The 56,181-nt window shown below is 50.0% G+C and carries 56 protein-coding genes, 2 tRNA genes and 2 pseudogenes (1 of these 60 only partly in view); 26 read left to right on the forward strand and 34 right to left on the reverse strand.

Annotated elements, in window-relative coordinates:
* Nucleotides 1–1,353, reverse strand: the 5' portion of a protein-coding gene (gene leuS / locus HLG76_RS08590; protein ID WP_175993482.1) for a leucine--tRNA ligase. It extends 1,224 nt beyond the left edge of the window; only the first 1,353 of its 2,577 coding nucleotides appear in the window; the start codon lies at nucleotides 1,351–1,353; its stop codon lies off the left edge, out of view.
* A 106-nt stretch (nucleotides 1,354–1,459) separates the two neighbouring features.
* Here leuS and HLG76_RS08595 point away from each other — a divergent pair, with 106 nt between their 5' ends.
* Complete coding sequence (locus tag HLG76_RS08595; protein WP_077461613.1) at nucleotides 1,460–1,945, forward strand: zinc ribbon-containing protein; 486 nt, start codon at nucleotides 1,460–1,462, stop codon at nucleotides 1,943–1,945.
* Between the two features lie 71 nt (nucleotides 1,946–2,016).
* Here the strand turns inward: HLG76_RS08595 and HLG76_RS08600 are convergent, their stop codons facing one another.
* The 4 genes from HLG76_RS08600 to HLG76_RS08615 are packed head-to-tail and all read right to left on the reverse strand — an operon-like array spanning nucleotide 2,017 to nucleotide 4,928.
* Entirely contained in the window at nucleotides 2,017–2,424 is a 408-nt protein-coding gene (locus HLG76_RS08600; protein ID WP_051503281.1) for a DUF2069 domain-containing protein, read from the reverse strand.
* Nucleotides 2,425–2,460: 36 nt separating this feature from the next.
* Entirely contained in the window at nucleotides 2,461–3,051 is a 591-nt protein-coding gene (wrbA, locus tag HLG76_RS08605; RefSeq protein WP_175993483.1) for an NAD(P)H:quinone oxidoreductase, read from the reverse strand.
* On the reverse strand, nucleotides 3,048–3,404 hold the full coding sequence (arsC, locus tag HLG76_RS08610) for an arsenate reductase (glutaredoxin) (RefSeq protein WP_077461612.1): 357 nt from the start codon (nucleotides 3,402–3,404) through the stop codon (nucleotides 3,048–3,050). The genes wrbA and arsC overlap by 4 nt, the downstream gene beginning before the upstream one ends.
* A gap of 24 nt (nucleotides 3,405–3,428) precedes the next feature.
* Nucleotides 3,429–4,928, reverse strand: coding sequence for a M48 family metalloprotease (locus HLG76_RS08615; protein ID WP_077677224.1), 1,500 nt, complete (start codon nucleotides 4,926–4,928; stop codon nucleotides 3,429–3,431).
* 128 nt (nucleotides 4,929–5,056) lie between these two features.
* On the opposite strand from HLG76_RS08615, the gene HLG76_RS08620 reads away from it, so the two are divergent.
* The 3 genes from HLG76_RS08620 (at nucleotide 5,057) to HLG76_RS08630 (ending at nucleotide 7,908) form a co-directional block, all read left to right on the forward strand.
* Entirely contained in the window at nucleotides 5,057–5,275 is a 219-nt protein-coding gene (locus HLG76_RS08620) for a sulfurtransferase TusA family protein (protein WP_025744467.1), read from the forward strand.
* Nucleotides 5,276–5,285: 10 nt separating this feature from the next.
* Entirely contained in the window at nucleotides 5,286–6,365 is a 1,080-nt protein-coding gene (locus HLG76_RS08625) for an AI-2E family transporter (RefSeq protein WP_077669023.1), read from the forward strand.
* An 88-nt stretch (nucleotides 6,366–6,453) separates the two neighbouring features.
* Nucleotides 6,454–7,908 carry an FAD-dependent oxidoreductase gene (locus HLG76_RS08630; protein ID WP_254877660.1) on the forward strand — a complete coding sequence of 485 codons (1,455 nt, stop codon included), beginning with the start codon at nucleotides 6,454–6,456 and terminating at the stop codon, nucleotides 7,906–7,908.
* Nucleotides 7,909–7,988: 80 nt separating this feature from the next.
* Here HLG76_RS08630 and bcp read toward each other — a convergent pair whose 3' ends face one another.
* A complete protein-coding gene (gene bcp / locus HLG76_RS08635; RefSeq protein ID WP_077575946.1) occupies nucleotides 7,989–8,459 on the reverse strand; it encodes a thioredoxin-dependent thiol peroxidase in 471 nt (156 codons plus the stop codon).
* Nucleotides 8,460–8,726: 267 nt separating this feature from the next.
* On the opposite strand from bcp, the gene dapA reads away from it, so the two are divergent.
* The 3 genes from dapA to purC are packed head-to-tail and all read left to right on the forward strand — an operon-like array spanning nucleotide 8,727 to nucleotide 11,426.
* The gene (gene dapA / locus HLG76_RS08640; RefSeq protein ID WP_025744469.1) at nucleotides 8,727–9,605 is read left to right on the forward strand and encodes a 4-hydroxy-tetrahydrodipicolinate synthase; all 879 of its coding nucleotides are present in this window, start codon (nucleotides 8,727–8,729) and stop codon (nucleotides 9,603–9,605) included.
* Nucleotides 9,606–9,620: 15 nt separating this feature from the next.
* Nucleotides 9,621–10,652, forward strand: a complete 1,032-nt coding sequence (bamC, locus tag HLG76_RS08645; protein WP_077660745.1) for an outer membrane protein assembly factor BamC — start codon at nucleotides 9,621–9,623, stop codon at nucleotides 10,650–10,652.
* Nucleotides 10,653–10,712: 60 nt separating this feature from the next.
* Nucleotides 10,713–11,426 carry a phosphoribosylaminoimidazolesuccinocarboxamide synthase gene (gene purC, locus HLG76_RS08650; RefSeq protein WP_077669026.1) on the forward strand — a complete coding sequence of 238 codons (714 nt, stop codon included), beginning with the start codon at nucleotides 10,713–10,715 and terminating at the stop codon, nucleotides 11,424–11,426.
* A gap of 83 nt (nucleotides 11,427–11,509) precedes the next feature.
* On the opposite strand, the gene HLG76_RS08655 is transcribed toward purC, so the two are convergent.
* The 4 genes from HLG76_RS08655 to HLG76_RS08670 are packed head-to-tail and all read right to left on the reverse strand — an operon-like array spanning nucleotide 11,510 to nucleotide 13,915.
* On the reverse strand, nucleotides 11,510–11,716 hold the full coding sequence (locus HLG76_RS08655) for a DUF2897 family protein (protein WP_025744471.1): 207 nt from the start codon (nucleotides 11,714–11,716) through the stop codon (nucleotides 11,510–11,512).
* Complete coding sequence (locus HLG76_RS08660) at nucleotides 11,704–12,402, reverse strand: M15 family metallopeptidase (protein WP_368656352.1); 699 nt, start codon at nucleotides 12,400–12,402, stop codon at nucleotides 11,704–11,706. Before HLG76_RS08660 ends, HLG76_RS08655 begins: the two co-directional genes overlap by 13 nt.
* A complete protein-coding gene (gene dapE / locus HLG76_RS08665; protein WP_077575942.1) occupies nucleotides 12,399–13,532 on the reverse strand; it encodes a succinyl-diaminopimelate desuccinylase in 1,134 nt (377 codons plus the stop codon). The genes HLG76_RS08660 and dapE overlap by 4 nt, the downstream gene beginning before the upstream one ends.
* A gap of 38 nt (nucleotides 13,533–13,570) precedes the next feature.
* Nucleotides 13,571–13,915, reverse strand: coding sequence for an ArsC family reductase (locus HLG76_RS08670; protein WP_077575941.1), 345 nt, complete (start codon nucleotides 13,913–13,915; stop codon nucleotides 13,571–13,573).
* Nucleotides 13,916–14,139: 224 nt separating this feature from the next.
* Here HLG76_RS08670 and HLG76_RS08675 point away from each other — a divergent pair, with 224 nt between their 5' ends.
* The gene (locus tag HLG76_RS08675) at nucleotides 14,140–14,418 is read left to right on the forward strand and encodes a helix-turn-helix domain-containing protein (protein ID WP_077461603.1); all 279 of its coding nucleotides are present in this window, start codon (nucleotides 14,140–14,142) and stop codon (nucleotides 14,416–14,418) included.
* A gap of 8 nt (nucleotides 14,419–14,426) precedes the next feature.
* On the opposite strand, the gene HLG76_RS08680 is transcribed toward HLG76_RS08675, so the two are convergent.
* Nucleotides 14,427–14,795 carry a DUF1499 domain-containing protein gene (locus tag HLG76_RS08680; RefSeq protein WP_158011434.1) on the reverse strand — a complete coding sequence of 123 codons (369 nt, stop codon included), beginning with the start codon at nucleotides 14,793–14,795 and terminating at the stop codon, nucleotides 14,427–14,429.
* A gap of 65 nt (nucleotides 14,796–14,860) precedes the next feature.
* A complete protein-coding gene (locus HLG76_RS08685) occupies nucleotides 14,861–15,226 on the reverse strand; it encodes a DUF2956 domain-containing protein (RefSeq protein WP_077660748.1) in 366 nt (121 codons plus the stop codon).
* Nucleotides 15,227–15,346: 120 nt separating this feature from the next.
* Between HLG76_RS08685 and HLG76_RS08690 the strand changes: the two genes are divergently transcribed.
* Nucleotides 15,347–15,817: a DUF2919 family protein gene (locus HLG76_RS08690; RefSeq protein WP_077461600.1), complete on the forward strand. Its 471-nt coding sequence runs from the start codon at nucleotides 15,347–15,349 to the stop codon at nucleotides 15,815–15,817.
* Nucleotides 15,818–15,865: 48 nt separating this feature from the next.
* Here the strand turns inward: HLG76_RS08690 and crr are convergent, their stop codons facing one another.
* The 5 genes from crr to cysZ all read right to left on the reverse strand — a co-directional run bounded on the left by crr (nucleotide 15,866) and on the right by cysZ (nucleotide 20,610).
* Nucleotides 15,866–16,375, reverse strand: coding sequence for a PTS glucose transporter subunit IIA (gene crr, locus HLG76_RS08695; protein ID WP_025744475.1), 510 nt, complete (start codon nucleotides 16,373–16,375; stop codon nucleotides 15,866–15,868).
* 39 nt (nucleotides 16,376–16,414) lie between these two features.
* Nucleotides 16,415–18,142, reverse strand: a complete 1,728-nt coding sequence (ptsI, locus tag HLG76_RS08700; protein ID WP_077575939.1) for a phosphoenolpyruvate-protein phosphotransferase PtsI — start codon at nucleotides 18,140–18,142, stop codon at nucleotides 16,415–16,417.
* A gap of 50 nt (nucleotides 18,143–18,192) precedes the next feature.
* Entirely contained in the window at nucleotides 18,193–18,450 is a 258-nt protein-coding gene (locus HLG76_RS08705; RefSeq protein WP_025673281.1) for an HPr family phosphocarrier protein, read from the reverse strand.
* 316 nt (nucleotides 18,451–18,766) lie between these two features.
* Complete coding sequence (gene cysK / locus HLG76_RS08710; protein ID WP_077461598.1) at nucleotides 18,767–19,735, reverse strand: cysteine synthase A; 969 nt, start codon at nucleotides 19,733–19,735, stop codon at nucleotides 18,767–18,769.
* 116 nt (nucleotides 19,736–19,851) lie between these two features.
* A complete protein-coding gene (gene cysZ / locus HLG76_RS08715; RefSeq protein ID WP_025744477.1) occupies nucleotides 19,852–20,610 on the reverse strand; it encodes a sulfate transporter CysZ in 759 nt (252 codons plus the stop codon).
* 278 nt (nucleotides 20,611–20,888) lie between these two features.
* Here cysZ and zipA point away from each other — a divergent pair, with 278 nt between their 5' ends.
* From zipA to gltX, 3 genes and pseudogenes are all read left to right on the forward strand, one after another.
* A complete protein-coding gene (zipA, locus tag HLG76_RS08720; RefSeq protein ID WP_077679005.1) occupies nucleotides 20,889–21,848 on the forward strand; it encodes a cell division protein ZipA in 960 nt (319 codons plus the stop codon).
* A 112-nt stretch (nucleotides 21,849–21,960) separates the two neighbouring features.
* Nucleotides 21,961–23,970, forward strand: coding sequence for an NAD-dependent DNA ligase LigA (gene ligA / locus HLG76_RS08725; protein ID WP_175993484.1), 2,010 nt, complete (start codon nucleotides 21,961–21,963; stop codon nucleotides 23,968–23,970).
* Between the two features lie 106 nt (nucleotides 23,971–24,076).
* A pseudogene (gene gltX / locus HLG76_RS08730) lies at nucleotides 24,077–25,500 on the forward strand (glutamate--tRNA ligase).
* A 94-nt stretch (nucleotides 25,501–25,594) separates the two neighbouring features.
* On the opposite strand, the gene HLG76_RS08735 reads toward gltX, so the two are convergent.
* Nucleotides 25,595–26,845, reverse strand: a complete 1,251-nt coding sequence (locus HLG76_RS08735) for a uracil-xanthine permease family protein (RefSeq protein WP_077647135.1) — start codon at nucleotides 26,843–26,845, stop codon at nucleotides 25,595–25,597.
* A 293-nt stretch (nucleotides 26,846–27,138) separates the two neighbouring features.
* Here HLG76_RS08735 and HLG76_RS08740 point away from each other — a divergent pair, with 293 nt between their 5' ends.
* The gene (locus HLG76_RS08740; protein ID WP_175993485.1) at nucleotides 27,139–28,320 is read left to right on the forward strand and encodes a DUF2066 domain-containing protein; all 1,182 of its coding nucleotides are present in this window, start codon (nucleotides 27,139–27,141) and stop codon (nucleotides 28,318–28,320) included.
* 46 nt (nucleotides 28,321–28,366) lie between these two features.
* Here HLG76_RS08740 and lnt read toward each other — a convergent pair whose 3' ends face one another.
* From lnt to miaB, 5 genes and pseudogenes are all read right to left on the reverse strand, one after another.
* Nucleotides 28,367–29,920: an apolipoprotein N-acyltransferase gene (gene lnt, locus HLG76_RS08745; RefSeq protein ID WP_368656353.1), complete on the reverse strand. Its 1,554-nt coding sequence runs from the start codon at nucleotides 29,918–29,920 to the stop codon at nucleotides 28,367–28,369.
* Nucleotides 29,907–30,778, reverse strand: a pseudogene (gene corC, locus HLG76_RS08750) (CNNM family magnesium/cobalt transport protein CorC). The gene lnt and the pseudogene corC overlap by 14 nt, the downstream one beginning before the upstream one ends.
* A gap of 18 nt (nucleotides 30,779–30,796) precedes the next feature.
* On the reverse strand, nucleotides 30,797–31,267 hold the full coding sequence (ybeY, locus tag HLG76_RS08755; RefSeq protein ID WP_025744482.1) for an rRNA maturation RNase YbeY: 471 nt from the start codon (nucleotides 31,265–31,267) through the stop codon (nucleotides 30,797–30,799).
* Nucleotides 31,264–32,352: a PhoH family protein gene (locus tag HLG76_RS08760; protein ID WP_101494535.1), complete on the reverse strand. Its 1,089-nt coding sequence runs from the start codon at nucleotides 32,350–32,352 to the stop codon at nucleotides 31,264–31,266. The genes ybeY and HLG76_RS08760 overlap by 4 nt, the downstream gene beginning before the upstream one ends.
* 51 nt (nucleotides 32,353–32,403) lie before the next feature.
* Nucleotides 32,404–33,828, reverse strand: coding sequence for a tRNA (N6-isopentenyl adenosine(37)-C2)-methylthiotransferase MiaB (miaB, locus tag HLG76_RS08765; RefSeq protein ID WP_077461589.1), 1,425 nt, complete (start codon nucleotides 33,826–33,828; stop codon nucleotides 32,404–32,406).
* A 282-nt stretch (nucleotides 33,829–34,110) separates the two neighbouring features.
* Between miaB and HLG76_RS08770 the strand changes: the two genes are divergently transcribed.
* Nucleotides 34,111–35,271 carry a 2-octaprenyl-3-methyl-6-methoxy-1,4-benzoquinol hydroxylase gene (locus HLG76_RS08770; protein WP_175993486.1) on the forward strand — a complete coding sequence of 387 codons (1,161 nt, stop codon included), beginning with the start codon at nucleotides 34,111–34,113 and terminating at the stop codon, nucleotides 35,269–35,271.
* A gap of 40 nt (nucleotides 35,272–35,311) precedes the next feature.
* Here HLG76_RS08770 and HLG76_RS08775 read toward each other — a convergent pair.
* The 7 genes from HLG76_RS08775 to lolB form a co-directional block, all read right to left on the reverse strand.
* A tRNA-Gln gene (locus HLG76_RS08775) sits at nucleotides 35,312–35,386 on the reverse strand.
* 53 nt (nucleotides 35,387–35,439) lie between these two features.
* A tRNA-Met gene (locus HLG76_RS08780) sits at nucleotides 35,440–35,516 on the reverse strand.
* A gap of 264 nt (nucleotides 35,517–35,780) precedes the next feature.
* On the reverse strand, nucleotides 35,781–36,872 hold the full coding sequence (gene ychF, locus HLG76_RS08785; protein WP_025744486.1) for a redox-regulated ATPase YchF: 1,092 nt from the start codon (nucleotides 36,870–36,872) through the stop codon (nucleotides 35,781–35,783).
* 24 nt (nucleotides 36,873–36,896) lie between these two features.
* On the reverse strand, nucleotides 36,897–37,487 hold the full coding sequence (pth, locus tag HLG76_RS08790) for an aminoacyl-tRNA hydrolase (RefSeq protein ID WP_077460058.1): 591 nt from the start codon (nucleotides 37,485–37,487) through the stop codon (nucleotides 36,897–36,899).
* Between the two features lie 174 nt (nucleotides 37,488–37,661).
* A complete protein-coding gene (locus HLG76_RS08795) occupies nucleotides 37,662–38,609 on the reverse strand; it encodes a ribose-phosphate pyrophosphokinase (protein WP_025673291.1) in 948 nt (315 codons plus the stop codon).
* Between the two features lie 32 nt (nucleotides 38,610–38,641).
* A complete protein-coding gene (ispE, locus tag HLG76_RS08800) occupies nucleotides 38,642–39,520 on the reverse strand; it encodes a 4-(cytidine 5'-diphospho)-2-C-methyl-D-erythritol kinase (protein ID WP_077575929.1) in 879 nt (292 codons plus the stop codon).
* Nucleotides 39,510–40,076, reverse strand: coding sequence for a lipoprotein insertase outer membrane protein LolB (gene lolB, locus HLG76_RS08805; protein WP_025744489.1), 567 nt, complete (start codon nucleotides 40,074–40,076; stop codon nucleotides 39,510–39,512). The genes ispE and lolB overlap by 11 nt, the downstream gene beginning before the upstream one ends.
* Before the next feature lie 385 nt (nucleotides 40,077–40,461).
* Here lolB and hemA point away from each other — a divergent pair, with 385 nt between their 5' ends.
* Genes hemA through kdsA form a run of 6 tightly spaced genes read left to right on the forward strand, consistent with a single transcriptional unit; the run spans nucleotide 40,462 to nucleotide 45,776 of the window.
* Complete coding sequence (gene hemA / locus HLG76_RS08810; RefSeq protein ID WP_077460061.1) at nucleotides 40,462–41,721, forward strand: glutamyl-tRNA reductase; 1,260 nt, start codon at nucleotides 40,462–40,464, stop codon at nucleotides 41,719–41,721.
* An 11-nt stretch (nucleotides 41,722–41,732) separates the two neighbouring features.
* Entirely contained in the window at nucleotides 41,733–42,821 is a 1,089-nt protein-coding gene (gene prfA, locus HLG76_RS08815) for a peptide chain release factor 1 (RefSeq protein ID WP_077575927.1), read from the forward strand.
* Nucleotides 42,821–43,666, forward strand: a complete 846-nt coding sequence (gene prmC / locus HLG76_RS08820) for a peptide chain release factor N(5)-glutamine methyltransferase (protein ID WP_077669039.1) — start codon at nucleotides 42,821–42,823, stop codon at nucleotides 43,664–43,666. The genes prfA and prmC overlap by 1 nt, the downstream gene beginning before the upstream one ends.
* 31 nt (nucleotides 43,667–43,697) lie before the next feature.
* Nucleotides 43,698–44,081: a SirB2 family protein gene (locus HLG76_RS08825; RefSeq protein WP_025673295.1), complete on the forward strand. Its 384-nt coding sequence runs from the start codon at nucleotides 43,698–43,700 to the stop codon at nucleotides 44,079–44,081.
* A gap of 2 nt (nucleotides 44,082–44,083) precedes the next feature.
* Nucleotides 44,084–44,893 carry a SirB1 family protein gene (locus HLG76_RS08830; protein WP_025744492.1) on the forward strand — a complete coding sequence of 270 codons (810 nt, stop codon included), beginning with the start codon at nucleotides 44,084–44,086 and terminating at the stop codon, nucleotides 44,891–44,893.
* A 31-nt stretch (nucleotides 44,894–44,924) separates the two neighbouring features.
* Nucleotides 44,925–45,776, forward strand: a complete 852-nt coding sequence (gene kdsA, locus HLG76_RS08835) for a 3-deoxy-8-phosphooctulonate synthase (protein WP_077575925.1) — start codon at nucleotides 44,925–44,927, stop codon at nucleotides 45,774–45,776.
* A gap of 112 nt (nucleotides 45,777–45,888) precedes the next feature.
* Here the strand turns inward: kdsA and HLG76_RS08840 are convergent, their stop codons facing one another.
* Together HLG76_RS08840 and HLG76_RS08845 are read right to left on the reverse strand one after the other, a co-directional pair.
* Nucleotides 45,889–46,329 (reverse strand): TM2 domain-containing protein, encoded by a 441-nt coding sequence (locus tag HLG76_RS08840; protein ID WP_175993487.1) that lies wholly within the window; start codon nucleotides 46,327–46,329, stop codon nucleotides 45,889–45,891.
* An 87-nt stretch (nucleotides 46,330–46,416) separates the two neighbouring features.
* Nucleotides 46,417–47,343 carry a LysR family transcriptional regulator gene (locus HLG76_RS08845; protein WP_175993496.1) on the reverse strand — a complete coding sequence of 309 codons (927 nt, stop codon included), beginning with the start codon at nucleotides 47,341–47,343 and terminating at the stop codon, nucleotides 46,417–46,419.
* 131 nt (nucleotides 47,344–47,474) lie between these two features.
* Here HLG76_RS08845 and HLG76_RS08850 point away from each other — a divergent pair, with 131 nt between their 5' ends.
* From HLG76_RS08850 to HLG76_RS08875, 6 genes are all read left to right on the forward strand, one after another.
* Nucleotides 47,475–48,515, forward strand: a complete 1,041-nt coding sequence (locus HLG76_RS08850) for an HlyD family secretion protein (protein ID WP_077460065.1) — start codon at nucleotides 47,475–47,477, stop codon at nucleotides 48,513–48,515.
* Nucleotides 48,516–48,517: 2 nt separating this feature from the next.
* Nucleotides 48,518–50,065, forward strand: a complete 1,548-nt coding sequence (locus tag HLG76_RS08855) for a DHA2 family efflux MFS transporter permease subunit (protein WP_175993488.1) — start codon at nucleotides 48,518–48,520, stop codon at nucleotides 50,063–50,065.
* 320 nt (nucleotides 50,066–50,385) lie between these two features.
* Nucleotides 50,386–51,732: a Na+/H+ antiporter NhaC family protein gene (locus HLG76_RS08860; protein WP_175993489.1), complete on the forward strand. Its 1,347-nt coding sequence runs from the start codon at nucleotides 50,386–50,388 to the stop codon at nucleotides 51,730–51,732.
* Nucleotides 51,733–52,003: 271 nt separating this feature from the next.
* Entirely contained in the window at nucleotides 52,004–53,677 is a 1,674-nt protein-coding gene (ushA, locus tag HLG76_RS08865) for a bifunctional UDP-sugar hydrolase/5'-nucleotidase UshA (RefSeq protein ID WP_077660760.1), read from the forward strand.
* Between the two features lie 96 nt (nucleotides 53,678–53,773).
* Nucleotides 53,774–54,247 (forward strand): Cys-tRNA(Pro) deacylase, encoded by a 474-nt coding sequence (ybaK, locus tag HLG76_RS08870; RefSeq protein WP_077575922.1) that lies wholly within the window; start codon nucleotides 53,774–53,776, stop codon nucleotides 54,245–54,247.
* A gap of 18 nt (nucleotides 54,248–54,265) precedes the next feature.
* On the forward strand, nucleotides 54,266–54,883 hold the full coding sequence (locus HLG76_RS08875) for a LysE family translocator (protein ID WP_077460070.1): 618 nt from the start codon (nucleotides 54,266–54,268) through the stop codon (nucleotides 54,881–54,883).
* A 77-nt stretch (nucleotides 54,884–54,960) separates the two neighbouring features.
* On the opposite strand, the gene smrA is transcribed toward HLG76_RS08875, so the two are convergent.
* Both smrA and HLG76_RS08885 read right to left on the reverse strand, forming a co-directional pair.
* Nucleotides 54,961–55,545, reverse strand: a complete 585-nt coding sequence (gene smrA / locus HLG76_RS08880; protein ID WP_025744495.1) for a DNA endonuclease SmrA — start codon at nucleotides 55,543–55,545, stop codon at nucleotides 54,961–54,963.
* 144 nt (nucleotides 55,546–55,689) lie between these two features.
* Nucleotides 55,690–55,827, reverse strand: coding sequence for a DUF3149 domain-containing protein (locus HLG76_RS08885; RefSeq protein ID WP_025675231.1), 138 nt, complete (start codon nucleotides 55,825–55,827; stop codon nucleotides 55,690–55,692).
* Nucleotides 55,828–56,181 lie beyond the last annotated feature (354 nt).

Consider the following 56,181-nt stretch of genomic DNA (forward strand, 5'->3'; position numbering starts at 1 on the left):
GGGCAGCTGCTCAGCTGGGACGGGCACGACCTCACCGTCTTCGGTATTCAGCATCGGAATTGGCGCACCCCAATAACGCTGACGAGAGACGCCCCAATCACGTAAACGGAAATTAACCGTTTTCTTGCCTTTACCTAGCGATTCAAGCTTGCTCGCAATCGCATCGAAGGCCGCGTTAAAATCTAACCCGTCAAACTCACCCGAGTTAAACAGCTTACCTTTTTCGGTATACGCTTGTTCTGACAAATCGGGCGCATGGCCGTTTTCATCGAGGATCACCGGCTCAATATCCAGCGCGTACTTATGAGCAAATTCGAAGTCGCGTTGGTCGTGAGCAGGCACCGCCATCACTGCGCCAGTGCCGTAATCCATCAATACAAAGTTAGCGACAAAAATTGGCACACGACGTCCATTCAATGGATGCGTGGCATACAAACCGGTCGCCATGCCTTTTTTCTCCATAGTCGCCAGCTCAGCCTCGGCGACTTTGGTGTTACGGCATTCTTGCACGAATTCAGCGAGGGCAGGGTTGTCTTTGGCCGCGGCCTCCGCAAGTGGGTGACCGGCTGCAATCCCCACGTAAGTGACGCCCATCAACGTATCTGGACGCGTGGTGTAGACATCCAGTGAAGGATGCTCGCCTTCGACATCAAAGGTCAGTTCAACACCTTCTGAGCGACCAATCCAGTTACGCTGCATGGTTTTTACCATGTCTGGCCAGCCGTCCAGTTTGTCGATGTCTTGCAGCAGCTCTTCTGCGTAATCGGTGATTTTAATAAACCACTGCGGGATTTCTTTTTGCTCAACCGGCGTATCGCAGCGCCAGCAGCAACCTTCGTGAACTTGCTCATTGGCGAGCACGGTCTGATCGTTGGGACACCAGTTCACTGATGAGGTCTTTTTATAAACCAGCCCCTTGTTGTAGAGCGTGGTAAAGAAGCCTTGCTCCCAGCGGTAGTAATCGGGACTACAGGTGGCGACTTCACGGCTCCAGTCGTAGCCAAAGCCCAGCATTTTTAGCTGGCCTTTCATGTAATCAATGTTTTCGTAAGTCCAAGGCGCGGGCGCGGTTTTGTTTTTGATCGCAGCGCCTTCGGCAGGAAGGCCAAACGCATCCCAACCAATCGGCTGCATGACATTCTTGCCTTGCAGTCGCTGATAACGGGAAATGACATCACCGATGGTGTAGTTACGGACATGCCCCATGTGCAGTCGGCCACTTGGGTAAGGAAACATAGAAAGACAGTAGAATTTTTCTTTGTTAGGGTCTTCATGAACCACAAAGGTTTTATTGTCATCCCAATGGGCTTGAACTTTTTGTTCAATATCTTGCGGGCTATATTGTTCTTGCATCGATGGCTTCCGAGATTCTGTGAGAAAGGTAAAACCTGAAAGAGAAATATCAGCATAGAATAACGAAAGGCAGAGACCGCAACAACACTTGAATCAGGACAGGACCATGAATAAAGAGAAAGAACCCCAACAAAGTATCATCGAGCGGGTAAAAGAGGCGTTAGAAAACAGCCCCGAGGCACTGTCTCATTGGGTGACCTTGTCTGATCAATACCTCAAAGCCGCGGCCGATCTGACTAAAGATGAATGGGCCTTGATCGAGGCATACTTTAAACGTGATGTGAAAGCGTTCGGTGAACAGTACGATAAATCTCAAACCGAAGAGATTGATAGTCAGGTGTTTAACGATCTGATTGCTAACTCGATTTGGGAGCAATTAGCAGAGATCACCGACCGTACGCAGCTAGAGTGGCGTGAAGTGTTCGATGATCTTCAACATCATGGCGTTTATGAAGCGGGTGAAATTGTCGGACTGGGCGTGTTGCAATGTGAACAGTGCCATCATCAAACGCGGCACAGCCGGGTCGATGTGATTGCACCGTGTACGCAATGTGGTCATCGCTACTTTTCTCGCCGCCCTTACCCGGTGTAAGCCAAGTTTTAGAGCTTGGCTTTTGCGTTTGGTTTTAAAGCGCGGGTCGGTCTATCCGTGGCCAAATGTGCCTAAGAGGCGTCGTCGCGACCTTCAAAGCGCTGGCGTTCTTCTTTTTCGACTTGAGAAAGCCGTGGCAGCTTTAGGCCTTGTGATTGCCCCATCCAACGGGCAAAGACAATATTACAAGCAAATGCCGCGGTGACGAAGACGAGCTCTGCAGCAGCCATCCACCGTTCGCCTTCATCGACATAGAGAATGGTAAGGGCGTGTAAAAAATAGAACATCAAAATAAAGTTGGCCCATGCATGGGTAAACGCTTTGCCTTTGATGATCCCAGGTAAAGGGAGCAGTAAAGGGATTGTCCAGCCAATGGTCACCGCCCATGCATTCAAGTGGGGATGGGGCGATAAGTAAGCATGCCACGCGACCACCCAAGCAATGAGGCCAAGGTTACTCAGCAAAGACAATTTGCGCATGAAGGCGAGCCGAGGATCTGTCACGATTCTGTCCTTTTATCTTAGGTGGTGGTGAAAAGTGTGGGCAAAACGCGCCAAGCGTTGGCCTAATGTTTTTGCGATTTGCTTTTCGTCGGCCATTAAAGGGTGATGTGGCTCCGCAACACTGGATGCACCGTAAGGGGAACCGCCGCCTTCCGTTGTATGAAGCGCACGCTCGCTGTGTGGAACACCGACTAACATCATACCATGATGAAGTAAGGGGATGGTCATCGTGAGCAGCGTGGTTTCTTGGCCACCATGAAGCATTGATCCGGCGCCAAAGACCGCGGCGGGTTTATCAATTAAGGCACCCGATAACCATTCGCCACTGGTACTATCGATAAATTGCTTCAATGGCGCGGCCATGTTGCCAAAACGTACCGGACTGCCGAGCGCGAGGCCATGGCAATCTAATAGATCCTGACGGGTGACAAAGGGATCGTTTGGCGAGACGTCCGGTATTTTGCCATCGGCATAAGCAGGCAGCTCGGGCACAGTTCGTAACACCGCCTCAACGCCTTGCGCTTCAATACCGCGTGCAACTTGTTGAGCAAGCTTACGTGTATTACCTGAACGGCTGTAATAAAGCACGAGAACTTGTGTCATTGAACGAATACCAATACATTTTCGGGTGGGCGGCCGATGACCGCTTTGTCGCCTTGAACGGCAATGGGACGTTCAATCAGTTTTGGGTGATTAACCATTGCCTCCAACAATTGCGCTTCTTCCACCGAAGCATCGCCCAAATTGGCTGCCTTGTAATCCGCTTCTTTGGTGCGCATCATGTCGCGAAATGATGCCATGCCCAGCTGTCGCTTTAACTCACGGAGCGTATCGGCAGATAATGGCGTCTCTAAATATTTAACGATTGTCGGCGTGACGCCCTTTGACTCAAGCAGCTTGAGGGTTTCTCGACTTTTTGAGCAACGTGGATTGTGGTACAGAGTAATGGGGCTCACAACATCTATCCTTTTTAAGTTGAGTTAACGATCACTGAGCGCTTTAAAGCGTGCCTGCTGATGGCGTAATTGATCGATACGCGCATCATAACGTGCTTGTGCCAAGCTGCCTAACTCAGCCAGTTGAGCGGCTTGGGTGTAGTTACGAATGGCTTTGCTCCATTGACCGCGCAGCGCGTAACGCTCTCCTTGAGCAGCTAATTCACCGTCACGGTGTGTGCCAGTGCTTTCGTACGCTTGTTGTAACAAAAACCATCCGTTGCTGTCATCGGCATGCTGGTGGGTGTAGCGCTCTAATGCCTTGATCGCTTCACCGCCACGCTTGGCTTTTACCAAGGTGTAAGCGTGATTAAGCAACAATACGCGATTGTTAGGCTGCTGGTTCAAGGCTTGATTCAGGCGGGATAAGGCGCTGTCATACTGCTTTTCGCCAATCTCTAAGTCGGTCATCGCGTCAATATAAAAACGATTATTGGGTTGAGCTTTAATGAGGGGCGCCAGCTTCTCACGCGCTTGTTGATAGCGCCTTGCATCAATATCCAACAGCGCCATGCCGTAATCAAGGCTATGTTTTTCCGCTGGCGATGCTGCTTTATGACGCCGTTCAAACCAGTCCATGGCGGAGCGATCAGCGATACCGCTATATCGTGCAACGATACGCGCTCGTGCGAGTTGGTAATCGGGAGAGTCGGGCACGCTTTTTTGAGGATACTGACGCGCCCGCGCGCGTGAATCTGTGATCCGAGACGCGGGTAATGGGTGAGTGCTGAAATACTCCGGCATTTGACTGGCGTAGCGGTACTCATCGGCTAACCGAGAGAAAAAGCGTGGCATCGCCTCAACATCGAAATCCGCGCGAGCGAGGGTTTCAATTCCGACGCGGTCGGCCTCTTCTTCGTTACGGCGGGTAAAGTTTATTTGGCTTTGCATACTCCCCGCCGTTGCTGCATGAGCTGCGGCAATCCCTGCTTCAGGCGCTGCAATCGCGAGCATTAAAGAGCCGACTAAAGCGGCAACCGTTAGCGGCGAGGTTTGTGCCTGCGCTTCCATGCTGCGCGCAAGGTGGCGTTGGGTCACGTGCGCAATTTCGTGCGCCATCACAGATGCCAGTTCGCTTTCTGTCTTGGCATGCAGGAAAAGCCCAGAATGCATGGCTACATACCCGCCAAAAAAGGCAAACGCATTGATCGCTTGATTATCAATCAAAATAAATTGGAAGGGCGTGCGGACATCGTTGGCGTTCGCCACCAACCGATGCCCGAGGGCGTTAACATATTCACCGAGTAAAGGATCATCAATAATGGGTTTGCTGGCTCGTAGCATTCGCATATAAGCATCACCAAACTCTTTTTCTTTTGCCACCGACAGCGTACTCGCGGCAGCGGTGCCAATGTTAGGCAAATCACTTTGATATGACTCGACGTTTGCTGACACAGGCGCACTGACCAATGTCCCTGCAAGCGCATAGGCGACGAGGCGGCGAGCCGTTTTTCCTTTCCAAGAGCAAGATGCACGTGGCGGCATAAGTGTCATTACCTTTTAAAATACGCAAGTGTACTTAAGTACAGACCGATAAAACCTGTCTGGGTTTCGTTGGCGTTCTATCTAATGTCCATTACAATACCAACGATAATACCGACCGGTGAGACAGAATGGAATGTCAAACTCTTGATTTACGAGCACATGTTTGCCCAATGGCCCTGCTACTCGCTAAGCGTGCAGCAGCGTCGTTGCGTGCCGGCGAGCAGTTAGTGATTTTACTGGGCGATCAAGGCGCGAAAAACGATATTCCAACCTACTTTACTCGTGAAGGATTTACCATTGCTTGGTTAGATACGCCAGCCTCGCGTTTACACGTCACAAAACAATAACGAGCCTGATATGTTTGAATTGCTACATCGCTGGTATCGGCGACGCTTTTCCGACCCACATGCGGTCAGCCTAGTGCTGATTCTTTTGGTCGGTTTTGTCACCATCTATTTTTTCGGCAACTTATTGGCGCCTTTACTCGTGGCCATTGTCATGGCGTATTTACTCGATTGGCCAGTCAATCGTCTTAGTCGACTGGGGCTGCCTCGCACGTTATCGGTTTTGGTGGTGATCGCCTTGTTTGCCAGCTTCACATTCATGGCGTTGTTTGGCTTGGTACCGACGATTTGGAATCAAGGGATAAGCCTGGTGGCCGATGTGCCGAACATGTTTAATAACATGCAGATGCTGATGATGAGCTTACCCGAGCGCTATCCAGGATTAATTAATCCGCATATGGTGAACACACTGGTCGATGCCTTGCAGTTTAAAGTTCTCAACATCGGGGAAACCTTGGTAAGGGGATCGTTATCATCGCTGGTGAACATCGTGGCGCTAGCGGTCTATTTGATTTTGGTCCCGCTCTTGGTTTTCTTCTTACTGAAAGATAAAACGCAAATGTTGGCGATGTTTAAAGGATTATTGCCGCGTAATCGCCGCCTTGCCTCTCGGGTTGGTCATGAGATGAACCAACAGATATCGAATTACATTCGCGGGAAAGTGACCGAGATTATTATTGTCGGTATCACCAGCTATCTGACTTTCATGTTACTCGATCTCCGCTATGCCGTGTTGCTAAGTGTCGCCACCGGCTTTTCTGTCCTTGTCCCCTATATCGGGGCGGCCATTGTTACGGTGCCGATAGCGATCGTGGCCCTTTTCCAATGGGGACTTGAGCCCGGGTTTTGGTATGTGATGATTGCTTACGGCGTGATTCAAACCCTTGACGGTAACGTCCTTGTGCCGGTGCTTTTCTCGGAAGCGGTCAATTTACACCCGGTGGCACTCATCATAGCCGTACTGGTTTTCGGTGGACTCTGGGGCTTTTGGGGGGTATTTTTTGCCATTCCATTGGCGACGTTAGTGAAAGCGGTATGGCAAGCATTGCCTGAAATTGAGCTCGATGATGATCCAAAAAAAGACGTAGAGTGATCCATCTTGTTTTCAGGCTCCTAAATAAAGGAGCTGAGCGGCACGAGCACAGGCTTTACCGTGATCAGTTTGGCCCACAGAAGTAGTAATGAAAAACAGGGTTGGCATGGTACAAAACAGGCAAGAATATACGCATTTAGAGGGGTTCCGCGTCGCTGTGATCGGTGGCGGCGTGGCGGGCACGACAGCGGCCATGCGACTGGCTGAACGTGGTATTGATACCCAAGTGTTTGAAGCGGGAACCGGGCTAGTCAGTGGCCCACCTATCTGTCATCTTCATGCGGGCGGCAATTTGTATCGAGAAATCTCGCTCGATCAGTGCTTAACCTTACTGGACCAGTCCGTTGCGACCGTACGCATGTATCCGCACTCTGTGAATCGCCGCCCAACGGTGTTGGCGGTGCCAGAGCAAGACCCAGGATCGTTAGACAGTGTGATTGCACGATTAGAAACCTTGCGCGAGCGTTATGCGCAATTGGTCGAGCTTGATAGCGCCAACAAAGTGATGGGCGAACCTGCTGATTATTTCCGCCTGTATCAGCAATCAGACCTTGAAGCGCTGAAAGCAAAAGATTATCGCAGTATAACCGATTCGGCTGATCAGTGGATGTGGCCGGTTGCGCAGTCACTGGATCTCAGTGCGATGAAGTATCCGTTGGTATTGGTGCAAGAATACGGGCTGAGTGTATTTCGCCTCGCCGCTGAAGCGCAATTGACGCTTGCCGACGTACCGCATTGCCAACTCAACTTTAATCATAAGGTCGTGGATACGCAGCAGACAGCGTCGGGTTGGCAAGTGACATATCAAGATAAGGCAGGCCAATCGCACACCACCGAGGTTGACTATCTGATTAATGCGGCGGGGTTTCGCACCGGGACCATTGATGATATGGCGGGCTTCGGGCGTCAGCGTCTGGTTGAGTACAAGGCAGCGTACGTCGCCCACTGGACGTCGACGGCGTACCAATGGCCAGAAATTATTGTTCATGGCCAGCGAGGCACGCCACAAGGTATGGCACAACTGACGCCTTATCCTGATGGTTTCTTTCAACTGCACGGCATGACGCAAGACGTGACCCTCTTTGAACGTGGCTTGGTGAAAAGCTCAGTGCAATCGGCGCAACCGAATGTCGACGCGCGCTATATTAAAAACATCGATCAAGGTTGGGACTGGGATCAAGTGTGCCAGCGCACGGACCGTGCCATCGAACATTTTGCTCAATGGCTGCCTGAATTTAAGCAGGCCGAAGTCGGAGGAAAACCCTTGTGTGGCGCGCAACAAATTCCCGGTGAGGACCCGTCGCTGCGGGCGTCGGATGTATCTTTCGATGGTGAGCGCTACGCGCGGATGGAAATCGTGAAAGCCTCCTCGGCGCTGACGGCGATAAGCAAAGTCCTGACGCAATTTGAAGATGCCGGCTGGATTTCGCCAACCTCTCATTACGTCATGACGCGCCCGTCGACCGCTAAGATTGTCAGCGCTGCGTGTGAATTTGCGGTACAGCGTGGTTATCCAGAAGCATTGGCAAAGCCTGTGGGCTGAGTGAACCCATGGTCATCGTTTGAAAAAAGCGCACGATTCATCGTGCGCTTTTTTGTTAACAGGCAGGATAAGGCGCCGTCCTAGGCTTGGTTCAGGAAGTCCAATACCACTTGGTGATGATCTTTGGTCTTAAACTTATTGAACACATGTTCAATTTTGCCATCTTTGCCGACCAAAAAGCTGAGGCGATGAATGCCGTCATATTCTTTCCCCATGAACTTCTTGGGTCCCCAGACGCCAAATGCATCCGCAACCGCATGATCTTCGTCGCTCAGTAGGGTGAAATTGAGTTCATCGCGCGCGACAAAGCGGGCGATCTTTTTGACGGGATCCGGGCTGATACCTAACACCACGGTATCCAGCGCGTCGAGCTCGGCCTTAGTATCACGCAAAGAGCAGGCTTGTGTGGTGCAGCCTGGTGTCATTGCTTTGGGGTAAAAATACACGAGGACGCGTTTTTCGCCTTGAAACTGGCTAAGCGTGACGGTGTCGCCATTTTGATCTTGCAATGAAAAATCGGGCGCTAGAGCGCCTTCCGTTAATGTTTGCATGCGCTGCGTTTCCTTTTTTGTCGGTAAACCGAATTCACGATGATAGAGGGTGTTCGAGATTACGCAAGTTTTTGATATTACGATCACGCTCTTGACAGTGTTTGACCTTTTATTGACGCTAACGAGACGCTGATTCAATGATAAAATCGCAAACTTGAATGTAGCGGTAAGAAATGTCGAATAAGACACGCCAGCGCGCAGGGTTATTCTTGTGTTTACCCAGCGCCAAAAGTAACATTGCAAGCATCACCAATAAGGGAGACGAACATGGTTTCTGGAAGCATAGTGGCGCTCGTCACACCAATGGATGCACATGGCGAGGTGGATTACGTTAGTCTGAAAAAACTGGTCGAGTTTCATATCCAAGCGGGCACAGATGCGATTGTCGCAGTGGGCACAACGGGTGAGTCGTCGACAGTAACCGTGGATGAGCACATTAAAGTGGTCCTAAAGACCTTGGAATTTGCGGATGGACGGATTCCCGTTATTGCAGGTACGGGGGCAAATGCCACCCACGAAGCGATCACTTTCAGTAAAATGTTTGCCGGGTCGGGCGTAGCCGCTTGTTTGAGTGTGACCCCTTATTACAACAAGCCGACGCAAGAAGGCTTATTCCAGCATTATAAAGCCATTGCCGAAGCGACCGACTTACCTCAGATTCTCTATAATGTTCCCGGTCGTACCGCCGTAGATATTCAGCCTGAAACGGTGGCGCGCCTAGCGACCTTTGACAATATTATCGGCCTAAAAGATGCCACTGCCGATGTCAGTCGTGTCGCCATTCATCGGGAACTTTGTGGCGATGACTTCCTCTTATTTAGTGGTGATGATTTAACAGGGCTAGATTTTGTCCTTGCTGGTGGACATGGTGTGATTTCGGTCACTAACAATGTTGCCGCTGCGGCAATGGCCAAAATGATTCAATTGGCGCGCGCCGGTGAAGCAGACCAAGCGCATGCAATCAACGAGACGCTGATCCCTTTACATCGTCACCTTTTTGACGAAGCCAATCCGATCCCTGTGAAGTGGGCAGTCCGAGAAATGGGATTGATTGCGGATGGCCATCTTCGTCTGCCATTAACCGAATTAAGCGAGCATTTGCGTCCCGATGTCCGAGAGGCCATGCAGGTTGCGGGTGTTGTTTAAGCCGTTGGAGTGTCAATGAAACCAGTATTTAAGCTCGGCCTTTGTGCCATCATGGTCACCGGGCTGGTGGCCTGTAGTGGTGGCGCCGAGCAACGCCGTCAAGCCAAAGATGATTTTAGCTACTTGCAAACGACCCCGCTGTCGCAGTGGCAAACCTTGCCGGATCAAGCGCCTTACTTTTCCACCAATTATCAGATCCCTGAGCAAGACTTTAAGGGCGAAATCGGCAAAAATGTCGATATTCGTCCGCCGCGTCAAGTGCTTGATTTAGTGCCAGGGGCGCGTATTGAGCGTGACAGTCGTGGAATAACCGTCGCGGTTGCCAATGAGCAGCAGCTTACCCAATTATGGGAAACCGTTGAACGTCTGGCGAACGATAAGACCATTCCTGTTGAGACACAAGCCGCAGATCAAATTGACACCGGCTGGATCGCTTGGGAAAAAGAAGACAGTGCTCATCAGGCTCGGTTCCGCCTATCACGACTCGAACAAGGGCGGCGATTTGCACTAGGCGTCAATATGATTGATTCACGCGCCAAGGCCAGTGATGAACCTTTGACGCCGGCAGAGCAGGAACGCTATAACACCTTAATGACCAATCTGATTACGGTGAGCCATGATGCAGCACTACGTGCAGAGGCGCGCCGTTTAGCTGCGCAACGTCAGTCAGATATTCCGATGAGTTTTGGTACTGATCGAAGTGGCTTGCCAGTGATTATTGCGCGTGCTCCGTATGATGTCGTATGGGAAAAACTTCCTGAGATGATTAAACCGCTCGGATTTACGGTAGAAAGCCGCAACCAATCGCAAGGTACGGTGAAAACGCGTCACGTTGCGCCGAATGATGAGCGTTGGCAAGCCCTTGGGGTTGAACCTATCTCGCTGCCGGACAATAGCTACACACTATTGTTAGGGGATTTAGGCAACCGCACCTCAATCAATGTAACCGACAGTGATGGAAAGCCGGTTAAAAAAGCAACGTTAGAAGCGCTTAGCCCAGCGCTGAAAGCGGCCATTGCGCAGCTTAGCCAGGCCACATCGCAGTAATCTTATAGGGACGCCAGACAGCGTCCCTTATTTTTTAGCGCCTAATGGAGAGAATAGGTAATGGAAAAACGTGCTGAGTTGTATCGCGGTAAGGCAAAATCTGTTTATGCAACCGATGATGAAAACCGCTTTGTTCTGCACTTTCGCAATGACACCTCTGCGTTTGATGGTGAGCGTGTTGAGCAACTTGAGCGAAAAGGTGAAGTGAATAACAAGTTCAATCACTTCATCATGCAAAAGCTTGAGCAGGCAGGTATTCCCACCCAAATGGACCAACTGTTGTCCGATACCGAGTGCGTGGTGAAAAAGCTCGATATGATCCCGGTTGAGTGTGTGGTAAGAAACATTGCCGCGGGCTCACTTTGTCGCCGACTGGGCGTAGAAGAGGGCACAGCACTCACTCCACCCACTTTTGAGTTGTTTTTAAAAAACGATGCGCTGCATGATCCTATGGTCAATGAATCACTGTGTGAGTCCTTAGGGTTCGCGAGCCAAGCCCAATTAGCGACCATGAAGTCGCTGACGTATCAGGTTAACGATGTGCTTAAGGCGCTGTTTGCTGAGGGTGACTTATTGCTGGTGGACTACAAGCTGGAGTTTGGCGTTGACGTCAACGGTAATATTGTCCTTGGCGATGAGTTTAGCCCAGATGGCTGTCGTTTGTGGGATGCCAACACGCGAGAAAAATTGGATAAAGATCGCTTCCGCCAAGGTCTAGGTGGTGTGGTAGAAGCTTATATCGAAGTAGCAAAGCGTATCGGCTTAGCCCTATAATTTTTTGGCTTAAAAAGCAAACGATTGCGTCGCGTGTGAAGACAATAGCACCGTGTAAATAAAATAGCGCCATGGATATGGCGCTATTTTTTATCGTCGCTCTTATCAGTAGGGAGGTCGGTATTATCGTTTGCGTCATCGTCAGACGCTGAACGTTGATGCTTATCAGGCTTGTCTTTGTATTTAAGCCCAAACTTGGCGTTGGCGGTGTATTTGAGCGCCATGATGTTACTCACGACCACGGCGACCACAATGGTAATAATCACATAAGGATTGGTTAGCCATTCCATCTTTCCACCTCGCATAAGTTGGTGACGTAAGTTGAATATATCCAATCTAATTGGCCGAGGATAGCGTCTTTCCCACAAATCGGCGCATGGGTGATCGCAGCCGCGAGCATATCCTGAGAGAAAGCGGATAACATTGACGCACTGGTGGCAATATGGCTGATATGCCATGGCTCTCTGGCAACCCCGCCTTGGTATCTCGCATAAGGAAGAAAGAAACCAAATGCTGATACATTGGCATGTAGCCAAGAGGAAAAGGCCGCTTGCGGGCCACTGTCGTATTCGGGGGGCGTTAAAGCCAGCGGCTGATCAGGGATAAGAGACTGCTTATCGTACACATCCATGTCTGTTCCCCAATGATGTCGACTGGCGCCGGGTAACGCCGACCAGCGTAAGATCGCGTGCACCCGTTCCTTGTCTGATAAGCGGGTTATATCCATAGGTTGGCTGTGAGCATCAAGGACAGGCAGATCGCCGTTAAATTTACCATTCCAGATCGCCAACTGGCGTTCAAAAGCGCGATAACCACTGGCGACTCTCAACGCGAACCCAGCACGACTCGCCGCCTTTTGTAAGGCGGCGACGTCAGATAACACATCCTGATGCAAACAGGGCGCCCCAGGTTGCGCGTTCATTGGTTGAAGGGCTGAAGAGTCTTGCCCAATCAACTGTGCTGCGCGTAGGCTCACGGTAGCGCCTTTTCCAACACTTTTTGGTACATGTCGGTCAGCTTTTCCAAGTCAGGAATACTCACACACTCATTGACCTTATGAATCGTGGCATTGACCGGACCCAGCTCAATCACTTGAGCGCCCATCTGGGCGATAAAACGACCATCAGAGGTGCCACCGGTTGTCAGTAATTGCGGCGTTTGATGATTCACCTCTTCAACCGCGGCCACAACTGCATCAAGCAAGGTACCTTCATCGGTCAAAAACGGGTCGCCACTGTGGGTCCATTCTAAGGTGTAGTCGAGCCCGTGCGCGTCCAGAATAGAATAAACTCGCTGTTTGATGGTTTCACTATCTAGCTCGGTACTAAAGCGGAAGTTAAATTGCGCATGACACTCACCCGGGACCACATTGGCTGCGCCGGTACCTGCCTCAATATTTGGGATTTGAAAGCTTGTCGGTGGGAAAAAAGCATTGCCATTATCCCACACTGTTTGCACTAACTCTGTTAGCGCTGGCATGGCCTGATGGACAGGATTACTTGCAAGGTGCGGATAGGCGACATGGCCTTGTACACCTTTAACGTACAAATCGCCAGTGATGGATCCGCGACGACCGTTTTTGACCACATCACCGACGTGATTCGTACTTGAGGGTTCACCGACAATACACATGTCGATTTTCTCATTTCGAGCCATCAGCGTATCGACGACGCGGGTGGTGCCATTAATAAAGGGTCCTTCTTCATCCGACGTGATCAGAAACGCGAGTGAACCCGAGTGGTCTGGATGCTCGGCAATAAAGCGCTCAACAGCCACAACCATGGCGGCGAGTGAGCCCTTCATGTCCGCGGCGCCACGTCCATGAAGGTGATCGTCAATGACAGTGGCTTCAAATGGCGGCGTATGCCATTGATCGCGCGGGCCAGCGGGGACGACATCGGTGTGGCCCGCAAACGTGAAGAGCGGCCCATCAGTGCCCCGTCTCGCCCAAAGGTTGGTGGTATCGTCAAACACCATGGTTTCAATCGTAAAGCCCAGGGCTTCTAATCGAGCAATCATTTGAGCTTGGCAACCCGCATCTTCCGGTGTGACCGACTCACGATTGATCAAGTCTTTTGCCAAAGCCAGCGTAGCAGTATCAGTCATTGGAGTTTCCTTACAGCAACAGTAAATAAGTGCTTACATTACGCGAAAATCTCAGCGTATTGGCTCTCTTTAAAGCCAAGATAGTACTTCCCTTCGTGTACGAGTAAAGGGCGTTTAATGATCGCTGGATTGTCTAACATGATCGCAATCGCACGGGGTTGGTCTAAGCTGGCTTTTTGTTCGTCACTTAGCTGGCGATAAGTGGTGCCACGCTTGTTAATCAAAGGCTCCCACCCTAATTCGGCAACAAAGGTCTGTAACATCTCGGCATCTAACCCCGTCTTGCGGTAATCGTGATACTGATAGTTAATGCCTTGGTTATCCAACCATTTAAGGGCTTTTTTTAGGGTGTCGCAGTTTTTAATGCCAAATACAGTTGTCATGGTCGTTATCATCATTATTTACGGACAATTAAGAGTGACATCGCTCAACATTGAACGCAATAGTGGGGAAGGGGCCGTTTGGCGATGCGATAAGGGATGAAGCGTGTGAAATGTGCCACTAAATGAGTCTGCAGCACGTCGATTTGATGGCCTTTTGATCAAACGCAAAGCCTCTTCGCAGGCGGCATGAATAATGGGAACATTCGTAACTGTTGGAGGTTCATATGGAACTAAACCCGGTATTCGCCCGGCGTCTCTATCTTGCCGTGTTGGTAGAAGAAATGGAACGCCCAAATGTGCCACGCCTTATCGAGGCGACAGGCTGGCCCCGTCGTACGATCCAAGATGTATTGAAATCACTGTCTGGGCTCGGTATTGATATGACTTTTATCCAAGATGGAAAGCGTCATAACGATGGTTACTACCAGCTTAAAGACTGGGGACCGTTCCGCCGTGATTGGGTCGAAGATAAAAAGCGCGATATTCGCTCTTATATTAACTAGCTGCTCGCTTAAGGCGTGATAAGCTCAGCGTCGGTTAAACGTTGGCGAATGACCTCGGCACGTTGACGGTTGGCGCCAAAGTCATAGTAGCCAATCCGAGATGCGGAGCGAAGGGCGATCTGGTTGCCCTCAAGCGAGACTTCAACATCATCCACAAAGCGCAGCACCTTAGTGGTGAAGCGTAAGTGTGCGTAATTATCTTGCGAGGTGACGACCTCAGCACGAGGCATGGCGGCGATATGCGCGACAATGGCTGAAAACGCCACGTTGTCGTTGGCGATATCAAGCGGTGCCAGCTGGAATTTTTCTCGGGTATCTGCCGTAGACACACAGTTGGGGCTATCGCCACAGGCCGTCACTGGCGGATGTTTAGCCATCGTTTCTCCTTTGCTGCAGCCAACCAAAGTGATGATCCCTATAACCGTTATCAGTCGCTTCCACATTACGCCCTCACCAATATATAGCCAATGAACCCTATCCAGCTTACCACAAGTAAAAGCCATGGGAGACTGCTGTAGCTTTTATCCAACCCTGGTTCAGCGGGGCTGGAGTCATCGACTGGGGCTTGAGACGCTTTCACAGGCGCGGCGCTTGATGGTTTATTTTGTTGTTTTTTTCGTGCTTTATCCTGCTCGCGTGCTTTTGCTTTTTGTTCCTTTTTATATTGGGCAATCCCTTTTTCAATCCCTTGTGCAATCAGTTTGGTCTGCGCTTTTGTTTGTCCCGGTTTTTGCGTGGCTTTCGCAACGCGCATGGCGTCTTGTTGCGTTTCTGGCGAAATCGTCGCGTTGGCTTTGGCTTTGGCCATAAGGGCTCCATGTAACGCTTAATAAATAACTCCACCCAAGGATAACAAATTTTACTTTTAGGCTTGCAGTTTTTATTCATGTCGCCATGGTAAATATGTGACTTCTCAATCAATAAGCTTATGGATACATTTCATCACTTTGACGACAAAGGGTATATCAAGGCACCGCAGATTGCCGTGTTGTGTTTACTGTTATTAAGCCGCGCGTGGTGGCTATTGGCAATGGCTGGCGTGAGTAGAGAGCAGGGTAGTGAGTTGCTCGCGCTGGTCTATCCTGAGTTATCGGCGTTTTATATAAGCTTGGCAATTGGCGTGGTGCCGCTCGGGTTGTTGTTATTAGTCGGTAACTGCGACAGAGCGCCTGAATGGCTAAGACAACACTGGCACATTGGCTATTGGTGGGTTTGGCTATTATGGCTATGGGAAGCTTATCAAGTCTGGCAAACGTTCATCGTCACTGGGGGGCAGTTTGATTGGCTGCTTGCTTTACACGGCCTTTGGCTAGCTTGGGCAAGCCTTTATTGGGCAAGAAGCCGACGCGTCAAACGCTTCTTTTTTCAGTTTACGAGTGATGGCCGAGCGATGGCTTAAAAAAAACGCAGCCAATTGGCTGCGTTTGTCTAAACCAGAGACGGTTCATTACTTGGTGACGCGTAATACTGGGGTTTCACCCACAGTGACGGCACCTGATAGTTTGGTCAACTCTTTGATCTCATCCATATTCGAGATCACAACAGGTGTCAGTGTTGATTTCGCTTTCTCTTCGAGTGTCGCTAAATCAAATTCAATCACGGTATCACCGGCTTTAACCGTTTGACCTTCTTCGGCAATGCGCTTGAAGCCTTCGCCTTTCAGCTCGACGGTGTCGATACCAAAGTGAACAAAAAGCTCGACGCCATCGTCTGACTCAATTGAGAAAGCGTGGTTGGTTTCGAAAATCTTACCGATAGTGCCGTTTACTGGCGCTACCATTTTGTCACCAGATGGCTTAATCGCAACACCATCACCGACGATTTTCTCAGCAAACACAACGTCAGGCACGTCTTCGATGTTGACGATCTCACCCGACAATGGGGCGATAATTTCAATAGCACTAGCGTCGTTGCTGTCTTCAGACACCAACTTCTTCAGTTTGTCGAACAGACCCATAGTGTTGCTCCTAAGCAGTAATTCTTTGCTGATTGTATATTAGCAAGCGGTTTTTTCCGCAATAAATTTTTCGACATAGGCCTCGATTTCTGCCGCAGTTGGCAAAGTGAGCGCTGTGTCGGCCATCGCTTTCACATCAGCAAAGTTGGCATTACGGATAATCTTCTTGATGCGAGGGATAGAAATGGCACTCATGCTGAACTCATCCAAACCCATTCCCATCAATAGTAACGTTGCTTTCTCATCACCTGCAAGCTCTCCGCACATCCCCGTCCATTTTCCTTCAGCATGTGAGGCATCAATCACTTGCTTGATAACCGTTAGTACTGCAGGAGACAGTGGATTGTACAGGTGCGAAATAAGCTCGTTACCACGATCGACCGCTAAGGTGTATTGGGTCAAATCGTTAGTGCCGATGCTGAAAAATTCCACTTCTTTCGCGAGGTGGTGAGCGATTGCAGCCGCGGCCGGTGTCTCAACCATTACGCCGATTTCAAGATCAGCATCAAAGTCGAGGCCTTCTTGGCGTAGCTCTGCTTTGTAGGTTTCAATCGCTTCTTTTAGCTCGCGAATTTCTTCGACAGAAATAATCATCGGGAACATGACACGAATTTTACCGTGTGCCGATGCGCGTAGAATCGCACGTAGCTGATCGCGGAGAATTTCGCGACGGTCAAGACTGATACGGACGGCTCGCCAGCCCAAGAATGGGTTCATTTCTTCAGGCAGGTCCATATAAGGCAGATCTTTGTCACCGCCAATGTCCATGGTGCGAATGATCACTGGGTGACCATCAATCGCTTTTGCGACCGCCTTATACGCTTGATATTGCTCTTCTTCAGTAGGGAGCGAGTCACGGTCCATGAACAAGAACTCAGTGCGATAAAGACCCACACCTTCACCACCGTTACGGTTCACACCGTCACAGTCTTTTACTGTGCCCACGTTGCCGCACACTTCGACCTGGTGGCCGTCTAATGTGATAGCAGGCAAGTCTTTGAGCTTCGCGAGCTCGGCTTTTTCCGCGATGTGTTGATCACGAATCGCTTTAAACTTGTTGAGCTCGTCGTCAGAAGGATTAACGACAATTTGGTTGTTAATCGCATCAAGCACCAACATGTCACCGTTTTTAACATTGGCGGTGGCGTTGTTAGTGCCCACAATTGCTGGAAGCTCTAACGAGCGTGCCATGATCGACGAGTGCGAGGTGCGACCACCGATATCGGTGATAAAACCGAGCACATAATTCAGGTCAACCTGTGCTGTTTCTGAAGGCGTCAGATCATTCGCAACCAGGATCACTTCTTCGTTGATCGCGCTCAGAGACACCATGTTGATGCCGAGTGCGTTTTTAACAAAACGAGAACCAATATCACGGATATCTGCCGCACGCTCTTTCAGATAATCATCATCCAGAGATTCAAGCGTCACCGCCTGCTCTTCAATCACAGCGTAAATCGCATGATCTGCAGTGGCATGGTTAGATTTGATGAAGCTGACAATCTCGTCTTCCAGCTCTTCATCTTCAAGCAGCATGATGTGACCTTCGAAGATCGCTTCTTTCTCTTCGCCGAAGGTTTCCCTTGCTTTGTCTTTGATCGCTTCGAGTTGCGTCTTAGACTGTTCGCGAGCATCCAATACGCGCTGAATTTCTTTTTCAATTCGAGACGCATCAATCTTATCTTTATTGATGACAACGTCTTCTTCTTGCAACAGCAGTGCTTTACCAAAAGCAATACCAGGTGATGCCAGGATGCCTGAAATCATAGCTTTACCTTACGTTTATCCAACTTAAAACCGATAGAAAAAGAGCCGGATTACTCCAGCTCGTCCATCAGTTTTACCAGGTGATCAACGGCTTGTTGTGCTTGCGCACCTTCAGCAGAGATAGTCACCTTGGTGCCTTTGGTCAAGCCAAGGGTTTGCAGTTTAAATAGGCTTTTCGCGCTCGCGCTCTTACCGTTTGACTCAACAGTGATGTCAGCGTCATAGCTTTTTGCTTCTTTGACGAACTGCGCCGCTGGACGAGTGTGTAGGCCGTTTTCTGCACTAATTTCAACTTGCTTCTGATACATGATTCACCCCGTTTCTGTATTTTTTTAAATCTATGTATTAAATATAAGATTAGCTTAACCGCTAACGGGCGATTTCGCTATCCGTTGACGCTAACCTAACCAAGAAATCGACCAGATAGCTTAATCCATGTCAATTTCATGTCATCTTTCTCTCATTTTTGACCTTCCACTCACTCGCCTCAAGGGCTTTTATTTTGATGCGGAAAATAAAAATGTTGCTGTGTTTTACTAAAGCTTAATATAAAAATCAAACAAAAAAGGCCCAATTTGGGCCTTTGTTGTGGGAAGAAACCAGTTGAAGATTGCTAACCTGCTGTTACTGCTCTGTTTCCAGCTCAGTGAACATGCCAGCAAATAGTGGCGAACTGAGATAACGCTCGGCGGCACTTGGTAAAATTGTGACAATCGTCTTATTCGCAAACTCGGGGAGCTCGGCAATTTTGTTCGCGGCGACAACGGCTGCGCCTGATGAGATCCCACCTAGGATACCTTCTTCTTCCATCAAGCGGCGTGCCATGGCAATCGCTTCATCTGAGCTCACAGAAACGACCTGATCAACTAACTTAATATCCAAGTTTTTTGGGACAAAGCCGGCGCCGATGCCCTGAATTTTATGGGGGGCCGGTTGTACGTCTTGGCCAGCAATAGTTTGAGCAATCACGGGTGACTCCGCAGGCTCCACCGCGACGGTGGTAATGGCTTTCCCTTGCGTGTTTTTGATATAGCGGCTCACACCGGTCAGTGTCCCGCCGGTGCCGACACCGGCAACAAACACATCGATTTCACCGTCAGTATCTTCCCAGATCTCAGGGCCTGTGGTCTTTTCGTGAATTTCTGGGTTGGCTGGGTTGTCGAACTGCTGGAGCATAAGATATTTACCAGGCGCTTGCGCCATGATTTCCTCTGCTTTCGCAATTGCGCCTTTCATCCCTTTAGGCGCTTCGGTGAGCACCAATGTCGCGCCCATCGCTTTAAGTAGCTTACGACGCTCAAGGCTCATCGACTCTGGCATGGTAAGCGTCAATTTATACCCGCGTGCTGCGGCAACATAAGCCAGCGCAACCCCGGTATTACCACTCGTAGGTTCAATCAGCTCAATGCCTGGTTTCAGGGTGCCTTTTTTTTCCGCATCCCAGATCATGTTGGCACCGATGCGGCACTTCACACTAAAGCTTGGGTTACGTGCTTCTACTTTTGCTAACACATTCGGCTTAGCAACACGGTTTAGGCGTACCAGTGGGGTATGGCCAATTGTTTGCGTATTGTCTTCGTAAATCTTGCCCATTGTATCGTTCCTTCATGACACCGATTTAAATCACTGCTCCAAGCATATCGCTAATGCCTGTTTTTGAAAGGATCGGTTGGTTATATCTTATTGTGAGTGTGAAAGCGTAAGGGGCGCTAATTACGCCCCAACTGCTCCTTATGGCGATCGACCCACATGGCGGTTGCACCACATACTGCGGCAGGCATGACGATGAGATTCAGTAAAGGTGTCATAGTAAACAACATGACGACTGCGCCAAAGCTCAACGAGGTGCCTCGCTGTTGTTTGAGAGTATCGCGCATGGTTGGGAAAGCGACCTTATGGTTATCGAACGGGTAGTCGCAATACTGAATGGCCATCATCCAAGCGCTAAATAAAAACCAAAGCACAGGGCCTAAGGTTTGGCCAATGGCGGGGATCCAAAGCAATAACAATAATCCGAGTGCTTTGGGTATGTAATAGGTTAGCTTTTGCCACTCGCGCTTCATAACACGCGGTACATCCTTGATAAGTCCGGTGATCCCATCGTCGGGCGCGGGGGCACCGGTGAGTTTCGCTTCCAGATGCTCAGACAATAAGCCGTTGAATGGCGCCGCAATCCAGTTAGCGAGAGTACTGAATGCGTAGGAGAACACCACTAAAATCGCAATCACGACCAAAGGCCAAATCACAAACGAGAGCCAGGATAACCACTCAGGTAGCATAGCCATCCAGTGATCGAGCCATTCACTAAATTGTGAGAGTAAATAGATAAACGCCCCGCCGAGTAGCAGCACATTCACGAGGATCGGAATGATCACAAAGCGGCGTAATCCGGGTGTCATCATTAATGAAAACCCCTGAAAAAGGTAGCCCGCGCCGCTTTGAGGACGAGGGCGTGTCGCGTTGTTCATTGTTTCTCCTTGATGGTTTACGGTATCGACTGACGGTTTGCGGTTATAGTATGGGGGAGCCATGGCGATGACAATGACCCCATAATGGGAAAGTTTACGGATTTGTGTGTCTCGATTCGTTAAATTCTTCCCAACTTTTGATACAGTTAACTAAGTTGACCATTAACGCATTGCGTCAGCCATCGGGCCCCGCTTATGATTCCACTAACGTTTGCAAAGCTGTCGGCGTTGTGACATAAGCTAATCAAAACGCTGAACATAGATAGATTTGAGAATCAATGATGCAGGAATTGCGCCTTGTACTGATTGTTTTGGGAGCATTAGCAATTGCAGCTTTGCTTTTGCATGGTCTCTGGACAAACAAGAAAGAAAAGACGACCAAGTTCGGCGAAAAGCCCTTGGGAAAACTGGAAGACGATAACGACGCGCAAAAGTTTGACCAAGACGGTATTGGTGCGGTGAGAGTGGTCAGTAATACTAAGCATGGCAATGAAAAGCCCGCGCGTCAGGAGCCTGCTGTCAGCTTCGGCGACAAGCCTGATGTTGATCCTCTATTTGCCGGTGACACTCAGGTGGCGTCTGACTCAGAACAAACGCTTTACCCGTCAATGTCGGCAACCGATGATGATCCTAGCTTTGCCTCTGCGTCGATTGCCTCCAATGATGGCGACGAGACAGGAGAGACAGAAGCTGCCAATATCGCCTCCGCGCAACCAGAAGCGGAAACAATGCATACCGACGAGGCGACTCAAGCTGAGGTTGATGAGCATGAAAGCCACGAGCGTGGATCAGAAAAAACGGCAACCCAAGCCGATGAGCCCGACGATACCGAAGTATTAGTCTTACACGTGCATGCCAATAATAATGCGGTATTTAGTGGTTTGGACTTAATTCCGACCCTTGAGCAATATGGACTGCGCTTTGGTGATATGGGGATTTATCATCGTCATTCAGACTTATCTGGCAGTGGTAAGGTTCTATTCAGCGTCGCGAATATGGTCAAGCCCGGCACCTTTGATGTGAGTCACTCAGAGAGCTTTGAAACGCCAGGGATCAGCTTTTTTATGACGCTACCTTGCTACGGTGAGCCAGAGCAAAACTTTAAATTGATGCTGCAAACGGCACAACAAATTGCGGATGAGTTGGGTGGATTGGTATTAGATGATGCCCGCTCAATGATGACACCATCACGCCTTGATGAATACCGTGAGCGAGTGAAAGCCTTCAACGCCTCGTAACGCGCTTAACACCGATTGATGATTGCTTAGACGGACAGCGGGACATGGCTCCCGCTGTTGGTGATTTATCGATATACTTGTCTGCAACTCTGCTGATACGACGAACCAAACCATGGCTTACAGTAAACAACAACTTGATGACATTAAGCATCAGCTCAACTATCACGCCTACCGTTATTACGTTGAGGACAGTCCTGAGCTGCCCGATGCCGAATACGATCGTTTGATGCAAACGTTGCTGGCCATTGAAGCTGAGCATCCTGAATGGGTGACGTCAGATTCGCCTAGCCAGCGTGTAGGCGGCGCGCCACTGAGCGCTTTTGAAACCGTTACCCATGAGCTGGCGATGTTGTCGCTTGGTAACGCGTTCAGTGATGATGATCTCGTCGATTTTGAGCGCCGAGTCAAAGACAGACTCGGTAACACTGAACCCGTCACCTATACCTGTGAACCAAAGCTTGATGGCTTGGCTGTCAGCCTGATTTATGAAAACGGTGTATTGGTGCAGGCCGCGACGCGAGGCGATGGGACCACGGGCGAGAACATTACTCACAATGTAAAAACGATTCGCAATGTCCCATTGACCTTGCAAGCAGGGGATTGGCCTGAGCGTTTAGAAGTGCGTGGCGAAGTGTTTATGCCGAAAGCAGGCTTTGAAGCGCTTAATGAGGCAGCGTTAAAGCGTGGCGATAAAACCTTCGCTAACCCACGGAACGCTGCGGCGGGTAGCCTGCGTCAACTTGACTCGAAAGTCGCCGCCAATCGACCGCTGAGCTTTTATGCCTATGCGGTGGGCGTGATGTCGACACCGTTCGGAGAAGGGCAGAGCGAGCGCTTAAATAGGCTTAAAAAATGGGGGCTTGCCCTGAGCCCAGAAGTAAAACAAGTGTCGGGGCTTGAGGGCGTTAAAGCCTACTACCAAGATATTTTGGCCCGCCGTGATGATCTGCCCTATGAAATTGATGGGGTGGTGATCAAAGTGGACAAGATAGCCAGCCAAGAAACGCTCGGATTTGTTGCACGGGCACCACGCTGGGCGATTGCCTATAAATTTCCGGCACAAGAAGAAATCACCCGCCTCAACGATGTTGAATTTCAAGTTGGCCGCACGGGCGCTATCACCCCAGTGGCGAAGCTTGAACCTGTTTTTGTCGGGGGCGTGACGGTGAGCAACGCGACCTTACATAACGGTGATGAAATAGAACGTTTAGGCGTGCACATTGGCGATACTGTGGTCATTCGCCGTGCGGGTGATGTGATCCCACAAGTGGTTGGCGTCGTGGAAAGCCGGCGTCCGGCGCAGGCGAAACCGATTGTGTTTCCCGACGCCTGTCCGGTCTGTGAGTCGGTCGTGACCCGCATTGAGGGTGAAGCGGTCGCACGCTGCACCGGCGGGCTTATTTGTCTGGCTCAGCGTAAAGAAGCGATCAAACACTTTGCCTCACGCAAGGCAATGGATATTGACGGCCTAGGCGATAAAATTGTCGAGCAGTTAATTGAAAAAGAGCTGATTGAAACGCCTGCCGATCTCTTCACTTTAACCCCAGGGCGTGTGACTCAACTAGATCGAATGGGGCCGAAATCGGCGCAAAATTTGGTTGATGCGTTGGATAAAGCCAAAGCGACGACGTTATCACGCTTTATCTATGCGCTTGGGATCCGAGAAGTCGGTGAAGCCACCGCGCAAAATCTTGCCCTGCATTTTAAAACCTTAGACGCTCTGCGTGCAGCGAATGAAGAAGCACTGATTGCGGTGCCTGATGTGGGCGCCATTGTCGCGGGCCATATTGTTCGCTTTTTTGCTGAGCCACATAACCAAGCGGTTTTAGATGCGCTGCTCAACACCGGCATTCACTGGCCAGCGGTGAGTGCGCCATCAGACGAACAGGCACAACCGCTGGCGGGGAAAACCATTGTGCTGACCGGTACGCTATCGCAAATGTCACGCACCGATGCCAAAACGGCGTTACAGGCACTGGGCGCGAAAGTGACCGGCAGTGTCTCGGCAAAAACCGATATGTTGATCGCCGGTGAAGCGGCTGGCTCTAAACTGACGAAAGCACAAGATCTTGGCGTGACAGTCCTCGACGAAGACGCGATGATCGCCTTAATCAACCAATAGTTTACATGGCCATGTGCAGCCTCTGCACATGGCCTGATTGTGGAATTTACCTGGACTGGTAAACTAACCGTTACTCATCATTCTCAGCACTGGGATAGGGATCCTAATGACTATCAAAACCCGCTTTGCCCCCAGCCCAACGGGCTTTTTGCACGTGGGCGGTGCACGTACCGCACTGTATTCTTGGTTAGCAGCACGCAGCCAAGGCGGTCAATTTGTCTTGCGAATTGAAGATACTGATATCGAACGTTCAACCCAAGAAGCGGTTGATGCTATTTTAACCGGCATGGAATGGTTAGGTCTTGATTGGGATGAAGGGCCGTACTACCAAACCAAGCGCTTTGATCGTTATAACGAATTAGTCGATCAGTTGCTGGCCGAAGACAAAGCCTACAAGTGTTATGCGCCCAAAGATCTTTTGGACACCATTCGTGAAGAGCAAAAAGCGAATGGCTTAAAGGCACGTTACGATGCTAATCACCCCAAAGTGGTTGAAGCAAACAGCCAAGCCAAGGCGGATGACCCGCATGTGATCCGTTTCCGCAACCCGAAAGAGGGTAAGGTTGTTTTTGACGATAAAATTCGCGGCCGTATTGAGATTGCCAACAGCGAGCTTGACGATCTGATTATTCGTCGAACGGATGGCAGCCCAACTTACAACTTCTGCGTCGTCGTGGATGATTGGGACATGGGGATCACCCAAGTTGTCCGCGGCGAAGATCACATTAACAACACGCCGCGCCAGATTAATATCTACGAGGCACTGGGCGCGCCCGTTCCTGAGTTTGCTCATTGCTCGATGATTCTAGGCGACGATGGCGCCAAATTGTCTAAACGCCACGGTGCTGTCAGCGTCATGCAGTACCGTGATCAAGGCTTCTTGCCGCAAGCGTTGCGTAACTACCTTGTGCGTCTTGGTTGGTCGTACGGTGACCAAGAGATATTTTCAATGGAAGAAATGATTGAATTTTTCTCATTGGGAGCGATCAGCAAGTCGGCGTCAGCGTTCAATACGGAGAAACTGCATTGGTTGAACAACCATTACATTAAGCATGGTGATCCGGACGAGGTCGCTAAGCACTTGCAGTGGCATCTTGATCAACAACAGATTGACGCTAGCCAAGGCCCTGCCTTGACGGACGTCATTGGATTGGTTGGCGAGCGCTGCAATACCCTGGTGGAATTAGCCGCACAAAGCCGTTACTTCTACCAAGACTTTGATGAAATAGACGCAACCGCCGCGAAAAAACATCTGCGTCCCGTCGCTTTAGCGCCGTTGCAAGTGGCAAAAGGCAAGATTGAAGCGCTGGATGATTGGACGGTTGATGCCCTGAAAGCGGTGATTGCCGATACGTGTGCAGAGCTAGACGTTGGTATGGGTAAAGTCGCATGCCATTGCGTGTTGCGGTCACGGGTGGCGGTCAATCCCCATCTGTTGATGCGGTGATGCATCTGATTGGTAAAGATCGGGTAGTTGCCCGCATCGACCAAGCGATCAAGCTGGTTGAAGCGCGCGCAGCACAAAGCTAAATCCGGTTATCTTGAAGACTAAGTACGTTAGTCTGATGACAAAGATAAGGGCGCTGAATGTCAGCGCCCTTTTTAATGGATGAAGGTTGGGGGATTAGTGCTTTTCTTCTTCCATTTGCGCACTGTCAACAATATGGTTTTCGCCCATTTGGCGCGGGAGTACCAAGTTGAGCACAATCGCTACCACACCACACAGGCTAATACCTTGCAGGCTAAAATCGCCAATGCCAAACGCCATGCCGCCGATACCAAATACCAAGGTGACACCAACAATGGCAAGGTTACGCGAATCATGTAGGTCGACTTGATTACGAATCAAGGTATTGAGCCCGACGGTCGCAATAGAGCCAAACAGCAAGATCATAATCCCGCCCATCACTGGTAAAGGAATGGTAAGCAGCATTGCCCCGAGCTTACCCACAAAGGCGAGTACGATGGCAGTGACCGCCGCATAGGTCATGATTTTGGGGTTAAACGCTTTGGTCAGCATTACCGCGCCCGTCACTTCACTATACGTGGTATTGGGTGGCGCGCCGAACAGTGAAGCGGCAATGGTTGCGGCACCATCACCGGCCATCGTGCGGTGTAAGCCTGGCTTTTTCAGGTAGTCTTTACGGGTGACATTAGAAATGGCCAGCATATCGCCTACGTGCTCAACGGCAGGCGCGATGGCGACAGGGATCATAAATAAGATGGCATTGATGTTAAACTCTGGGAGGGTAAAAGCAGGCATCATCAACCAGCTCGCATTCGCAACTTGAGTAAAGTCAACAATACCAACGACGAGGCTGGCAACATAGCCCACCACAATCCCTGCCATAATCGGGACTAATTTGAAAAAGCCTTTCGCAAACACACTCACTGCAATGGTCGTGAGCAATGACAGCAAAGAGATCCAGATAGCCATGTCCCCCGCAATTAACTGCTCACTCCCATCGCCGGTTTTACCGAGTGCCATATTCACGGCGGTGGGAGCCAACCCAAGGCCGATAACCATAATCACAGGGCCAACTACAACCGGTGGCAGGAGCTTGTGAATAATATCCACGCCTTTAATCCGAATGATGGCGCCCATCAATAAATAGATCACACCGGCTGCCATGAGGCCACCCATGGTGGCGGGAATACCAAAATTGTTGACGCCGTACAAAATGGGAGCAATAAAAGCGAAGGAAGAGGCAAGGAAGATAGGGACGGAGCGGCGGGTGATGACTTGGAATATCAGGGTACCGATCCCGGCCCCAAAGAGTGCGACGTTCGGGTCGAGCCCGGTTAACAGTGGCACTAACACCAAGGCACCAAATGCGACGAACAGCATTTGTGCCCCTTGTAAAACTTGCAACATAATCTCACCTCCAAAAAAAATCGCGCAATGCTAGCACAAAGCGTTTATGTGATTCCCATCATGTTTTTAAATGTGAGATCGGTGGCAGATAAATGATGTAACGGATTTCATTTTAATCCATATGCAAACATAGTCAGCCACATGATCGCTTGCTCGCCTTGATGGCATCGAATCAATGGTGTTTGCTGGTGGTGCGACCCCCTTTGTCCTCTCTTTTTTACAATTGAGGATTGCTGAACCTAGCGCTATCCGCTTATGATCGCTGGACGCCCATTTATCCATGTGGAAAAACTATGAATCGATTTTTGTTGGCCCTTATTGCCTTTGTTTGGTTGCCAAGTGCGATGGCAAGCCCCCTTTATCATGCCAGTATCCCGCTGGATAATGGCGCGCAAACCTCACAACAAGCGGCAAAAAAACAAGCGCTGATCGCGGTACTGACTAAAGTCTCGGGACAACGCGAGGTGTCGGATAATCCTGCGGTCGAGCAAGCGCAGCAAGACGTTGATGGTTTCATCTCTCAGCTCGGATATGGAGAAAGCAAGGATCAATCTGATGGTGCCGCACAGCGAACACTCGAAGTCGGCTTTGATAGTCAAAAAATTCGCGCGGTGCTGCGCCAGGCAGGGTTGCCCTTATGGGGGAGTCCTCGCCCAGCGGTATTAGTGTGGCTCGTCGATGACCGTGATGGCGACCGGCAAATTATTTGGGAGCAAAGTGGGCGTCCTGTGATTGACCAACTACGTGATGCAGCGGCCATACGCGGCCTGCCGGTGTTAATTCCGGTGGGTGACTTTGATGATTTGATGGCGATCTCTAGCAGTGATCTGTGGGGCGGCTTTATTGATCCTGTTGAGCAAGCCAGTCAGCGCTACCAGCCCGATGGCATTGTGATCGGAAAGTTGACTGAGCAAGGGATCCGTTGGCAATTCTTCCCCGATACCAGTGACATGCAATCAGATCAAACTCGCGGGCAAGCCAATAATGCCCAAGCCATGATTGATACTATTGCTGATTACTATGCCGAGCAAACTGGTGTGGTACTCGATAACGATGATGAGCGTGCATCGCTTCAAATTGCCATTGCAGGCATGGATAACGGCGATGACTATGTCGATCTTGAGCGCACATTAGCGGGGTTAAATGCGCTACAACAGGTGCACTTAGCAGAATTAAACGATGATACCCTGATTTTCGATGTACGTTTAGCGGCCTCTCAACAAGCACTAATCAACGAGCTCACCGCCAATCGACATATTCGCTTGATGACGCCTCAAGAGCGTGAGGCACGTATGATGGCACCCGCTGAAGAGCAAGACAGCACGATGTCAGAGGACAAGAGTGAGACTGCTGTATCCGACACTGATAGTGACAAGCAGACAACCGAGTTGTTGTTTGCTACCCCAGCACTGACGGATAGCCGCGATGCCGATTCAACCGACAATCAACGCCTGTGGTTTGTGTGGACGTCTTAATCTGACCTGAAAAGCAATAGTCAAACCTAAAGGCTAGCGACGACCGCTAGCCCTTTTGTGAATAAATAGTACGACGCCAAGCAATCAGACTCACCAGGCCACTGATAACAATCCACATCCAAAGCGGTCCGTTTCCCCATTGACGGTAGGGTGTCAGCCCCTGTGTTTGAGTAATTTGTGTGGTTAAAACTTGCGTCTCAAATTGTGGCAATGAGGCGTCAATCTGACCGCGTTCATCGACTAAAGCCGTCACCCCGTTATTGGTGGCTCGGATCACGGGTAAGCCGAACTCGAGCGCGCGCATACGCGCAATTTCTAGATGTTGCCAAGGCCCAATAGAGCGCCCAAACCAGGCGTCATTCGAGAGGGTAATAATGGCGTCGCTACTGGCGGTGAGGTTTTCACGGATTTGCGCGGGAAACGCAATTTCATAACACAGGGCGGTAATGTATTCCCAGCCGTTCGCAGGCAAAGCCGGTTGAATCGCTTCGCCTGGAGAAAATGACGACATGGGCAGATTAAAAATCGGCGCCAAAGGACGAAGCAGTGATTCAAACGGCACAAACTCGCCAAAGGGGAGTAAGTGATGTTTGCTGTACTGGGCGGGTGCTGGATACTGATAGCGCGGCGTTTTTGCACCGAGCGCGAGCACATTATTAAAATAGGTGCCATCCTCACGCTGATCGAGCGCCCCCGTGATCACCGTGGTTTGATTGTGCTTGCCCGCTTGGTCTAACTGCGAAAAAAAGCGGGGAAGATCTCGCTCTAATGCGGGAATGGCGGCTTCTGGCCAAATCACCACGTCACTGTCCCAATGTTGACGGGTTAAATCCAGATACTTCATCAAAGTTGGCCAGCGTTGGTCGGCGCGCCACTTGAGTGCTTGAGGGACGTTGCCTTGGATCAGTGAGACCGTTTGCTGCTGATCGGTTTTGGTTGTCCACTTGACCGACCCGAGCCCTTCACTGACGGCAAAAAGCCCTATGATAGCGATCATACCGAAGAGGCGAGCACGCCCCTGCCATTGTCCCCAATGGGGGGTCACTAAGGCGGCTAAGCCCGCAAGCGACACCAAGACGAGCGTGATCCCTTGTACACCCAGTACCGGGGCGATACCCGCAAACGGGCTGTCTATTTGGCTATAACCTGGCCATAACCAGGGAAAACCGGTAAATACCCAGCCTCTTAGCCAATCAACCACTAACCACAAGGCAGGTGCCAGCATCGTCCATTTTATGCCCGCTTGCTTGATGGGTGATTTATGTATCAGCCAGCCGAATAGCGCGGGGTAAAGCGATAAATAGACGATAAGCAGTGCCATCAAAAACAGGCCTGCGATCACAGGCATCCCGCCAAAATGGTCAATACTGACATACACCCAGCTTACCCCAGTTGTAAACTGGCCGAGCCCCCAGCTAAAACCTATCCAAGCCGCACGTTTGGGCGAGGAAGCAACTTGCAGAAGAAGCAACAAGCCCCAGAGCGCGACCAACATAAAGGGCCAATAGGAAAAAGGGGAAAAGGCGAGGGTGGCAAGCGCACCAAAAAGGGCAGCCAATAATGGCTGCCCCAATGGGCGTAAACGGTTAGGCGTTTTCACTGTTCGATTCGCTACTGTCTGGAATGGTAACTTGTAGCTGAATGATACGACGACTATCAGCGGCCGTCACTTTAAATGGTAGTCACCAATGTCGACTTCTTCACCACGATCAGGAAGATGACCAAAACTGGTCATAACCAACCCACCGATAGTGTCTACCACGTCATCTTGGAACTGGGCGCCAAAATGCTCGTTAAAGTCTTCTAAGGTGGTCAGTGCTTTCATCGAGAAGGTATGGCGACTGAGTTGGCGAATCTCTTGCTCTTCCTCATCGTCATACTCGTCTTCGATCTCGCCTACAATTTCTTCGAGAATATCTTCAATGGTGACAACACCCGATACCCCGCCGAATTCATCGATGACGATCGCCATGTGGTAGCGTTCTTCTTGGAACTCTTTAAGTAGACGGTCAACCCGCTTACTCTCTGGTACCACCACAACAGGGCGTAAGACCTTTTCGATGTCGAAATCTTCAGCATCGGGGCGCAGATAGCGCAACAAATCTTTCGCAAGCAAGATGCCTTCAACATGGTCTTTGTCATCACTGATCACAGGATAACGTGAGTGTTGGGCATCAATAATAATATTAATGATCGCTTCCAATGACTGCGATCGTTCAACGATTACCATCTGCGAACGGGGTATCATGATATCTCTCACACGCATGTCAGAGATTTGCATCACACCTTCCAGCATATCCCGGGTGTCCTGATCGATCAGGGCGTTTTGCTCTGAGTCGCGAAATACGTCCACCAGTTCTTGTCTGTCTTTTGGATCAGCTTGGAAAAACTGACCCAGCCGTTCGAAGAAGGTCTTCCTACTCGGACCGTCTGCGTTTTGCGAATTATCGTCGTTCATTCAATTTCATTCAGTTAGTTAACGCTCAATGAAGTCATTCGCATAAGGGTCACTGACCCCCATGGTTGCCAGGATCTTTCGTTCCAAGGCTTCCATTTGCTCGGCTTCATCATCCTCAATATGGTCGTAGCCCAATAAGTGTAAGCTACCATGGACGACCATATGTGCCCAGTGATCCATCAGCGTTTTGCCTTGCTGCTGTGCCTCTTGCTCAACAACTTGGCGACATACCACCAGATCACCGAGTAAATCTATGTCTACCCCAGGAGGTGCTTCAAAGGGGAAAGATAACACATTCGTCGGTTTATCTTTGCCACGATAGTCGCGATTTAAGCTCTGGCTCTCACCTTCATCCACAATCCGGATCGTCACTTCCGCTTGAGGCTTGGCTTCGCGTATTGCATGTTCAAACCAAGCTTGAAGCTGGTCATCACTGGGCAGCCCCTGTTCGTCATCACAGGCGACCTGCACATCGACGTAATAGCTCATGATGGGTCCTGTGGTGGGATAGAGGTTGGTTGCACCGCGACCTGCTGTGCTTCACGCGCTTCTCGGCGACGTGCTTCAGCCTCTTTGCGTGCCTTCGCATCTTCTGCTTCCCACTTATCATAGGCCTGAACAATACGAGTAACCACTTGGTGGCGCACCACATCGTCGGCTTGGAAGAAGTGAAAGCTAATTTCATTCACGTCAGACAGCACTTCAATCGCATGGCGTAGCCCTGAGCGGGCATTGCGCGGTAAATCGACTTGGGTAACGTCACCGGTGATGACGGCCCGTGAATTAAAGCCAATCCGAGTCAGGAACATTTTCATCTGCTCGACCGTGGTGTTTTGGCTTTCATCTAAGATGATAAAAGCATCATTCAAGGTTCGGCCACGCATATAAGCCAGCGGTGCTACCTCGATCACATTACGATCAATCAGTTTTTCGACCCGCTCGAAACCGAGCATCTCAAACAAGGCATCGTAGAGTGGACGCAAGTAAGGATCGACTTTCTGGCTGAGATCGCCAGGTAAAAAGCCTAACTTTTCACCCGCCTCAACCGCTGGACGTGTTAACAAAATCCGACGAATCTCTTGGCGTTCCAGCGCGTCTACCGCAGCTGCGACGGCGAGGTAGGTTTTACCTGTGCCCGCCGGACCAATGCCAAAAGTAATGTCATGATTGACCATATTGGCGATGTATTGCGCCTGATTTGGCGTGCGCGGTTTGATCACCCCTTTTTTGGTCTTGATGTTAATCTCTTTACCGTAAGGGATGCTCGATTCGGTGTTCTGTTCTAACACGCCAGACTCTTTGATCGCCAAATGAATGGCTTCGGGCTCAATGTCGGGCGAACTGCCACGCACGGGGGCCGTATCCACATACAGCCGCTTTAAGATGTCGACGGCGGCGTTGGCGGTGTGAGGTTTGCCCATCACCGTAAAGGCATTATGGCGGTGGCTAATTTCAACACCCAAGCGGCGCTCTAGTTGTTTGATATTATCGTCAAACGGGCCACATAAGTTGGCAAGACGGGTGTTGTCGGCAGGTTCTAATGTAAGGTCAAGAGAGATGATTTTAGACAAGATTATCCTCGCTTTCGGCGCCGGTCACCCGACGCCGTTGAATTGATGAACGCGTTATGGCGTGTATACACCAACACCAAGCTCGTTTTCGTTGCGCGTCTTCGCCATGATTTCGGTTGGCGAGACGGCGACACGCAAGTCCATATCTTTTTCGGTACGAACCAGCTCACCGCGGAGCGAGTTTGGCATCACTTCAGTAATTTTTACGTCAACAAATTGGCCAATCAAATCGACAGAGCCTTCAAAGTTGACCACTCGGTTATTCTCAGTACGGCCACGCAGCTCCATAAGATTCTTACGCGATGGCCCTTCGACTAAGATACGTTGTTCGGTTTCTAGCATCATACGTGAATAGCGCATCGCTTGGCTGTTCACTTGCTGCTGCAAACGGTACAGGCGTTCTTTTTTCACTTGCTCTGGTGTGTCGTCAGGCATATCTGCCGCTGGCGTCCCTGGGCGAGGTGAATACACAAAGCTGAAGCTCATATCAAAGTCGATATCGGTAATCAGCTTCATGGTCGCTTCAAAGTCTTGCTCGGTTTCTCCTGGGAAGCCGACGATAAAGTCTGAGCTGATGGTGATATCGGGACGTGCCTGACGCAACTTACGGATCTTGGATTTGTACTCAATCGCCGTGTGCGGGCGTTTCATCATGGTCAAGATTCGATCAGAGCCACTTTGTACCGGCAAGTGCAAAAAGCTCACCACTTCTGGCGTATCACGATACACCTCAATGATATCATCGGTAAACTCAACCGGATGGCTGGTGGTATAGCGAATGCGATCAATACCATCGATAGCGGCGACATAGCGCAGTAAGTCAGCAAAGGTACAGATGTCGCCATCATGAGTCTCACCGCGATAGGCATTCACATTCTGGCCTAGCAGGTTTACCTCACGCACACCTTGCTCGGCAAGCTGGGCAATTTCGAACAGCACATCGTCGAGCGGACGGCTCACTTCTTCGCCGCGCGTATACGGCACAACACAGAACGTACAGTATTTCGAGCAGCCTTCCATAATGGAGACAAACGCTGTCGCGCCATCGGCACGCGGCTCAGGCAGACTGTCAAACTTCTCAATTTCTGGGAAGGTAATGTCCATCACTGTGCCACTATCGCCACGTGATTGTTTTATCATTTCAGGCAGGCGATGTAGCGTTTGGGGGCCAAAAATGACGTCCACATAAGGCGCACGCTCGCGGATGTGATCGCCTTCTTGGGTTGCCACACAACCACCAACGCCGATTACCAGCTCTGGATTCTTGTCTTTGAGTGTTTTCCAACGCCCCAGTTGGTGGAATACCTTTTCTTGTGCTTTTTCACGAATTGAACAGGTATTGAGGAGGAGAACATCTGCGTCTTCTGGTTGTTCGGTCAGCTCATAGCCACCGGCAGAATTTAGCAGATCTGCCATCTTGGATGAGTCATACTCATTCATTTGGCAACCCCAGGTTTTGATCAGCAGTTTCTTAGCCATGTAACTTCACGCTCATTATTAATCTTATGGTCGGCATTACCCTTTCAAGCTGTATGGTTTTTAATCAGTCAATCAGCTTGGCAAGCCGCATATTGTACTGCTTTCCTATATCGCTGACCAGATCACAGGCTGGGAGAAATGGTGTCAATCTGGTTAAGTGATTGAGCCGACGCCGCAAAACGAGATCGGAAAAGCGAATTTGCCCCCACTTTGATCGGATTGATATCGAATTCTCGTTTACCTTCAGTAGAATGCTGGCATTAACGGGACAAAGAGACAGTCATGAATCAATTTGAAATTATTATTGTCGGCGGTGGCATGGTCGGTGCCGCTGCCGCATTAGGACTTGCCCGCCAAGGTCGGCAGGTGGCATTGATAGAACGCCAAGAACCGGATCCTTTCCATGCGTCACAACCGATGGATTTACGAGTGTCTGCGATATCTCATGCGTCTGTCAGTTTGCTTCAAGACTTAGGCGCATGGGCCGACATTGAAGCCATGCGAGTCTGTCCCTATCGACGATTAGAAACCTGGGAAGCAGAAGACAGCCGTGTGTGTTTCAGTGCCGACCAACTCGAATTACCACAGTTAGGATATATGGTCGAGAACCGCTTGATTCAACTCGGCTTGTGGCAACAGTTTGCTCGTTTTGACAATTTGCACCTTGTCTCACCGGCCTCGATCACGGGTATGGCGCAGGCGGGCCGTCTGCATCAACTCCAATTAGGCAGTGGCGAAACACTAGAAGCGCCCTGGTTGATTGGTGCCGACGGTGCCCACTCGAAAGTGCGAGATTACGCGCAAATCGGTCTTACCAGCTGGGATTATCGTCAGCATTGCATGTTAATTCATGTCGAAACGGCCGCGCCCCAACAAGATATTACCTGGCAGCAATTCTTTCCCTCAGGGCCGCGGTCATTACTGCCATTGTGCGGCAACAATGCCTCATTAGTGTGGTATGACAGCCCGGCGCGAGTTCAACAGTTGTGTCAGCTCAATGCTGAGCAGCTTAAAGCCGAGATAGGGCGCCATTTCCCACCACAAGTGGGTGATGTCACCCCCATCAACTGGGGCGCATTTCCGTTAACGCGTCGTCATGCCCAGCAGTACCATCGCAATGGGGTAGTGGTGATTGGTGATGCCGCCCACACCATTAACCCGCTCGCGGGGCAAGGGGTAAACTTAGGCTTCAAAGACGTGAGCGCGTTGCTGGATGCCTGTGCCGATGCAGGCGCACTATGGCAAGCAGAGTCAACGTTAGCGGCGTACGAAAAAGTACGCCGTACGGATAATATGATGATGCAAACCGGGATGGATGTGTTTTATGCCGCGTTTAGTAACCGAATCACGCCTTTAAAACTGGCACGTAATGCGGTGTTTAAACTGGCTGAACACAGCGGCCCGGTGAAAAAACATGTATTGAAGTATGCGTTAGGCTTGTAGATAAACGCAAAAAAGCCCACATGGTGTGGGCTTTTTAATATGGCTGGGGTACCAGGATTCGAACCTGGGAATGACGAGATCAAAACCCGTTGCCTTACCGCTTGGCGATACCCCAGTAGGTGTTACCTAACCCGGCCATTTAAACATCATGCCGAATTATAAAATTAATGGTGGCTACGACGGGATTCGAACCTGTGACCCCATCATTATGAGTGATGTGCTCTAACCAACTGAGCTACGTAGCCACTCTGTCAGGCATAGTGCCTTAAGACGCTGCGAATTATGCGGATCTGGGCGAAAGTCGTCAAGGTCTCGTTATTGTTTTTTTTGCGATTTTGCATTCATTGGCTGCAATAATCGCCATTTTGAACAATTTAACGGCAAAGCCTACCGAGTAGGTGGCGGAGAACGTTGAATGATGAGAATAAAAAAACCAGCCCGGAGGCTGGTCTAAATATCAATAGGATGGGGTCTCGACAACGCACCCTAAAGCATAACGTATGTGCGTATTAAACGTTGAAACGGAAGTGAATCACATCGCCATCTTTAACGATATATTCTTTCCCTTCCAAGCGCCATTTACCGGCATCTTTGGCGCCGTTTTCACCATTGTTAGCGATATAATCATCATAGCCAACCACTTCGGCACGAATAAAGCCTTTTTCAAAGTCGGTATGGATTTTACCCGCCGCCTGTGGCGCGGTCGAGCCAATCGGCACTGTCCAAGCACGTACTTCTTTCACGCCTGCGGTAAAATAGGTGTGCAGAGTGAGTAGCTCGTAACCGGCGCGAATCACGCGGTTTAGGCCAGGCTCTTCAAGGCCCATCTCATCTAAGAAAGCCGCCGCTTCTTCGGCATCTAGCTCGGCAATCTCGCCTTCGATTTCCGCACACACGGCCACCACGGTTGCGTCTTCTTGGGCGGCAATTTCACGCACTTTGTCGAGGTACGGGTTGTTTTCAAAACCATCATCATTGACGTTGGCAATGTACATGGTCGGCTTAAGCGTCAAAAAGTTAAGATATTGTACTGCTGCGGCTTCTTCTTTGCTCAGTTCGACCGAGCGCAACATCTTGCCTTCTTCTAGGACGGGGAGCAGTTTTTCAAGCACGGTTAGCTCAAATTTGGCATCTTTATCGCCACCTTTGGCTTTTTTGGCGTTGCGCTGCATCGCACGCTCACAGCTTTCAAGATCAGCCAGCGCAAGCTCGGTGTTAATCACGTCGATATCATCAGCCGGATCCACTTTACCAGCCACGTGAACGATATTGTCATTCTCAAAACAACGTACCACATGACCAATCGCATCGGTTTCACGGATGTTCGCTAGGAACTTGTTCCCTAAACCTTCACCGCGTGATGCGCCGGCAACTAAGCCGGCGATGTCAACGAACTCCATCGTGGTGGGGAGCACTTTCTGTGGATTGACAATTTTCGCCAGCGCATCCAAGCGTAGATCAGGGACAGGGACCACGCCCGTATTGGGTTCAATCGTACAAAATGGAAAGTTAGCCGCATCAATGCCGGCCTTGGTCAGTGCATTAAACAGAGTGGATTTGCCTACGTTTGGTAGACCCACGATGCCACATTTAAAACCCATGAGATGGTAACCCTTTAATCAAAATTACTGTGCTTTGAAGGTATGTAGACGATTTTGCGCCTTGGCGAGATCATCTTTGAGCAGGATCTCGAGGCTGCGTACTGCCTCGTCAGTGGCCTGCTCTAGCAGGCTCTGCTCATTAGCGGGGGCTTTGGTAAGCACGTATCCCGCTACCTTATCCTTGTGACCCGGATGACCGATGCCTATCCGAAGCCGATAAAACGATTTGTCATTTGCAAGTTTGCTAATGGTATCACGCAGGCCATTATGGCCACCGTGTCCACCACCTTGCTTAAACTTGGCCACACCGGGTGGTAAGTCTAGCTCGTCATGCGCCACCATGATGGCGTCGACGGGAATATTGTAAAAGTTGGCCATAGCTTGCACCGCTTTACCCGACAAGTTCATGTACGTGGTCGGGATCAACACACGGAGATCGTGTCCATGTACATTGATACGGCCGGTTAAGCCGAAGAACTTTTTCTCTTCTTTTAGCGGCACGTTGTGAATACGTGCTAGCTCCTGAACGACCCAAGCACCGGCATTATGGCGCGTTTGGCTGTATTCAGGGCCTGGATTGGCCAATCCCACTAGTAAGCGGATTTGATTACTCACGACGTTTCTCGCTATCTATCTACTTATCGTAGCCGGTGAGCATCGAGCCCACGCAAAAAGGCGCCATATCCTACCATTGATATGGCTAAAGGATCGAGTCAGCCATTCAAAATGGGCAATAAAAAAACACCCTGCACAAGGGCAGGGTGTTTCTTGTCGGTCTATGACAATGCGTTAAGAATTAAACATTGCAGAGATCGACTCTTCATTACTGATACGGCGAATCGCTTCGGCCAGCATGCCCGACAGTGTTAATTGAGACACACGCCCGGTTGCTTGAATTTCGGCGCTCAATGGTGTGGAGTCAGTGACCACAATTTCATCAATGACGGACTCAGCGATATTCTTCGCTGCATCCCCCGAGAATACCGGATGCGTTGCATAGGCGAATACACGCTTAGCGCCACGGTTCTTCAGGGCTTCGGCGGCTTTACACAGGGTGCCACCGGTATCAATCATGTCATCAACAATGATGCAGTCACGGCCTTCAACGTCGCCAATCAAGTGCATGACTTGCGACACGTTAGCACGCGGACGGCGCTTATCAATGATGGCAATGTCAGTGTCATCCAATAGTTTGGCCGTCGCACGCGCTCGCACAACCCCGCCAATATCAGGAGAAACGACCACTGGGTCTTCTAAATTTTTCGCCAGCATGTCTTCAAGCAGCACAGGGGTACCGAAGATATTATCAACAGGGACGTCGAAAAAGCCTTGAATTTGTTCTGCGTGGAGGTCCACAGTGAGTACGCGGTCAACGCCAACGTTAGAAAGGAAATCTGCAATAACTTTTGCGGTGATAGGAACACGGGAGGAGCGTACGCGGCGGTCTTGACGGGCATAACCAAAGTAGGGGATAACTGCGGTTATGCGGCCAGCCGACGCACGTCGGAACGCATCTATCATCACGACCAATTCCATTAAGTTGTCATTGGTCGGTGCACAGGTAGATTGGATGACGAACACGTCACTACCGCGCACGTTCTCGTTAATCTGAACACACACTTCACCGTCAGAAAAACGGCCAACAGTGGCGTCACCCAGTGACATGTAAAGACGGTTTGCGATACGTTGGGCGAGAACGGGTGTCGCGTTACCAGCGAACAGCTTCATATCAGGCACGGTGGAAACCTCGGGTTGCATCCATTTAATAGTCACTGGCTCACAGTGTGTTGCTGTCGTGCATCGAGTTGTTGTAGCGCATCGAGTAGGGGCGATCGGTTCAACCCTCGTGCAACAAACCCTGTCAGCCAGTTAGGCATAGTGTCGAGTGTGTTCTGGGCATCATGTGCGGTATCAAACTCGGCAAACACGCACGCGCCTGTCCCAGTCATCCTAGACGGCGCATATTCTAGCAGCCACGAAACAGCCTTATCAACCTCGGGGAATTGTTTACGGGCTATCTTTTCGCAATCGTTTTCGTGTTTTTGTGTCATTAGCTCAGAAACTGTGCGCTTTGGCGTACTTCTTTGCAAGTCTGGATGAGTAAAAATTGCAGCGGTCGAAATAGACACATCTGGCTTAACCACCAAGTAATATTTCTCATCAGGGCATACAGACGTCAATTTTTCGCCAACGCCTTCCGCCAACGCCGCATGACCGTGAATGAAAATAGGCACGTCAGCCCCCAAGCCTAGGCCAATGTTTGCCAGTGTAGTCTGGCTCACCTGGGTTTGCCATAAATGATTCAACGCCACCAAGGTCGTGGCTGCATCTGATGAGCCTCCGCCCAGCCCGCCGCCCATGGGCAAATGTTTTTCCAGATGAATATCTGCGCCTTGTGAGCATCCGGTATGATTTTGCAGCGCCTTGGCGGCTTTGATAATCAGATTGTCTTTCTCATCGACGCCGTCAATGGCGGGGCTAAGGTTGATCGTGCCGCTGTGATTGGGCGTAATAGCCAAGGTGTCGCCGTGATCTAAAAACTGAAACAAGGTTTGCAGTTCGTGATAACCATTAGCTTGGCGTCCATTGATATAAAGAAATAAGTTAAGTTTCGCTGGCGCTGGCCAGTAGGTTGTTTCAGTCATTATCGAGTGTCCAAGTAGAAATCATCAGTTTGATCGTTTGCTGGTCGTTACTGAGCGTGATTCGAGTTGGAAGCGCAGGCTGGGTCTCGGCGCTGTAGCCTTGATAATCGATATCCCAACCTTGTGTGTCGTCGAGGGCGGCCAAGCGGTTATCGGGGCCGAGTGAAAAGCGGTCTTGTGCGCGTGGTAGGCCAATCAACCAAGGGGCAAGCGCGTCAACGGGTAAATGGGCGCCGGTCAAATAGGCGATCAAACGGGCTGGATTAGGGTCTTGGTATTGCTTGCCCTGATCATCAACCAAGGTCGCACCTTGCGCATTCATGGTTAGAGACAACAGGGTGGTTCCCAAAAAATTCGTTAGCCGCAGTGTCGATTCAGTCGGAGAATGGCGCCAGTAAAGGTTGGCAGAAAAGCGCGTATCTGGTGCGATAAAAGCCACCTTACCGCGTGCGGTATAACTGTCTATGGTCTCAAGCGATGCGCGATGCGTTTGCCATTCTGTGGTAGGAGCCGGCGCCGTTGCACAGCCAGAGAGCACGGCAAAGACGACCGTCAACATACTGATTCGTATACAAGAGAAATCAGCGCGTATACAAGGGAAGCCAGTGCGCATAAAAGAGAAACCAGCGCGTATACAAGAGAAAACAGTACGTATACAGGAGAACATGAAAGCGAGTATCCTTTTATAACGTCAACAGACAGTGATCAGCATTTGGCATTACTTTGCCATAAGCGCCGAGGTGAGAGAAGTCAGTTAGGCACTTAGCCGTGCGGGAGGAAAGAATGGGTATAGTTGTTGTTGGCCAGTCTGTCATCAATCTCGTGAGGCTTCACATTTCCGCACCACGAAAATACTGCGATACAATGTTCGCTTTAATTCACGGGGGGCATCAAGTAAAATCCCCCGCTCCAATCCTTACTGGTGCTGTCGGTAACAACGCTTCATGAGCCTGTTAGTTCTCGGAATCAATCACAAAACGGCCCCCGTCGAGCTGCGGGAAAAGGTCGCCTTTTCGCCGCAACAACTGGAGCAGGCGTTAGGGCAGCTTTCCGAGCATCCGCAGGTGCGCAGCTGTGTGATTGTCTCAACCTGCAATCGCACCGAAATCTACGCCGAGTTAAACCAACCTGGTGTCGGGGTCTTGGTTGAATGGCTCACACGCTTTCATCAACTCAGTGGCGAAAGTTTGATGGCAAGCATTTATTATCACGAGGAACAATCTGCGGTGAAGCATCTGATGCGTGTTGCCTGTGGATTAGATTCTTTGGTGTTAGGTGAGCCGCAGATATTAGGTCAAGTTAAACAAGCGTACGCGAGTGCCAGTGATGCCGATATGATTTCCGGCTCGTTGGAAAAATTGTTCCACAAAACCTTTGCGGTGGCAAAACGGGTACGAACCGAGACCGAAATTGGTGGCAACGCGGTATCTGTTGCATTTGCGGCCTGTACGTTGGCCCGCCAGATTTTTGAATCCTTAGCGGACGTCACCACATTGTTGGTTGGCGCGGGAGAAACGATTGAACTGGTTGCGAGACATTTGCATGAGCATCAATGCAGCCAAATTATCTTTGCGAACCGTACGCAATCGCGCGCTCAATGTTTAGCTGAACAGTTTGATGCCAAAGTGATTGGCTTAGACGCGTTACCCGAGCAGCTTTGCCACGCCGATATCGTGATCAGTTCAACGGCGGCGCCCATGCCTTTGATTGAAAAAGCGATGGTTGAAAAAGCCTTGAAACAGCGACGCCACCAACCCATGCTGTTAATCGATATCGCGGTACCACGAGACATAGACGAGAAAGTTGGCAACTTATCGGATGCTTATTTGTACAGTGTGGATGACTTACAATCCATCGTGGAGCACAATCGAGAACAACGAAAGTTGGCCGCGATCCAAGCAGAAGCCATTGTCACCGAAGAAAGCGCCGACTTTATGCGCTGGTTACGTTCACGCGAAGCGGTAGATAGCATTAAGCAATACCGGACACAGTCCGAACACATTAAACAGGCGGAGCTGGCGCAGAGTATTCAAGCCCTTGCCAATGGGGCTGACGCAGAAAGCGTATTACGCCAGCTTAGTAACCGCCTGACCAATAAACTGATCCATCCCCCTACGCAGGCAATGCAACAGGCGGCCCAAAATGGTGAGCCCGATAAACTGGCCGTGATGCGTACGTGCTTGGGGCTGGACAGCGACAACTAACGAAGAGATTTATGAAAGCATCAATATTAGCGAAGCTAGAATCGCTGGCGGAGCGCTACGAGGAAGTACAACACCTGCTCGGAACGCCTGAAATCATTAGTGAGCAGAACAAATTTCGTGCGCTGTCGAAAGAGTACGCGCAGCTGGAAGAAGTGATCAAATGTTTTACGGCGTTTAAGCAAGCCAAAGAAGACCTCGCGGCAGCGCAAGAAATGGCCAACGAAGATGATCCTGACATGCGCGAGATGGCGCAAGAAGAAGTCGCGCAAGCCGAGCAAAGCATTGTTGCGTTGACCGATCAGCTGCAAATCTTATTGTTGCCGAAAGACCCGAACGATGACCGTAACTGCTTTTTGGAAATCCGTGCTGGGGCCGGTGGCGACGAAGCCGGGATTTTTGCGGGTGACTTGTTCCGCATGTATAGCCGTTATGCCGAGCAACGCGGTTGGAAGCTGGAAATGATCAGTGCCAGTGGAGGAGAGCACGGCGGCTTTAAAGAAGTCATTGCACGTGTGGCTGGCGAAGGCGCCTACGGTGTGCTGAAATTTGAATCCGGCGGTCACCGTGTACAACGCGTACCTGCCACCGAGTCGCAAGGTCGAGTCCATACGTCAGCGTGTACCGTGGCGATTTTGCCTGAAGTGCCAGAAACGGAAGCCCCTGAAATTAATCCGGCCGACTTGAAAGTTGACACCTTCCGAGCCTCAGGAGCGGGGGGGCAGCACGTCAACACCACGGACTCTGCGATTCGCATTACTCACTTGCCGACCGGCACTGTGGTGGAATGCCAAGATGAGCGTTCACAACATAAAAACCGCGCCAAAGCCATGTCAGTACTGGCAGCACGTTTGATTAAAGCGGAAGAAGAAAAACGCGCCGCTGAGGAAGCCTCAACCCGTCGTAACCTGCTTGGCTCGGGCGATCGTTCCGATCGGATTCGGACTTATAACTATCCGCAAGGTCGCGTCTCCGATCATCGCATTAACTTAACCTTGTATCGTTTAGACGATGTGATGCAAGGGGATCTCGATAGCTTGGTGGATCCTGTGATTCAAGAGCATCAAGCGGATCAATTAGCGGCCTTGTCTGAGCATCCATAATGACAGTCACGATAGGCGCGTTGCTGGCCGATAGCACCACTGAGCTCACCGCATTATCCGGTGGCTCAGCGGGCATTGATGTCAAAGCCTTGCTCTGCCATGTGTTAGCGCAACCTACCAGCTATCTCTATACCTGGCCCGAGCGCAAACTCACCGCGGCACAACTGGCGCAATTTCGTCAGCTGTTTGCCCGCCGACTGCAAGGAGAGCCGATTGCATACATTCTGGGCTACCGTGACTTTTGGACCCTGAGACTGAATGTGTCGCCAGCGACGTTGATCCCGCGTCCAGAAACCGAACTCTTGGTAGAGCAGGCGTTAGCGCTTCTGCCAGCGACCCCTTGTCGGGTGTTAGACTTAGGCACCGGCACGGGAGCGGTGGCATTAGCCATTGCCAGTGAGCGCCCCGATATCACCGTTGTGGGCGTTGATTTGATGCCAGAAGCAGTGATGTTGGCAAGCCGAAACGCGGATGCGCATCAAATTAACAACGTCCACTTTATTCAAAGTGACTGGTTTAAGGCGTTAAGCGATATGCATCGGTTTGATCTGATTGTCAGTAATCCGCCTTACATCGATGAGACGGATCCGCATCTGCAACAAGGGGATGTTCGTTTTGAGCCCATGAGTGCGCTGGTGGCTGAAGACAGTGGGTTGGCAGATATTCGTTATATTGGTCAATCCGCCCCCGATTACTTAGTCGCCTCTGGCTGGTTGATGGTCGAACACGGCTACAACCAGGGAGAAGCGGTGCGTCGTGTATGGAAAGAAGCGGGTTGGCATAATCTCCAAACCCAACAAGATTACGCTGGGCTCGATAGAATCACCTTGGCACAGCGACGTTAATTGAGACTGACAGGAAGCAGGAATCATTATGATCTACATGGCCCTCAAGCACACCCACTTACTGACCGTGGTATTAAGCCTCTCTTTATTCGTGATCCGTTTCGTATGGGTGATGCGTGATAGCGAGATGATGAACAAAAAATGGGTCAAGGTCACGCCGCACGTGGTCGACACCTTGTTATTGACCACCGGTGTCGCATTGATTTTTGTCACCGGTTTTATACCGTTTACAGAGTCTGGTGCGTGGTTAACCGAAAAGCTGACCTGTGTACTGGCTTACATTGCATTAGGCTTTGTTGCTTTACACTACAGCCGCGGCAAACTGTTCCGGACACTGGCGTTTTTTGGTGCATTAGGGTGGGCCTATGCCGCCGCTAACTTAGCACTGATTAAAGTTCCACACCTAATGGGATAAATATGATGCCATTAACCGATCAACAATTAGATTCGCTAACACTGGCAGAAGGGGCTATCAGCCTCAACCATGCCATTGATGCGTCGATCGACGCTCATCAAGTGAAGGCCTCTCTCGATCGTCTCGCGGATGAAGCGGAGCATCAGCTCGGCGCCGAGCCCGATATGGCGCTGCGTCTTGAGGGATTATGCCGTCTTTTTTATCACCAATGGCAGTTTAAAGGCGATATCGAACAGTACTTTTCTTCCGATAATGTCTTTTTGGATAAAGTCTTAGCGCGTAAAACCGGGATCCCCGCTTCACTGGGGGCAGTGTTTTTATACCTCTGTGAGCGCTTATCTTTACCCGTTCAACCCATCGCTTTTCCTAGTCAATTAGTGTTGAGAATTGATCAACTGGATAACGCTCCTGTGTTTATTAACCCCTTCAATGGCGAACGTGTGAGCCAACGTACTTTACGCGGCTGGTTAAAAGGGAGCCAAGGGCCGCTGGCGGAGCTTGAAGATTCACACTTATTGCCGAGCGACAATCCAACCATTATTGGTCGTTGGCTGACGGTGGCCAAAAGTGCTTTATTACGCGAAGAAAAGTACGCCCTGGCACTGCGTTGTAGTGAGCTTGCGTTGACCTTTAGCCCAGACGATCCTTACGAAATTCGTGATCGTGGCTATATTTTTCAGCAGTTGGATTGCGATCGCGTAGCGGCGACCGACTATGAATATTTTATTGAGCAGTGCCCGGACGATCCGGCCGCTGAGCTGTTAAAAATGCAAGTGAAAGCGCTTAACGAAGAGCAACCGACGTTACATTAATGCGTATTAACGCATGATAAAGGATACCCCTATGACGCAAAAAACCGTCCATATTGGCGATACACCTGTTGCGAATGATCGCCCGTTCACCTTGTTTGCTGGCATGAATGTGCTGGAGTCACGTGATTTAGCGATGCAAATTTGTGAGCATTACGTCAAAGTGACTGACAAACTTGGCATTCCTTACGTCTTTAAAGCGTCGTTTGATAAGGCGAATCGCTCCTCGGTGCACTCTTACCGTGGCCCAGGGATGGAAGAAGGGTTAAAGATTTTTGAAGAGCTCAAGCGCACCTTTGGCGTCAAAGTGATCACCGATATTCACGAGCAATACCAAGCCGCGCCCGTGGCGGAAGTCGCCGACGTGATTCAGTTACCGGCGTTTTTGGCTCGCCAGACCGATTTGGTCGAAACCATGGCCAAAACTGATGCGGTGATTAACGTGAAAAAGCCTCAATTTATGAGCCCGGGGCAAGTGGGCAACATTGTTGATAAATTTGCTGAGTGCGGCAACGAGAAGGTGATTTTGTGTGAGCGTGGTAGCTGCCATGGTTACGATAACCTGGTCGTTGATATGCTGGGGTTTGATGTGATGAAAAAAGCCTCAAACGGTAGCCCAATTATTTTTGATGTCACCCACGCGCTCCAGTGTCGCGATCCGCAAGGCGCCGCATCCGGTGGCCGACGTCAGCAAACCGTTGATTTAGCACGTGCAGGTTTAGGCACTAAAATTGCCGGCTTGTTTATCGAAGCGCACCCAGACCCAGACAATGCCCGTTGTGATGGCCCCTCAGCCCTGCCGCTGAATAAACTCGAGCCTTTCCTCGCGCAAATGAAAGCCCTGGATGATGTGATCAAAAGCTTTGCAGATATCGATATTCGCTAATCCGGCCTATCGATACCCATAAAAAGCTGCCCAACGTTGGCAGCTTTTTTTGTGCTCATTAGCAACAAACATGATTATGCAAAAGTAGGTGGCACTTAGTCAGAGAGCACAGTTAAAACCAGCCTTTGTGTCCATTCACATAGGTCGCGTCAAACTCTTTATCTGTTTTGATCAGATAAATGATGAATTCAACAAAAGCAATAATTCCGATGATAATGCTAGGGATGCCCAGCAAAATAAAACCAAACAGGAAGGCTAACAGCATGATAAGGCCTTCTTTGGTATAACCAAGATAGAATTTGTGTACGCCAAATGCTCCAAAGAAGAAGGCCAACAAGGCTGCTGGTATTTTCTTTGAGCTAGTAGCCGGCACCGCTTCACCGAACACAGCGGTCGCTTTCCCATCTGATAGTGCAAAATCAACATTCGTACCTACTTCTGGAAGGGTGCTTGATTTCCACTCATCCATGGTTAGGTTATATTCAATCCCGTCTTCACCCGTGATAAGACCCTCGCGCTTTGTATTATCAAAGCTCTTTATTACCCCTTTCATCTTGACCCCTTTTGTGCAAAAAAATAGATGAGATTTTTATCACACTTTTAATGGTTGTCCAGTAATTTATCTATTATGTTGAACTGGTTAGACGTTTTTTTTAGGGATCACGCCGTGCTGCATGTCTTCGCTTAAGCGTGTCACTAGATAATCAATCAAGGTTCGTAGCCGCTTTGGCATCAGTGTACGATTAGCATACACCAAGCTAATGGGGACAGTGGGCATTTGCCAGTCAGTGAATAATTGCATCAAGCTGCCTGATTCAAAGTGGGGACGACACAAAAACGTGGGTAAAACTGCAATGCCTAAACCATCAAGGCAGGCCTGTAACGAGGCAGTAATGGTGTTAACCCGCAGTCGATAGGGCAGATCGATGTTAAAAACGTCTCCTTCTTCGTCATGCAACTCCCAAGACAGCAGCTTGACTGCTTGGTTATACACTTTGACTTGGCGGTGTGGTGGACGAAGATCTGAGGGAGCCGTGACAGTGCCTGTTTCAGCCAAATAAGCCGGACTGGCTGCCACAACTCGAGTCGCATTGGTCAGTAGCCGAGAAACGAGGTTTGAGTCTTTGCGTGTCCCCACTTGCGCGTAGAGATCAATGCCTTCACCAATAATGTCGACTTCACGGTTACTCATCTCAAGGTGCACGCGAATATGCGGATGCAGCTTGATGAATTCGTTGATGTACGGCCCCAATACCTGATGGCCGAGCTCTACGGGCATCACCACATTCAAATCCCCTTGGATCAATTCTTGGTGAGCGGTGATTTCAACTTCCGCCTGCTCCATGATGTCTTTCGCCAACAGGCACGATTGGTAAAAGCGCTCGCCCTCCGCGGTCAGCTTTAAGCTGCGCGTGGAGCGCGTGATCAAACGCACACCTAGATTGCGCTCAAGATCAGAGACTTTTCGACTGACCGTCGATTTTGTCATTCCCAGTGCCTCAGCCGCTTGCGTGAAACTGCCTAATTCCACCACTTTCACCAAGATAGCGAGCGCATTGAAGTCCAACATCCTTCCTCTAATTAAGTTTATTTTTGCAACAGTGTTTTTGATTATAGCGCGATTATTAATTAATACGATTGGTTTACAATTCGAAACACTTTGCTTGGTATTGATTTAACTAACATTAGTGAGACCTCATGACAGCCTCAACCGCTTCGAAACGCATTAAAGCGCCGCTATTGGCGACCTTGATATTCCTCGTGATTGGTGTGCTTGGCGCCGGGTACTGGTGGATGGAGGGGCAGTACCATGTCTCGACCGATAACGCCTACCTAAAAGGGGATATCGTCACCATCAGTCCCAAAGTCGCTGGCTATATCGTTGCCCGATATGTCGACGATAACCAGTTTGTAAAAGCCGGGACCTTACTGGCCGAAATTGACGATCGCGATTATCGCACCGCGGTCTCACAAGCTAAAGCAGCACTCGCCTCGGCAAGCGCTAGTGTCGAGCATCTGCACGCACAACAAACCTTGCAGAACAGTAAGATCCGTCAAGCCGCGAGTCAGATGGCATCCGCGCAAGCCGAGTACGATCGTGCCAAGCAGCAAGTGGCCCGTACCCAGCGTTTAATCGCGCAACATTATTCCTCTGAAGATGAACTGGATGCCCAACTTGCGCAGCAAAAAGTACGACTCGCCCAGTTGGAACAAGCTAAAGCCGCGCATCATGCCGCCAGTGACCAATTAGCTGTATTAGCCAGTGAGCTGAAACAAGCCCAAGCTGCGATTGATGATGCCACCGCTAAGCTGACACAAGCGCAGCTTAACTTGGATGACACCCGCCTTTATGCGCCTGTTGATGGGGTGATTGGTAAACGGAGTTTGCGCGTTGGCATGCTGGTTCAGCCGGGTATGCCGTTAGTCAGCTTGGTGCCTCAAGGGAAGGTGTGGGTTGAAGCGAATTTTAAAGAAACACAGATCGCGCATATCCAGCCGGGGCAATCGGTGGATATTGAAGTGGACGCGTTTCCCGGACAAGCACTACATGGCGTGATCGATAGCTTCTCGCCAGCCACGGGCGCACAGTTTGCGCTGCTGCCCCCTGAAAATGCCACGGGGAACTTTACGAAAATTGTTCAGCGGGTGCCGATTAAAGTCCGGATCCCTGATCAGCCACTTAAAGCCAAGTTATTGCCAGGGTTATCCGTGATTGCAACGGTAGATACACGAGGCTGAAGATGACCGCGACTACGTTAACGGCCGATGCCTACAGCGAGCAGGTGCCGCTCAAAAACTGGATTGCTCTCTTGGGTGGGTTGATTGGGGCCTTTATGGCCATTCTCGACATTCAAATCACCAATGCATCGCTAAAAGATATTCAAGGGGCGCTGTCGGCGACCTTGGACGAAAGCTCGTGGATCTCGACGTCCTATCTGGTGGCAGAGATGATTGCGATCCCGCTCAGTGGTTGGTTGTCGCGGGCGCTGGGCGTACGGCGCTATCTGACATGGACTACTGCGGTGTTTACGCTTTCGTCTTTTTTATGCTCACTGTCTTGGAATATGAGCGCGATGATCGTGTTTCGAGCGATGCAAGGCTTTAGCGGTGGCGCGCTGATCCCATTGGCTTTCTCGCTGGTGGTGCAACTGTTACCCGCCAACAAACAGGCGATTGGTATGGCGATGTTCGGTGTCACGGCGACGTTTGCGCCTGCCATTGGACCGACCTTTGGTGGCTGGCTGACGGAAAATCTGTCGTGGCACTATATTTTCTACATCAATATTCCACCAGCAATGCTGGTGATAGCCATGATCCGCTACGGACTTGAGGATACGCCGTTATCATTGTCATTGCTGAAAAAGGCCGATTGGGTCGGAATTGCCACTATGGCGTTAGGGCTCGGCTGCTTAGAAGTGGTTCTTGAAGAGGGCAATCGTGAAGATTGGTTTGGCTCGTCATTTATTATCACGCTCAGTGCGATTTCCGTGGTGAACATTGTCTACTTTGTGATTAACGAGCTGCAGCACCCCCGTCCACTGGTGAACTTGCGGCTACTGAAAGACAAGCAATTTGCCTTATCCTGCTTTGCCTATTTAATTTTGGGTATGGCCTTACTGGGCTCGATTTACGTGTTGCCGTTGTATCTCACCCAGATCCAACACTACAACGCGATGCAAATTGGCCAAGTACTGATGTGGATGGGGTTGCCTCAGTTGTTCCTCTTTCCGCTCGTGCCTAAGTTAATGCGCGTGTTTCGCCCAACCCACATGGTGACATTTGGCTTTATAATGTTTGGGCTAAGTTGTTACGTCAACACACACATGACCGTCGATTTTGGTGGTCAGCAGCTGGTTTTATCCATGATCCTGCGTGCCATTGGTAGTCCATTTATTATGGTGCCTTTGTCGATAGTGGCACTGAAGCATATCCAGCGTGATGACACGCCAGATGCCTCCTCACTCACCAATGTGATGCGTAATTTGGGCGGTGCGTTTAGCATTGCCATGATAGCGACCTTGCTAGATAACCAAACACGCTTGCACTTGGCGAACATCAAAGCCACCTTGTCCACAGTGAGCGAGCAAGGTTGGCAGCGTTTGCACCAACAAACAGATTGGTTTATCGCCACAGGCAGTGATGCCACCACCGCGTTGCATCAAGCACAAGCCAGCGTGCTGAATGTGATGCAACGTGACGCCGCCATCATGGCGTACAACGATGCCTTTATGGTGATGACCGGCTTCTTAGCATTGGCAGCCGTGGTGATCCTCTCGCTCGAAGACTAACCCCCGCTCGATAGTCACAACGCAAAATGGGAGCGGTGTACCGCCGCTTCCTTCGCTATCCTTCCTGATAAGTCCAAGTAGCTCGACCGACAAACAGCGTTGTCCGATGTATTCGGCTATTGTCGCTGTCTTTTCGTCTGCCACAGTGTCACTTGTTTGGGTTCGCCTTGCTGGCAAGATCAGCTTTGGTTGCGAAACACTGTCTAGCAGTGAGTACGAGCCGTTAAGGTTTTTAGATGTTTAGACGTCTATTTGTTGACTGGACGGCTAGAGGGCTGTAATCTTGTTGACAGTTTTATAAGAGGTATAACAAAACTGCCATGACAACATCAGCAAACACCACACCGAAGCCTTCTGCGCTTGCACTGCTTCCCCTGATTTTATTTTTAATCCTTTTTATTGGATCGGGCGCGTATTTTACCTTAGAAGGTGTCGACTACGCCTTTTATCAATTGCCTGCACACGTCGCGATTTTACCCGCGGTAATCTTGGCCATTGGCCTAAGCCGCGAGCGCCTGAATACGGCCATTGAGCAGCTCATTCGTGGCATGGGACATGGTGATATTATTGCCATGTGTTTAATCTATTTGCTGGCTGGTGCGTTTTCTTCGGTGGCGGATGCAACCGGGGGCGTGGAAGCCACGGTCAATCTTGGGTTAGCGCTGATCCCCGAAAGCCTTATTCTGCCGGGCTTGTTTGTGATTGCGGCGTTTATTTCCACCGCAATGGGCACCTCGATGGGCACCATTGCCGCGCTTGCTCCTTTTGCATTGAACATGGCCACTGCAACCGGTCAATCGCCCGCTGTCATGGCAGGTGTATTGCTGAGCGGCGCGATGTTTGGCGATAACTTATCGTTTATCTCTGATACCACAATCGCGGCCACGCGCTCACAAGGCTGTAGCATGCGTGACAAGTTTAAAGAGAACGTTGGCATTGCCATTCCTGCTGCCATCGCTGCGATCATTCTGTTTGTATTTAATAATCAAAGTGCGCCAGTTGAAGCGCCTGAGAGCATTAACTACTTGGCGGTTATCCCTTACCTTTCGATCATCGTATTGGCACTGGCGGGACTAAATGTGTTTGTTGTCCTGACTTCAGGTATTTTGCTGGCGATGGGCGTGGGTCTGATGAGCACGCCTGACTTTACCTTGATGACGTTTAGCCAAGAGGTCAAAGACGGCTTTGCCAGCATGCAAGAAATCTTCGTACTCTCGTTAATGATTGGTGGTATTGCTGAATTGATGCGTTGCCAAGGTGGATTAAGCTTTTTGACCAACACAGTCAATAAAGTGATTGTCCGCTTTCAGAAAAACCAAGGTCAGCATCACTCTCGTGCGAGCGAGTTTGGCATCGCCTTGTTAGTGTCTTTCGCTAACTTATGTACGGCCAATAATACCGTGGCCATTGTTGTATCGGGCCAAGTGGCTAAAAATATAGCAACTGAGCATTCCGTACCGGCTAAGCGAAGTGCAAGCTTGTTGGATATCTTTTCATGTGTCGTGCAGGGCATGATTCCTTATGGCGCACAAATTCTGTTACTCGGTGCAAGCTTTGGGCTATCTCCTTTAGTGATTGTCAGCCATTCTTACTACTGTTTCTTTTTAGCCGCTTCTGCCTTAATTGCTGTCAGTAGTCGTCATTGGTGGCAAGCGCGCCGCGCGTAACCGTCACTTGATAAAACCACGGTGCTGGCTTTGCCTGTCTCATTAGATAAGCAAAGGCTGCACCGTTTTTTAATGGCTTAGAGTCTTGGCTCTAGAAATTTTGCCCCGATCACCAAAGTCAGTAATTTTGGATATCGTATAGTGATCATCGCAACAAAAATATGAAATGGCTCAGCGCTATAGCAACAATTCTTTTAGACTAGATAGCGTTTTCTAACCACCGACAATGATGTCGATGGTGGTTTATCCCTCGCTAAAAAGGTCTATGATCATGAAGGAACGTCTTTGTTTAAAGGCAGCGGTTAGTGCTGCGTTAATTGCATCATTGGCAGGGTGTGCCAACTCAGGCTCTGAGACACCAGAGCAAGGTTGGGCGCCAGATACCACTTATAAACTCACCATTCTTCATACCAACGACAATCACGGTCGTTTCTGGCACAACCGCTATGGCGAATACGGCATGGCCGCGCGCAAAACGCTGATCGATGAGCTGCGTACAGAAGCACAAGCAGAAGGCAGTGAAGTGCTACTGCTATCAGGCGGTGACATCAATACCGGTGTCCCAGAGTCTGATCTACTCCACGCGGAGCCGGATTTTAAAGGGATGACGCGCATCGGTTACGACGCCATGGCGATTGGTAACCACGAGTTTGATAACCCATTGAGCGTGCTCGAGCAGCAAATGCAGTGGACCGATTTTCCAATGCTGTCTGCCAACATTTACGATAAAGAAACGGGCGAGCGTAAATTTCAGGCCTACGAGATGTTTGAGCGCAATGGCTTAAAAATTGCGGTTGTCGGTCTGACCACAGAAGATACCGCGAAAATTGGTAACCCTGAGTACATTGGCTCGCTTGATTTCCGTGATCCGAAAGCAGAAGCGAAAAAAGTGATCGCCAAGCTCAAAGAAACCGAAAAGCCGGATATCATTATTGCGGCAACCCATATGGGCCACTATGCCGATGGCAAAAGCGGTGTAAACGCCCCGGGTGATGTTGCGTTGGCGCGCTATATGGATGATGGCGACCTTGACCTTATCATCGGCGGCCATTCACAAGAGCCGGTTTGTATGGAAGGACCGAACACGTATAACGAGAGTTTCGAGCCTGGTGATGCGTGTACCCCAGACCAGCAAAACGGCGCGTGGATCATGCAAGCCCATGAATGGGGTAAATATGTCGGTAAAGCCGAGTTTGAATTCCAGAATGGCGATTTAAATCTTGTCAGCTACGATCTTATTCCTGTGAACCTGAAAAAGAAAATCAAGGTTGATGGTGAGAGCCAGCGCGTCTTTATTCAAGATGAAATCGCAAAAGACCAAGCTTTGTATGACTTCTTGAAGCCATACCAAGACAAAGGCCAAGAGAAGCTCAACGTTAAGATTGCTGAGAGTAACGGCAAGCTAGAAGGCGATCGTGATGTGGTGCGCTTCCAGCAAACCAACCTAGGCCGCTTAATTGCTAAGTCGCATATGGAACGCGCTAACGCTGACTTTGCGGTGATGAATTCAGGCGGTGTGCGTGACTCTATTATCGCCGGTGATATCACTTACAAAGACGTGCTTAAAGTGCAGCCATTTGGCAACATGGTCACTTACACCGACATGAGCGGTAAAGAAGTGATGGATTACCTCAATGTGGTTGGCACCAAACCCGCAGACTCTGGCGCGTATGTCCAATTTGCCGGCGTTTCAATGGTGGTTGAAAACGGCAGCGTTCACGATGTGAAAATTGGCGGCGAACCGATTGATATGGAAAAAACCTATCGCTTTACCGTGCCAAGCTTTAATGCGGCCGGCGGTGACGGTTATCCAAAACTGACTAACCACCCAGGTAACGTCAACACAGGTTTTGTCGATGCGGAGGTGCTTAAAGACTACCTTGAAGCAAACAGCCCCATCGACGTCAACGATTATGCGCCACAAGGTGAGATTGTTTACAAATAAAACCGGATAAAATGGCGATAAAGATAAAGCGGCACCGATGCAGTGCCGCTTTTTTTATGTAATGATAATGCGGTGTTGGAGTAGTAGAGAAACATTATGACGCCAGCAATAAAATTGGCAGAAAAACAGGGAATTGCCTTCTCGGTTCATCAATATGAGCATGATCCAAATAATCCAAATTTTGGCGATGAAGCGGTTCAAGCGTTGGGGCAGGATCCGGCCCGAGTCTTTAAAACCTTATTGTTTTGTATCAATGGTGACAGTAAACAGCTGGCCGTTGCTATTGTGCCGGTAAAAGGAAGCTTAAACCTTAAAGCCGCCGCAAAAGCGGCGGGCGGGAAAAAAGCAACCATGGCCGACCCTCAGGTGGCACAACGCGCAACCGGATACCTTGTCGGTGGCATTAGTCCGCTCGGACAGAAAAAGCGTCTACCGACGTTTTTAGATGCCTCAGCAAAACAGTTTTCAACCCTGTGCGTTAGCGCGGGCCGTCGCGGTTTAGAAATTGAACTATCCCCGGACGATCTGATGACGTTAACCGCGGGGCAGTATGCCGCGATTGGCGAGTAAAAAAGAGGATAAACAAGCATGACATTGACCATTTGGGCATCGTTAGCCTTAGTTTGTATGCTGGGAGCGATGTCACCAGGGCCCAGCTTGGTGGTGATGGCAAAACATAGCCTCGCTAACAGCCGTCTACATGGCATTGTCGCCTCATGGGCCCATGCGTTTGGTGTTGGCCTGTATGCGTTAATTACCATGTTAGGGTTAGCGGTTATCTTTAAACAATCGCCTATCTTGTTCACGATTATCGCCTACGCAGGGGCAGCGTATCTCGGTTGGTTAGGGATCAAATCACTCCTGAGCAAAGGCGGCGTCGCGGCAAAGCTAGAGGCGGGCAAAACCGCAAGCCTTAGCGAAGCGGCGCGTGATGGCGCGATGATTTCCATGCTAAACCCTAAACTGGCGCTCTTTTTTATTGCCTTATTCAGTCAATTCGTCGCAGTAGGGTCTGACTTATTCAGTCGCAGTGTGATTGTGCTAACCCCGTTATTGATTGACGGGCTTTGGTATACATTGGTGGCATTTTTGCTCTCAAGCCCCACCATTGTTGACAAAATCCGTCATCGTGGCGCTTGGATTGACAAGCTGTCAGGGGTGGTTTTAATCGCGCTGGCAATACGCGTGGTATTTACGCTGCAGTAAAGCAATAAAGCAATAAAGCAATAAAGCAACAAAGCAATAAAGCAAAAAGACTGGCAACTCGCCAGTCTTTTTGTTGTTCAGGCACGGTGACTGAGATGTCGTTCGCGGGTTTCTAACTTTTTCTCTTGGCTCTTTTTGAGCATCACATACAGCGCACCCGAGCCGCCTTGATGCCGCAGAGCAGAATGAAAGCAGAGCACGTCAGAAATTTGTTGCAGCCACTGGCAGACATAGCTTTTCATCATTGCCGGTGGGTTGCTTCGTTCGCCTTTACCGTGAACGATAATCACGGTACGCACGTCCATTCGTTGGCACTGCTTTAGGAAGCGGAGAATTTCATCACGGGCTTTTTCCAACGACATCTTGTGCAGATCAAGCCGAGCATTAATGTCATATTTACCCAAGCGTAGCTTGCGAAAGACCCCGTCTTGCACGCCATCCCGCTTATAAGCCATGACATCGTCGGGTTTAACCATGGTGGCATAATCCAGTGATAGATACTCAGGATCACTGTGAGCTAACCTTTGCGCTGCGTACTGACGGGCAAGTTGCGCTTCAGTCGGCGAGTGTGGTCCGGCTTGGTCCTCAACCGTGTCTTGTTCGATTGGCGCCACGTCAGACATCATTTCTCGGAATAGCTCAAATTCGTTTTTATCACTCATCACTACAGGGCCATCTACGTCGTGGAGTCATTTGGGACAGTATAAACGAAAATAAAAAAAGAAACCTAGCGCCACACTCTGTGACCAACCGTGTAACACTAGGTTAAGCAAGTTTGCTTAAAGATAGGTAGGCAATAAAACAGGTTATTGAGGTTTAGATGTCATCACTTTGTAGACAAAATAGCCGCCAAAGAAACTGATCAGGGCAAATGTACAGATGATGACAATCATGGATGACAAGCCCACGGCGTTGCCGAAAAGTAGATCAAGCCAAAAGTCCATAGTCTGTACCCTCGTGTCCGTTAATGTAGGGTCAGAATGCCAATAGGAACTGTGTTGAATACTGATCAAGATCAATAGAAATGTCGAACAATTTATCAACACTTGTTAACCACGATGCGATCACAATTTGCTCGCAACTGATGCGACTTTCACCGTTTAACTGAGAGGGGAGAAAAAATACGTGATTAGGGCTTGAGGTTTCGTGATGCTTGAGTATGATAGTCGACCTCAGCACGGGGATGCACTTGATCGCATAGCTCTGTGCTTGACAAGACGAACATCAGTTCGTAAAACTTGTCATATGTCGGTGAATAGCGCAGTTTGGTAGCGCATCTGGTTTGGGACCAGAGGGTC

Source organism: Salinivibrio sp. EAGSL (assembly GCF_013366455.1).
GTDB classification, from domain to species: Bacteria; Pseudomonadota; Gammaproteobacteria; order Enterobacterales; family Vibrionaceae; genus Salinivibrio; species Salinivibrio costicola.

Excerpts from the sequence above, each read along its gene's own strand:
- HLG76_RS08595 (WP_077461613.1), top strand. The coding sequence starts at position 1,460 with ATGAATAAAGAGAAAGAACCCCAACAAAGTATCATCGAGCGGGTAAAA.
- HLG76_RS08600 (WP_051503281.1), bottom strand. The coding sequence starts at position 2,424 with ATGCGCAAATTGTCTTTGCTGAGTAACCTTGGCCTCATTGCTTGGGTG.
- wrbA (WP_175993483.1), bottom strand. The coding sequence starts at position 3,051 with ATGACACAAGTTCTCGTGCTTTATTACAGCCGTTCAGGTAATACACGT.
- HLG76_RS08615 (WP_077677224.1), bottom strand. The coding sequence starts at position 4,928 with ATGCCGCCACGTGCATCTTGCTCTTGGAAAGGAAAAACGGCTCGCCGC.
- HLG76_RS08620 (WP_025744467.1), top strand. The coding sequence starts at position 5,057 with ATGGAATGTCAAACTCTTGATTTACGAGCACATGTTTGCCCAATGGCC.
- HLG76_RS08625 (WP_077669023.1), top strand. The coding sequence starts at position 5,286 with ATGTTTGAATTGCTACATCGCTGGTATCGGCGACGCTTTTCCGACCCA.
- HLG76_RS08630 (WP_254877660.1), top strand. The coding sequence starts at position 6,454 with ATGAAAAACAGGGTTGGCATGGTACAAAACAGGCAAGAATATACGCAT.
- bcp (WP_077575946.1), bottom strand. The coding sequence starts at position 8,459 with ATGCAAACATTAACGGAAGGCGCTCTAGCGCCCGATTTTTCATTGCAA.
- dapA (WP_025744469.1), top strand. The coding sequence starts at position 8,727 with ATGGTTTCTGGAAGCATAGTGGCGCTCGTCACACCAATGGATGCACAT.
- bamC (WP_077660745.1), top strand. The coding sequence starts at position 9,621 with ATGAAACCAGTATTTAAGCTCGGCCTTTGTGCCATCATGGTCACCGGG.
- purC (WP_077669026.1), top strand. The coding sequence starts at position 10,713 with ATGGAAAAACGTGCTGAGTTGTATCGCGGTAAGGCAAAATCTGTTTAT.
- HLG76_RS08655 (WP_025744471.1), bottom strand. The coding sequence starts at position 11,716 with ATGGAATGGCTAACCAATCCTTATGTGATTATTACCATTGTGGTCGCC.
- dapE (WP_077575942.1), bottom strand. The coding sequence starts at position 13,532 with ATGACTGATACTGCTACGCTGGCTTTGGCAAAAGACTTGATCAATCGT.
- HLG76_RS08670 (WP_077575941.1), bottom strand. The coding sequence starts at position 13,915 with ATGACAACTGTATTTGGCATTAAAAACTGCGACACCCTAAAAAAAGCC.
- HLG76_RS08675 (WP_077461603.1), top strand. The coding sequence starts at position 14,140 with ATGGAACTAAACCCGGTATTCGCCCGGCGTCTCTATCTTGCCGTGTTG.
- HLG76_RS08680 (WP_158011434.1), bottom strand. The coding sequence starts at position 14,795 with ATGGCTAAACATCCGCCAGTGACGGCCTGTGGCGATAGCCCCAACTGT.
- HLG76_RS08685 (WP_077660748.1), bottom strand. The coding sequence starts at position 15,226 with ATGGCCAAAGCCAAAGCCAACGCGACGATTTCGCCAGAAACGCAACAA.
- HLG76_RS08690 (WP_077461600.1), top strand. The coding sequence starts at position 15,347 with ATGGATACATTTCATCACTTTGACGACAAAGGGTATATCAAGGCACCG.
- crr (WP_025744475.1), bottom strand. The coding sequence starts at position 16,375 with ATGGGTCTGTTCGACAAACTGAAGAAGTTGGTGTCTGAAGACAGCAAC.
- ptsI (WP_077575939.1), bottom strand. The coding sequence starts at position 18,142 with ATGATTTCAGGCATCCTGGCATCACCTGGTATTGCTTTTGGTAAAGCA.
- HLG76_RS08705 (WP_025673281.1), bottom strand. The coding sequence starts at position 18,450 with ATGTATCAGAAGCAAGTTGAAATTAGTGCAGAAAACGGCCTACACACT.
- cysK (WP_077461598.1), bottom strand. The coding sequence starts at position 19,735 with ATGGGCAAGATTTACGAAGACAATACGCAAACAATTGGCCATACCCCA.
- cysZ (WP_025744477.1), bottom strand. The coding sequence starts at position 20,610 with ATGAACAACGCGACACGCCCTCGTCCTCAAAGCGGCGCGGGCTACCTT.
- zipA (WP_077679005.1), top strand. The coding sequence starts at position 20,889 with ATGATGCAGGAATTGCGCCTTGTACTGATTGTTTTGGGAGCATTAGCA.
- ligA (WP_175993484.1), top strand. The coding sequence starts at position 21,961 with ATGGCTTACAGTAAACAACAACTTGATGACATTAAGCATCAGCTCAAC.
- HLG76_RS08735 (WP_077647135.1), bottom strand. The coding sequence starts at position 26,845 with ATGTTGCAAGTTTTACAAGGGGCACAAATGCTGTTCGTCGCATTTGGT.
- HLG76_RS08740 (WP_175993485.1), top strand. The coding sequence starts at position 27,139 with ATGAATCGATTTTTGTTGGCCCTTATTGCCTTTGTTTGGTTGCCAAGT.
- ybeY (WP_025744482.1), bottom strand. The coding sequence starts at position 31,267 with ATGAGCTATTACGTCGATGTGCAGGTCGCCTGTGATGACGAACAGGGG.
- miaB (WP_077461589.1), bottom strand. The coding sequence starts at position 33,828 with ATGGCTAAGAAACTGCTGATCAAAACCTGGGGTTGCCAAATGAATGAG.
- HLG76_RS08770 (WP_175993486.1), top strand. The coding sequence starts at position 34,111 with ATGAATCAATTTGAAATTATTATTGTCGGCGGTGGCATGGTCGGTGCC.
- ychF (WP_025744486.1), bottom strand. The coding sequence starts at position 36,872 with ATGGGTTTTAAATGTGGCATCGTGGGTCTACCAAACGTAGGCAAATCC.
- lolB (WP_025744489.1), bottom strand. The coding sequence starts at position 40,076 with ATGTTGACGGTCGTCTTTGCCGTGCTCTCTGGCTGTGCAACGGCGCCG.
- hemA (WP_077460061.1), top strand. The coding sequence starts at position 40,462 with ATGAGCCTGTTAGTTCTCGGAATCAATCACAAAACGGCCCCCGTCGAG.
- prfA (WP_077575927.1), top strand. The coding sequence starts at position 41,733 with ATGAAAGCATCAATATTAGCGAAGCTAGAATCGCTGGCGGAGCGCTAC.
- prmC (WP_077669039.1), top strand. The coding sequence starts at position 42,821 with ATGACAGTCACGATAGGCGCGTTGCTGGCCGATAGCACCACTGAGCTC.
- HLG76_RS08830 (WP_025744492.1), top strand. The coding sequence starts at position 44,084 with ATGATGCCATTAACCGATCAACAATTAGATTCGCTAACACTGGCAGAA.
- kdsA (WP_077575925.1), top strand. The coding sequence starts at position 44,925 with ATGACGCAAAAAACCGTCCATATTGGCGATACACCTGTTGCGAATGAT.
- HLG76_RS08840 (WP_175993487.1), bottom strand. The coding sequence starts at position 46,329 with ATGAAAGGGGTAATAAAGAGCTTTGATAATACAAAGCGCGAGGGTCTT.
- HLG76_RS08850 (WP_077460065.1), top strand. The coding sequence starts at position 47,475 with ATGACAGCCTCAACCGCTTCGAAACGCATTAAAGCGCCGCTATTGGCG.
- HLG76_RS08855 (WP_175993488.1), top strand. The coding sequence starts at position 48,518 with ATGACCGCGACTACGTTAACGGCCGATGCCTACAGCGAGCAGGTGCCG.
- HLG76_RS08860 (WP_175993489.1), top strand. The coding sequence starts at position 50,386 with ATGACAACATCAGCAAACACCACACCGAAGCCTTCTGCGCTTGCACTG.
- ushA (WP_077660760.1), top strand. The coding sequence starts at position 52,004 with ATGAAGGAACGTCTTTGTTTAAAGGCAGCGGTTAGTGCTGCGTTAATT.
- ybaK (WP_077575922.1), top strand. The coding sequence starts at position 53,774 with ATGACGCCAGCAATAAAATTGGCAGAAAAACAGGGAATTGCCTTCTCG.
- HLG76_RS08875 (WP_077460070.1), top strand. The coding sequence starts at position 54,266 with ATGACATTGACCATTTGGGCATCGTTAGCCTTAGTTTGTATGCTGGGA.
- smrA (WP_025744495.1), bottom strand. The coding sequence starts at position 55,545 with ATGAGTGATAAAAACGAATTTGAGCTATTCCGAGAAATGATGTCTGAC.
- HLG76_RS08885 (WP_025675231.1), bottom strand. The coding sequence starts at position 55,827 with ATGGACTTTTGGCTTGATCTACTTTTCGGCAACGCCGTGGGCTTGTCA.